Genomic DNA, 56541 nt, shown 5'->3' on the forward strand with positions numbered 1-56541 from the left:
CCTGGTCGCCGAGGCCGATGCCGCGCTGGGCCGCAGTGATGCGGCGATCGGCATCGCCCTGCCCGGCGTGCGCGACCGCCGCAGCGGCCGCCAGCTCAGCGCGAACGTGCCGGCGTTGACCGGCCACAGCGTGGCGGCCGACCTGCAGGCGCGCCTGCAGCGGCCGCTGCATTTCGGTAACGACCTGCAGTGTTTTGCCCTGTCGGAAGCACACGGCGGTGCCGCTGACGGCTACCCCAGCATGTTCGGCGCCATCCTCGGCACAGGCGCGGGCGGTGGTTTCTGCCTGCACGGCCGCTTGCTGTCCGGTTTCAACGGGCTGGCCGGCGAATGGGGCCACTGGAGCGTGCCCGGTCATCTGCTGCAGCGCCACGGCCTGCCGCTGATCGACTGCGCCTGTGGCCTGCAGGGCTGCGTGGAGCGCTATGTGTCCGGCAGCGGCGTGGCGATGATCGAACGCCACCTCGGTGGCAGCGCCGCAGATGCCAGCGCGGTGATTGCATTGGCCGAAGCCGGCGACGCCCGCGCGCGCAAGGCGCTGGACATCCATCGCGACCTGCTCGGCCATAGTCTGGCGGCGCTGGTGCTGGCGCTGGACCCGCACGTGATCGTGCTCGGCGGCGGTCTTTCGCAGTACGCGCCGCTGTACCAGCAACTGCCCGACGCCATCGCCGCCCATCTGTTCAAGGGTGTGCAGGTGCCACCGATCGTGCCGCCACGCTTCGGCGATGCCGGTGGCGCACGTGGTGCTGCCCTGCTCGCCTGCCAACCCTCGTTTTCCTGATGTCCGGAGCCTGACCATGTCCCCGTTGCAGACCCTGCTTGCCTCCCACCGCGCCGGTGCCAACGTCGGCCTGTACAGCGTCTGCTGCAGCAACGAGCAGGTGCTGCGCGCGGCCATGCACGTGGCGCTGGCACACGGCACCGTGCTGCTGATCGAGGCCACCTCCAACCAGGTCGACCAGTTCGGCGGCTACACCGGCATGACCCCGCCGCAGTACCGCGATTACGTGGGCACGCTGGCCGATGAGGAAGGCTTCCCGCGCGAACGGCTGATCCTGGGCGGTGACCACCTCGGCCCGAATGCCTGGCAGAAGCGCCCGGCCGCCGAAGCGATGACCCACGCGCGCGTGCTGATCGAAGCCTACGTCGCCGCCGGCTTCCACAAGATCCACCTGGACTGCAGCATGTCCTGCGCCGATGACCCGGTGCCGCTGCCCGATGCCATCGTCGCCGCGCGTTCGGCCGAGCTGGCCGAGATCGCCGAGCGCACCGCCGCCGAGCACGGCCTGCCGCCGCCGGTCTACGTGATCGGTACCGAAGTGCCGATTCCCGGTGGCGAAGCCTCGCTGGCCGAAGGCCTGCAGGTAACCACGCCGGCCGCCGCCGCGCAGACCCTGGCCATCCACCAGCAGGCGTTCGACACGCCGCAGCTTCGCGACGCGTGGCAGCGCGTGATCGCGATGGTGGTGCAGCCGGGCGTGGACTTCGACCACAGCAGCGTGCACGAGTACGACGCGGCCGCCGCCAGCACGCTGGCTGATTTCCTGGAACAGCAACCGCGCATCGTGTTCGAAGCGCATTCCACTGACTACCAGCGCGAAAGCGGCCTGCATGCACTGGTGCGCGATCACTTCGCCATCCTGAAGGTCGGCCCGGCCGCCACCTTCGCCTATCGCGAGGCGCTGTTCGCGCTGGCCGCGATCGAGGCCGAGCTGCTGCCGGCCGCGCAGTGCTCGCGCCTGCCGCAGGTGCTGGACGAGGTGATGCTGGCGCAGCCGAAATACTGGCAGTCCTACTACCAGGGCGATGACGCCACGCTTCGCCTGCTGCGCAGTTACTCCTTCAGCGACCGCTGCCGCTACTACTGGGGCGAGCCGGCGCTGGTGCAGGCGGTGCAGACCCTGTTCGCCAACCTGGAACAGCACGCGCCGCCGCTGGTACTGCTCAGCCAGCACCTGCCGGAGCAGTACCGCGCCGTGCGCGAGGGCAGCCTGGCCAACACCCCCACCGCCCTGGTGCAGCACCGCATCGGCCTGTGCCTGGGCGAATACGCCCGCGCCTGCAGCGCCAACCAGGCCGGCCCCCGCACGCAGAATGCGGGCTCGGCTGCCGGCGTTCCTGCGAACGGCTAATCTCTACCTTTTCCCGCGAAACCGAGAATGGCCATGCGCAACACCCGCTCCCGCCGGCAACAGATCCTGCAGCTGCTGATCGAGCATGGCTCGGTGCAGGTGGCCGATCTGGTCGAGCGCTTCGGCGTGTCGGCGGTGACCATCCGTGCCGACCTGACCCACTTCGAGTCGCAGGGCCTGGCCAACCGTACCCATGGCGGCGCCACGCTCGTTCGTACGCCGCCGCAGGAACAGGACATCCACGAGAAAGACGCGCTGAACCTGCCGCTGAAGGAATCGATCGGTGCGCGCGCTGCGCGCCTGGTGCAGCCCGGCGACAACATCATCATCGACTCCGGCTCGACCACGATGACCCTGGCCCGCCACCTGCGCGCGCATCGCGACGTGACGGTGATGACCAACGGCCTGAATATCGCCTGGGAACTGGCCAATGCCGCAGGCATCACCGTACTGCTGACCGGTGGGCTGCTGCGCCAGCAGTCGCTGTCGCTGCAGGGCAGCCAGGCCGAGGCCAGCCTCAATTCGTACAGCTTCGACACCCTGTTCCTGGGTGTGGACGGCCTGGACCTGCAGTTCGGCCTGACCACCCACGACGAGGCCGAAGCCCGCCTCAACCACCGCATGGTCGAGCGTGCGCGCCGCATCGTGGTGCTGACCGACGCCTCCAAGTTCGGCCGCGTCAGCCTGCACCGCATCGCCCTGCTGGATCAGATCCACGCCATCATCACCGACGCCGGCATTGACGACGCAACCCGTGAGGGGCTGCAGCGGCTGGGCATCGAAGTGATCATCGCCGAGCCCGCCGCATGACCGACACCCGCACTCTGCATGGCCGCATCCTCACCCCGCTGGGTTGGCGGCGCGGCCACGTCCACTTCGATTCGCAGGTGCGCCAGCTGCAGGTGGATGACCACAGCGGTGCTGACGACCTGCAGCTGCCGGTGATCCTGCCCGGCTTCATCGACCTGCATGTGCATGGCGCGGCCGGCGTGGACCTGATGCAGGGCGGCGACGTGGCACGCACCATCGCCCGCACCCATCTGCGCTTCGGTACCACCACGCTGCTGGCGACCACCATGACCGCCGGGCTGGACGAGATCAAGCACGCGCTGCAGGGCGTGGCCGCCACCATGGCGGCACCCGATGCAGACGCCGCCAGCATCGTCGGTGTGCATCTGGAAGGACCGTTCATCAGCCCGCAGCGTCTGGGTGCGCAGCCCAACCGCACGATCGAGGCGACGCTGGCACTGGTGCAGCAGCTGCATGCGCTGGCTCCGATCCGGGTGATGACGCTGGCCCCGGAAATCGGTGAACACACCGCGCTGATTCCCGCGCTCTCGGCGATGGGCATCCGCGTGCAGCTAGGTCACAGCGCCGGTACCTACGAGGAAGGCGTGGCCGCGCTGCAGGCCGGTGCCTCCGGCTTCACCCACCTGTTCAACGGCATGACCGGCGTCGATCACTATCGCCCGGGCATTGCAGCGGCGGCGTTGGCACATGCGCAGTACGCCGAGATCATTCCCGACCTGCAGCACATCCACCCCGGCGTGATCCGCCTGGCCGCGCGCGCGATCCCGCGCCTGTACGCGGTGACCGACGCCACCGCCGCCACCGGCATGCCCGATGGCGAGTACGCGCTGGGCGAACAGCGCGTGCACAAGTGCGGCGGCTGCGTGCGCCTGGCGACCGGTTCGCTGGCAGGTAGTGCACTGACCATGGACCAGGCGCTGCGCAACCTGGTGCAAGTGGGCCTGGAGCTGGCCGATGCCTCGCAGCGTGTTTCCACCTTCCCGGCGGACTACCTGGGCCTGGACGATCGCGGCCGCATCGCGCCCGACGCCCGTGCCGACCTGGTGGTGCTGGACGCCGAACTGCGCCTGCAGCAGGTGGTGGTTGGTGGGCGCGTAGTTGATTTGAACGCCGCAAACGCCTGATATCTGCGTTTTTGTAGAGTCGAGCCATGCTCGACTCACCGCGCAACGCGCGGTGCAGGGAACCTCGATATCGGAACGAAGAGCAGTCGAGCATGGCTCGACTCTACAGAAAGCAATCTGCGACGAACCGTCGCCGGGCATAGCCCGGCGCTACCACAGGAACTGCCGATGACCGCAAGCACCGCTCCGCGCTGGCCCGTACGCTACCTGCTCTTCATCGGCGGCCTCGGTGGCCTGCTGTATGGCATCGACATCGGCATCATCGCCGGCGCCCTGCCCTATCTTGAAGCGACTGCCAGCCACGCGTGGCAACTCAGCAGCCAGCAGCTCGGTTTTGTTGTGGCTGCGGTGCTGCTGGGCAGTGTGTTGTCCTCGCTGTTCGCCGGCATGATTGCCGACCTGATCGGCCGCCGCGGTGCGATGCTGCTGGCCGGGCTGCTGTTCACCGCCTCAATCCCGATCATGGCACTGGCCTCGGGCTACACGCCCCTGCTGCTCGGCCGGCTGCTGCAGGGCATCAGTGGCGGCCTGATCGGCGTGGTGATTCCGCTGTACCTGGCCGAAGTGCTCAGCCCCGAGCGACGCGGGCGCGGCGCGGCCATGTTCCAGCTGCTGCTGACCGTTGGCCTGGTGCTGGCTGCCCTGATCGGCCTCTACCACGCGCACGCCGTGGATGCCGCCGCCGAAGCCGTGCGCTCACTGCCGGTCGCGCAGCAGGCGCAGGAGCTGTTTGCGGTGAAGGACCACGCCTGGCGCACCATCTTCTGGACCTGCCTGGCGCCGGGCCTGCTGTTCTGCGCCGGCATCTTCTGGTTGTCCGAATCGCCGCGCTGGCTGGTGCGTCGCGGCCGCATCGATGATGCGCGCCGCAGCCTGCAGCGCGTGCTGCCCGCTTCGGAGGTGGAGCCGACGCTTGCACAGATCCAGGCACCGGAATCGAGCAGCGGCAGCGGCAAGCGCGACCCGCTGCTCAGCCGCCGCTACGTGGTGCCGTTCCTGCTCGCCTGCGTAGTGCTGGCCTGCACCCAGGCCACCGGCATCAACTCGGTGCTGGCCTACGCGGTGAACATTCTCAACCAGGCGGGCCTGTCCGGCTCGGTGGCCAATGGTGCCGATGTGGCGATCAAGCTGCTCAATGCGGTGATGACCGTGGTCGCGCTGCTGCTGGTCGACCGCAAGGGCCGCAAGTTCCTGCTGATGCTCGGCAGTGGCGGCATCTGCGTGGCCCTGCTGGCCGCCGCCACCCTCTTCTTCCAGGCCGAACGCGGTCGCACCGACGTGCAGCCGCAGCTGCAGGCGGCGGTCAGCGGCGATGGCCTGCAGCTGGTACTGGACGATACGCAGTGGCAGCGCTTGGGCGCTGGCATCGACAGCGAAGGCCGGCCGATGCAGCTGACCGTCTCCTACGCCTACGGTGACTTCACCAACGTGCGCGCCCTGCGCAGCGACAACCTGACCGACCGCGAGCTGCGCATCGAGCGCGCCGGCACCGTGCAGCCCGACAGCGTGATCGGCGCGTTCTTCCGCAAACTGCACCTGAACCCGTTCGCCGATCCGGCCGCTGCAGCGCAGGCGCCGCTGCGCATCGAACAGGCCCGCATCGGCCCGGTACCGCCGCCGGCGCATGGCTGGGCGGTGGCCGCCTGCATCCTGGTGTTCGTCGCGTTCTTCGCGGTTGGCCCCGGCGTCTGTGTGTGGCTGGCACTGTCGGAGCTGATGCCGAACCGCATCCGCTCCAACGGCATGAGCATCGCGCTGCTGATCAACCAGTTCGTGTCGACCACCATTGCCGCGATTTTCCTGCCCACGGTCGGCCACTACGGCTATGCCAGCATGTTCGTGTTCTGGGCGGCGTGCACCTTCGTGTTCTTCCTGGTGGCCGCGTTCTGGCTGCCGGAAACCAAGGGCAAGTCGCTGGAAGAAATCGAAGCACGGTTCGCCCGGTAGCGGTCGACCTTGGTCGACCTCCGCGCGCAGCGCGGGTTCATGGTGCGCCCGTCATTCGCCGGTGATGTGCCTGGCCAGTTCCCGCGCTTCGGCAACGCTGGACAAGCCGCTCAGCATCATCGATTCGCCGAACGGCCCCTGCACCGTCGCCACCATCAGCACGCGGCCATCCACGCTGATCGCCGCACGCTGGCCCACCAGTGCCGCGGTGCCATCGTGGATGCGCTGATGCGCCTCCGGCCGATAGCGGATCTGCAGGCCCGGCTGCTTGCCTTCATCCAGCACATAGCGCACATCGGCAATATCCGCGCTGCCGGCAATCGGCGGCTCGCGCAGGGCGAGGGTCTCGCCCTGCCACTGCGCCGGCGTACCCTTGCCCGCCGCATCGACCGCACTCAGGCGCACGTCCACGCCGGGGCGTGGCGCATGATCCTTGCCTGCCAACGCACCGGGCGTAGCGCCCGGCATGCATCCGGTCAGGGTCAACGCCATGCCCAGCAACAGGGGAAGCGCAGCCTTCACTTCAGCTTCCGCAGCTTGAACGCCACCAGCACCTGCAACAGCCCGTACAGCAGGCTGCCGATGCCGATCCACAGCGTGGTCACCGCAACGCCCGCATACGGGTTGGCCGCGAACAGCACGCCCAGCACCACCGCCAGCACGCCACTGAGGATCAGCAGCCACTCGCCCTGGATCTGCTTGCGCACGCGGATCGCGAACACGATGCGATAGATGCCGGCCACCAGCAGCCACGCTGCCAGAAACAGCACCAGCACGCTGGCGGTGGCCAGCGGATTGATCACCGCCAGGATGCCGAAACCCAGCGAGGCGATGGCATACAGCGCCAGCCAGCCACGCGAGGCACCGCTGCCGCCGCTGACCAGTGCGAACAGGCTGATGACACCTTCAACGATGGCCATCACACCCAGCGTCCATGCCAATGCCATGGCTGCAGACAGCGGCCAGCCGATGGCGACGATGCCAAAGCCCAGCGCAACCAGCCCATACAGCAGGAGGATCCACCAGCTGCGCCCAACCGCCGACAACAAGGGAGACAAGGGGGAATTCATGGCCACTCCTTCGATCCGGAACCGGGCTCATCCTAGCCCCTGGTGATGAAGAGGGCGATCACGGCGCCCGCGCGCAGACCCATACCCGCACCTCGTCCGCTCCCACCCACCGCAGCGTCTCCGCAACCTCCATCACCGTGCTGCCGGTGGTCATCACATCGTCCACCACGGTCAGTCGCGGCGGCACCGGACCACGTACATCGAACGCATCGAACAGGTTTTCCCTGCGCTGTTCGGCCGTACGCTCGGACTGCGGCGCGGTATGCCGCCGCCGGTACAGCCCTTGCCAGACCGGCATCGGCAGCAACCGGCATAGCTCGCCCGCCTGGTTGTAGCCGCGCTGGCGCAACCGGCGATTGTGCAGCGGAACCGGCACCAGTGGCGGACACCACCAGGGCGGCGGCGCGCGCTGCATCAACTGCGCGAGCAGGCGACCGGCGGCGAGATCCTGATGGAACTTGTAGCGCACCAGCAGCTGGTCGACCGGTGGCAGGTACAGCAGGCTGGCATGGGTAGCGGCCTGCGGTGGCGCTTCCTCGCGGCAGCTGCCGCAGACGATCAGGGCGTTGTCGGGCAGCGGCAATGCACAGCGCAGGCAGGCGCGGCCGGCCCACGGCAGGTCGGCAAGGCAGGCGCGGCACAGGTCAAGATCATCGTGGCCCGGGTCGCCGCAGACCAGACACCGCAGTGGCAGGAGCACGCGAAGCAGCACTGCGGGCCAATCCGCCGGTAGAGGGAGGTAGGCAAGAGGCATACCCCAACCTGCCCGCGCAGCGATGCCGGAACCATCACCGGCAACCACACCGGACGGTCAGGAAAGCGGACGCAGTGCTGTCGGCCGTCTCATCGGGTCAGTCACGCAGCGATGCCCGCCAAGCCACCAGGGCGGCGGCGGCACGCTGGGTCCTGTACTCATCCGGATTGACGCCCATCTCATTGCGCGCCATGCCGGCAAGGGCCATACACAGTTCCTGTTCGCCTGCACCGCGCAGGAGCTGGGACTCGATGCGATCTGCATAGGCGGCGTACTCGCCACGGCAGTCCGGATTGGCCTGGATGCCTATTGGATCCCAAACATAGTGCAGGACTTCATCCACCGCTCGGCCCAGTGCACCGCGCCTGCGGTCTGCCGTCTGACCGACCTCCTTCCAGTGTGGCGTGTTGTGCAGTGCCTCGAACGGCATCGGCACCGGCGATAACAGGTAGGAGATACCGTCTTCGTCCTGCTTGACGTGCCAGACGCCAATTCCGACATCCGCCATGTGCTCCGACAGCGGGAAAACGAAGGCAGGCAGCCACAACAGCTCGATGCGGCCATCTCCCTGCCAGCCCAGTGCGGTGAACATCCCGGCTGCGGTCTCCCGGTAGGCCTGCGCGGCAGGCTCGCCGACCAGTTGCCCCGGATCCAGCATGAACACCCGGTTGTCGATGTACTCGACCACGCTGCCATGGAACTCGCGCAAGCGCTCGGGCGGGTAATCGATGACCTGTTCAGGGGCGATGGTGTAGCTCATTTCGTGAAATCCTTTCCGCTGGGAGGCGAGTGTGGCGCGACGGCGGGCATCATCAACAACTCCGCCAACCCGCGATAGATCGGCACGCGGCACACCAGCCCGGACACGCCACGAGCGATCAGCACCGTGGCCAGGATCGGCAGCAGCAGATCGCCGCTGTCGGTCAGCTCCAGCGAAATCACCGCCGAGGTCAGCGGTGCCTGGGTGACGCCGGTCAGATAGGCGCACATGCCTAACAGTACAAATGCACGCGGGTCCACGCCAGGCATCAACACCGCCAGGTTGTGGCCAAGGCCGGCACCGACCGCCAGCGCCGGCGAGAACAGGCCGCCGGGAATACCGGCCACGTACGATGCGAGATTGGCCAGCAGCTTCATCAAACCAAATTCATGGCCCACCATCGCCTGCCCCTGCACCAGGCTGCGCGCCTGTTCGTAGCCGGTGCCGAACGCACCTTCACCGAAGACCAGGGCCAGCAGTACCACCACCAGGCCGCAGCCTGCGGCCAACAGAACCGGATGTCGCTGCCGCAACTGGCCCAGCCAACGTGGGCGGCCCGCCGCACTCGCCAGCACCGCACGCGCGAACAAGCCTCCGAGCAGCCCGGCCACCACGCCACACAGCAGGATCGCCAGCCAGCCCTGGCCCAGCGGTAGCCGCGCGCTTACATGGCCGAAATAGGTGTAGTTGCCCAGCAGGCCCAGCGACACCACGCCGCCCACGATCACCGCGGTCAGCAAGGTGCCGGAGAAACGATGCTCGAAGCGGCCGCTGAGCTCTTCGATGGCGAAGACGATACCGGCCAACGGCGTGTTGAACGCCGCCGCGATGCCTGCCGCGCCACCGGCCAGCAGGAAGTGCGAGAGCTCGCGCGGGTCCTTGAAGCCGAACCAGCGGCCGAACAGGTACATCAGGCTGGCACCCACATGCACCGTCGGGCCCTCGCGCCCGACCGACGCGCCGCCAAGCAGCGACAACGAGGTCAGCAACAGCTTGCCGGCCGAGACCGCAGGCGAAAGATTGGTCCTGCGAAACAACTCATCCGGCTTGTCCAACGCGGCGATGACCTGCGGAATGCCGCTGCCCCGCGTGGGCTTCAGCACGCCCGCGGTCAACCAGGCCAACAGCGCGAAGATGCCGGGCGTAAGCAGCAGGGCCCACCACCGCGAGTGCGCGGTGATGCGCTGGAACAGATGGAAGGCCGCGTCGCTGGCCTTGGCGAACAGGATGGCCACCAGTGCCACGGCCACGGCGCCGCCCCAGAGCGCGGCACGGCGGCGCCAGGCCTCGCTGAGAACCAGCGCGGTGATGCGGCCGCGGAGGCGATGGAGATCAGTCATGGGGCAGAGTCTGCGCGCCAGCGCTTTGGTTGGGCAGCGGCCACTGTGGCCGAAGGCCTTGCAGGATGTGGTGAATACGCTCACGCGCCGGGAACCGCATGCTTTGGCAGCAATGGCATGCCGTCCCACATGCGTGAAGGCCGGCCGATTCCTGCCGGGTTCGTCCACCGCGCCTCGTGGAGGTAGCATTGCAGCCGCTGCCCTCTGGGGAGGGGTGCAGCTCCGCCGGCAACGAAAGGCCGCCACCGCTCGTCATCGCGGTAGCGCTTGCCAGCACCTGCGTGCCGACATCTGCGTGAATTGCTTCGTTCTCGACATCCTCAATGACAATGGAGTGTGAGATGAATGCCTACGACCCGCTGGATCACATCATCCATCTTCGTGATGGCACGCTGCAGGAATCAGACCTTCGCCGGATTGTCGGTCGCGCGCTGCAGGCTAGGTCACCTTCCGGAATCGTCATCCATGTACATGGCGGCCGCGTTTCGCAGAAGCGTGGACGGCGCATCGCAGAAACCCTGCATGACCCCTATGTGCGGGCACAGGCCTACCCCTTGTTCTTCGTCTGGGAAACGGGTGACATCGAAGCTCCGTTGAACAACCTGGGCGAGATCCTGGGTGCAGTACTCGCCAAACTGCTCTTCAGGAAAGTCCAGGACAAGATCCTTGAAAAGCTCGGCGGTGAACAGGCATTCACGCCCGGCATGAAGATCCTCAACGCCGCGCCACACGACGAGGAGAGCCTTTCGGCAGATCTCGCACAGGAGTTCGCTGAAGATCCCGAGGTGAACCAGGCCCTTGCCGAGGCCCGGGAGGATTACAGGGAGGCGACGCTGACGCCCGTAAACAAGATGCTGGCACATGAACCGCCAGCCGAACACGCGGCCATCGTCAACGAGCGCACGGCAATGGAACTGTTTGGCACTCCGTCACCCAACAAGGCCGTAGCATTGAACTGGATCGCGCTGGCCATCAAGGTGGCCAGACTGGTGATACGCGTTTGGCAACGCCAGCACAGTGGCCGGGGCCGGCCAGGTGCCGTCTCCGCCGTGATCGTGGAAGAAGTACTGCGAGAGTTCTATCTCGATGACGTGGGGCGCATCGGCTGGTGGAATCCCATGAAGAAGGATGCACAGGATTCATTCGACGGCCCGGCATCGGGTGGCGTCAGATTCCTGCGCGAGCTGCACAGGCAGTTGCAGTCCGAAGCCTCTGTTCCCCGCATCACGCTCGTCGGCCACAGCGCCGGCAGCATCTTCCTGTGCGAGCTGTTGGACCAGGCGGCGCAGATCCTTCCGGATCTGAAGTTCGACCTTATTCTCGAAGCGCCTGCGGTGACGTGTCGTCGGTTCGCGCGTGCCATCTCGAAGCACGAGGACCGAATCGGGAGGTTCCGGCAATTGGCGATGAAGGATGCCGACGAAGCCAACGAGCGCTCACTGTTCTTTCCCGGTTCGCTGCTCTACATCGTGTCCAACATCTTCGAAGATGCTGCCGATGAGCCTCTGCTCGGCATGGAGCGCTTCTTCACCCGGGAGAACGTCTATCGCAACTCTGCGGCGTGGGCAGACATCTCGGCCTGCCAGGCGTTCTTCGCCCGGAAGGGAAAAAGCGCGGTGAGCTGGTGGACCCTTGATGACCTCAATGCCGACCAGCGCGAAGGTTGGGGCCACGGCTACTTCGATGACGGTCCCTTCATCCTCGGCAAGGTGACCGCGTTGATCAGCGAAACACCGCACACGCCTTGATGCCGATCACTTTTCGCGCTCGACGACAGAAGCAACGCTCCGGGCGGGATCGCCCGGAGTGCAAACACTGTAAACCATGTGAACATGAATATTGTTGACAGCCTGCGCACGCCCACCCACACTGCCGCCCTCGCTCCACTCGTACCCAAGGTCCCGCCATGGCTGCCGCCATCCGCCACGACTGGCAACACGACGAACTGCAGGCGCTATTCGATCTGCCGTTCCCCGAGCTGCTGTTCCGCGCCGCAGCGGTCCATCGCGAGCACTTCGACCCGTCGCAGGTGCAGGTTTCCACGCTGCTGTCGGTGAAGACCGGCGGCTGCCCGGAAGACTGCGCGTACTGCCCGCAGGCGCAGCGCTACAGCACCGGGGTGAACGCGCAGAAGCTGATGGAGACCGACGCGGTGCTGGCCAAGGCACGCCAGGCCAAGGCCGCCGGTGCCTCGCGCTTCTGCATGGGTGCCGCGTGGCGATCGCCGAAGGACCGCGACATTCCGAAGGTGGCGGCGATGATCGCCGGGGTGAAGGCACTGGGCCTGGAGACCTGCGCCACGCTGGGCATGCTCAGCGGCGAGCAGGCGCGTGCGCTGAAGGATGCGGGCCTGGACTACTACAACCACAACCTCGACACCGCGCCGGACTACTACGATTCGATCATCCACACGCGCCAGTACCAGGACCGTCTGGATACGCTGGAGCACGTGCGCGATGCCGGCTTGAAGACCTGCTGCGGTGGCATCGTCGGCATGGGCGAGACGCGCGCGCAGCGCGTCGGCCTGCTGCTGGCGCTGGCCTCGCTGCCGGCACATCCCGATTCGGTGCCGATCAACAAGCTGGTACAGGTGGCGGGCACGCCCCTGCATGGCAGTGCCGAACTGGACCCGTTCGAGTTCGTGCGCATGATGGCGGTGGCACGCATCGCCATGCCGCGCTCGATGGTGCGGCTGTCGGCCGGGCGCGAGGCGATGAGCGACGAACTGCAGGCGCTGTGTTTCCTTGCCGGTGCCAATTCGATCTTCTACGGCGACAAGCTGCTGACCACCGGCAACCCGGAGAGCGAGCGCGACCTGGCGCTGTTCGCGCGGCTGGGACTGCAGCCGATGTCGGTGCAGGTGGATGCCGAGGGCCACGACCACGGCGGCACCGTGCACGCCGATATCAGTGCCGATACGCCCGGCTGTGGCTGCGCTCACGCGGCCTGAGACGGGCCGCAAGCAGGCGCCGCGGCAACGCGCTACCCTAGCCGCCCCGTCGACGCATTCAGCCACCATGGCCCGCCCCGACCTGACCGCCCGCCTCCACGCCCAGCGCGCCCTGCGCGATGCCCAAGGCCGTCGCCGCCCGCGACGCACGGTCAGCCGTCGTGATGGCGTGCGCCTGGAAGTGGACGGCCAGTGGCTGACCGGCTTCTGCAGCAATGATTACCTGGGCCTGGCCCAGCAGTTCAGCGTGGTCAATGCGCTGCAGGATGCTGCCGCGCGCGAAGGTGCTGGCGCTGGTGCCTCGCACCTGGTCTGCGGCCACCACGCCCTGCACGAGGCACTTGAACGCGAAGTGGCCGAGTGGCTGGGCTATCCGCGTGCGCTGCTGTTCGGCAGTGGCTTCGCAGCCAACCTGGCGGTGCAGCAGGCATTGCTGAGCGAAGAGAACGATGTCTGCGTGCAGGACAAGCTCAACCACGCCAGCCTGCTCGATGCGACGCGGTTGGCCGGTGCACGCCTGCGCCGCTATCCGCATCTGGATGCAGAAGGCGCGATGCGTCAGCTCAAGCACGCGCCCGATGGCGCGGCGATGCTGGCCACCGATGGTGTCTTCAGCATGGATGGCGACATCGCACCGCTGCGTGCATTGTCGCTTGTGGCACGCCTGCAGCAGGCGCTGTTCTACGTCGATGACGCGCACGGCGTGGGCGTGGTCGGTGATGGCCGTGGTGCCGTGGCCGCCGCCGGGCTGGGCGTGGACGACGTACCGCTGCAACTGGTCACGCTGGGCAAGGCACTGGGCGGTTCCGGTGCACTGGTACTGGGCCGTGACGACCTGATCGAGCATCTGGCCGAAACCGCGCGCCCGTACATCTACACCACCGCCGTGCCACCGGCGATGGCCGCTGCGGCGCTTGAAGCAGTGCGCCTGGCGCGCCGCGACCACTGGCGCCGCACCAAACTGACCGACCTGATCGCGCTGTTCCGCAGTGAAGCACGTCGCCACGGCCTGGACCTGATGGCTTCGGAAACGCCGATCCAGCCGCTGCTATGTGGTGATGATCATACCGCCGTGGCGATGTCCACGACGCTGGAACAGGCCGGCTGGCTGGTCGGCGCAATCCGCCCACCGACGGTGCCGGAAGGCAAGGCACGCTTGCGCGTCACCCTGTCCGCACTGCATACGCCGGAACAGGTGCGCGGCCTGGTGGAGGCCATCGCCAGCGCGCGCGATCGCGTGACCCTGGCCGTGCGTGAAGCCGCGCCACCGCCGCTGCCCGCTTATGCCTGAGTTCCGTGTAGTTCCCCATGCATATTGAAGTGACCGGCCGTGGGCCGGACCTGGTTCTGATCCACGGCTGGGCCCTGCAGGGCGGTGTGTTCGCACCACTGGTGCAGCGCCTGGCGGACCAGTTCACCCTGCACCTGGTAGACCTGCCCGGCCATGGCCACAGCCGCGAGGACACCACGCCGCTGCGCCTGCCGTTCGTGGTCAACGCGATTGCGGCGGCGACGCCACCGGCGGTGTGGTGCGGCTGGTCGCTGGGCGGCCTGTTCGCGCTGCATGCTGCCGCGACGCTGCCAAAGGTGCGCGGGCTGGCGATGATCGCGGCCACGCCGCGCTTCGTGCGTGGCGAAGACTGGCCGGACGCGGTGGAACCGGCCGTGTTCGAGCAGTTCGGGCGCGAGCTGGCCAGCGACTTCGGTGGCACCCTGGAGCGCTTCCTGGCGCTGGATGTGATGGGCTCGGCACACGCCCGCGAGGAGCTGCGCACGCTGCGCCAGCGCCTGGTCGAGCGCGGTGCGCCCACCGAACGCGCCCTGCTGGAAGGCCTGCGCCTGCTGGAAGGCACCGACCTGCGCGGCGCACTGCCGACACTGGGTAAACCCAGCCTGTGGATCGCCGGCCAACGCGACCGGCTGGTGTCTCCGGCGGCGATGCAGGCCGCCGCGGCACTGGCCCCGGGCGGGCAGGCGCTGACCATCGCCCACGGCGGCCATGCGCCCTTCCTCGGCCATGCCGACGAGGTCGCCGCCGCCCTGCAACACTTCGTTGCCGGCCTGTCACCGGCCGATGGCGGACAATGAGCGCCTTCCGAATTCCGCAGGATTGACGCATGGATCTGGGTATCAATGGCCGCTGGGCACTGGTCTGCGGCGCAAGCAAGGGGCTGGGCCTGGGCTGCGCGCGTGCGCTGGTGCGTGAAGGCGTCAACGTGGTGATCGTGGCCCGCGGTGAAGCCGCCCTGCAGGCCGCCGCTGAAGAGCTGCGCGCGCTGGCCGGTGCCGCCGAGGTGCGCGCGGTCGCCGCCGACGTCACCACCGAAGCCGGCCGTACCGCAGCACTGGCCGCGTGCCCGCAGGTGGACATCGTGGTCAACAACGCCGGTGGCCCGCCGCCCGGTGATTTCCGCACCTTCGAGCGCGACGACTGGATTGCCGCGCTGGACGCCAACATGCTGGCGCCGATCGCGCTGATCCGCGCCACCGTCGACGCGATGATCGAGCGCGGCTTCGGCCGTATCGTCAACATCACCTCGTCGGCGGTGAAAGCCCCGATCGATATCCTGGCGCTGTCCAACGGCGCGCGCAGTGGCCTGACCGGTTTCGTCGCCGGCCTGTCGCGCCGCACCGTGGCCCACAACGTCACCATCAACAACCTGCTGCCCGGCCAGTTCGACACCGACCGCCTGCGCGCCAACTTCGCCCACAGTGCGGGCAAGGACGGCGACGCCGGCGAAGTGGCCGAACGCCGCCGCCAGCAGATCCCCGCCGGCCGCTTCGGCACACCCGACGAATTCGGCGCCGCCTGCGCCTTCCTGTGCAGTGCACAGGCCGGTTACCTCACCGGGCAGAACCTGCTGATCGACGGCGGCGCCTACCCCGGTACGTTCTAAGAGACTTTCGCAATGCCGTCCCACTTCGATGCCCGCCACGTCCGCCGCGCGTTCGCCCGTGCCGCCAACAGCTACGACGCCGCCGCCGCCCTGCAGCGCGAAGTGCAGTCGCGGCTGATCGAATCGCTGGACTACCTGGAGGCACGCAAGCCCGAGGTGGTGCTGGACATTGGTGCCGGCACCGGCCATGCCAGCGCGTTGATGAAGAAGCGCTGGCCGAAGGCGCAGGTGATCGCGCTGGACGTGGCGCTGCCGATGCTGGACCAGGCCAAGCGCCAGGCCGGCTGGTGGAAGCCGTTCCAGCGCCTGTGCGGTGACGCCGCCGCGCTGCCGCTGGCCGACAACAGCGTGGACGTGATCTTCAGCAACCTGTGCCTGCAGTGGGTGGACGACCTGCCGGCGGTGTTTGCCGGGTTCCGCCGTGTGCTCAAGCCCGGTGGCCTGCTGCTGTGTTCCACCTTCGGCCCGGAAACGCTGGTGGAACTCAACGAGGCGTTCGCGGCCGCCGATGACCGCCCGCACGTGAGCCGCTTCGCGCAGATCGCCCAGTTCGGCGATGCGCTGATGATGGCCGGCTTCCGCGACCCGGTGCTGGACCGCGATCTGTTCACCCTGACCTATGATGACCTTCCGTCATTGATGCGCGAACTGCGCGCGATGGGCGCAACCAATGCACGGGTGGACCGACGCCACACGCTGACCGGGCGTGGCCGTTTCGCCGCTGCTGCAGCGGCGTATGAACCGATGCGTCGTGCCGACGGCAAGCTGCCGAGCAGCTGGGAAGTGATCTATGCCCACGCCTGGGCACCGGACCCGGGCGCACCGATCCGCGAAGGCGGGCATGACGTGGCCGCGGTGCCGGTGTCGGCAATTCCGATCCGGCGCAAGCAGACCTGATCATCCGGTAGTGCCGGCCGCTGGCGGGCAACTTCACGATTCCATGCTGGGCATCTGCCGGCCAGCGGCCGGCACTACCGCATGCCACGCCGTACGCGAATCGCTCTGGTAGGTGCCAACCTTGGTTGGCACACCCCATCAGATCGCGGTGCCGCCAGCAGTGTGCCGCCCAAGGTCGGCACCTACCAAAGGCGGGTATGGGCCGGCACGTGAACCGGGTAGCGCCGGGCCATGCCCGGCGAGCGCAGCGGCACCCTCAGGTATTGGCCGGCGAACTCAGCGGCGGGCGCACCAGGTCACGGTGGAAGAAATAGATTTCCTGCACCAGGAAGCGCCAGCTGGTGTGGAAGCTGCGGAAGCGCGTGCTGGGCGTGGACGAGGCCAGCGCATCGATGCCCAGCGCCTTGCTCAGGCGCAGCGCGCGCGCCATGTGCAGCGGATCGCTGACGATGATCACCCGGTGCAGGTCGCGCTGGTCCATCAGCCGCTTGGCTTCAACCAGGTTCTGCACGGTATTGCGCGAGGCGGTTTCGATCAGGATCGCATCGTCCGGCACGCCATGTTTCAGCGCATAACGCCGCGCCACCTGCGATTCGGAAAAACGCGCACCGGTGCCACCGTAGCCGCCGGTGAAGATCAGCAGCGGCGCGTACTGGGCCTCGTACAGGTCCAGCCCATGCCGGATACGCTCTTCGAACACCGGTGACGGTTTGGCGTCATAGGCGGCCGCACCCAGCACGATGATGGCGTCGGCCTTGGCGGCCTGGTCACGCTCGCCGACCCAGACGATCCAGGCAGTCACGCCCAGCAGCCAGATCACCAGCAGGACAAACAGCCGCCACAGCCAGCCCAGCAGGCCGGTGCGAGGCCGCTGCCGGTCGCGGCTCACGGCGCGCCCCAGCGCAGCGCTGGCAGGTCGACGTTGCCGCCGGACAGCACCAGGCCCACGCGCAGTCCGGCGAAACGTTGCGGCTGCGCCAGCACCGCAGCCAGCACGGTGGCCGAGGACGGCTCGACCACCTGCTTGAGCACCTCCCACAGCAGGCGCATCGCGGCCATCGTCGCCGCGTCATCGACCACGATCACCTCGGCACCGGCCGCGCGCAGCAACTCGAAATTGGGCGCGCCGATCAGGGTACGCAGGCCATCGCAGATCGTGTCCGGGGTGAACGCGTCCTGGCGCTCGCCAGCGGCCAGCGAGCGCGCGGTATCGTCGGCACCGGCCGGCTCGGCCAGCACCAGACGGGTCTGCGGGCTGGCGTGCTGCAGCGCCAGCGCAGTGCCGCTGGCGAGGCCGCCGCCGCCCACCGGCACCACCAGCACGTCGAACGGGCCGTCGCTGTGCAGCAGTTCCAGGGCGGCGGTGCCCTGCCCGGCCATCACCGCCGGATTCGTATAGGGATGCACCAGGGTCGCGCCGGTGTCGGCCTGCACCTTGGCGCAGGTGGCCTCACGGTCGGCAATGGTCGGCGGGCAGTGCCAGAGCGTGGCGCCATGGCGCGCAATATTGGCCAGCTTGGCCGCCACCGCACCTTCCGGCACCACCACGTGACAGGGAATGCCACGGGTGCGTGCGGCCAGCGCCAGGGCGGCGCCGTGATTGCCAGAGGAGTGGGTGACCACGCCGGCACTGGCGGAATCAGCCTCCAGCGACCACACCGCGTTGCAGGCACCGCGGAACTTGAACGCACCACCACGCTGCAGGTGCTCGGCCTTGAAGGCCAGCTGTGCCCCGGCCAGCGCATCGAGCGTGTGCGAGCGCAGCACCGGGGTCACGCTGGCATGCGGGGCGATCCTCGCGGCAGCAAGCAGGACGTCGTCGGCGCGGGGCAACAGTGAATCGCTCATGACGCAAGATTAACGTATGCCCCCGCGCTGGCGACCGGGACACAGGTCATGCCAGCATGCAGCCCTACGCCTCCATTCATCCTGGCCGGCGGAATTAAGGGCCGATTCAACGCTGGCGCCCGAAGCTGACTGCACACCCGTCCTCTGGGGGGACCCACCATGAAAATGCGCCTGATGCTTGCCGGTGGCCTGTTGCTGGCCCTGACCGGCTGCACCACCTACGACTATGTCGGCGGCGGCCGCAGCGGCAGCTACTACCACGGTGCGCCGTCGGTGGAATACCGCTACCCGGCCGGCTACCCCTACAACTACGGCCCCTACTACGGTGGCTATGGCGGCTACTACGGCGGCTACGGCAACCCGTATTACTCGCGCCCGATCTACCGCCCGCCGCACAACCACCGCCCGCCGCCGCGTCCGGGCAATGGCGGCGAGCACCGTCCGCCGCCGCCGTCGCGACCGTCGTACAACGGGGGTTCGCCGTGGCGGAACATGGACTCCATGCGCCGCCCGCCGCAATCGAACGCCCAGCCGTCGGCGCCCCCGCCGCAGACCCGTCCGACACCGGCACCGAGTGCGCCGAGGATGAACGGTTCCCCTTGGCGCAACATGGATCGTGCGACGCAGCGCACAGTTGAGCGCTGAACCGTCTTGCATTTCACACGGTCTAAGCCGCAATCTACGCGGACAGTGACGGCCCACGTCACAAAGTGACAAAAACGACACGGGCCGCCGCAAAAAGCTCTACGTCGATATCCGACAGGAACATCTGGATCCCCCCTGTTCCGGCCCTGTCGGATGTCGGCACCTCTGAAGACAGACGGCCCCGCAATGCGGGGCCGTTTGTTTTGTTGGGTCGCCAACCGCCGAGGGCCCCAGCGTCAGTAGCTCCACGCCATGCGTGGATGGCGCCTTCCCGACAGCCGCAAAAAAACAGGGCCGGACAGTCCCCCGACTGCCGGCCCTCTGCTCCCCCACCGTGCGCCTGTACCGGCCCCTGTTCCAATTCCGGTCACGGGCGCCTACGGCGCCAGCCACGGTGGGTGCTATTGGGTTATCTGCAAAAATCCTGCCAACTTTAGGGCTGATTTCGGCGCTGGCCGGCCGGCGGCGACGTCCCGGCCCCGAATGGCGCTAAAATCGCCACCCCGGCGCCACCTCCGGCCGCGCCCGCCCCCAGCTGAACAGCCCCCATGAATCCGTCCTTCCATCGTTACGACGTCATCGTCATCGGCGGTGGCCACGCTGGCACCGAAGCCGCGCTGGCCGCGGCCCGCACCGGCGTGCGCACCCTGCTGCTGACCCACAACATCGAAACGGTGGGTGCGATGAGCTGCAACCCGGCCATCGGCGGCATCGGCAAGGGCCACCTGGTCAAGGAGATCGACGCGCTGGGCGGTGCGATGGCGCATGCCGCCGACCGCGCCGGCATCCAGTGGCGCACGCTCAATGCCTCCAAGGGCCCGGCCGTGCGCGCCACCCGCTGCCAGGCCGACCGCAACCTGTACCGCATGGCGATCCGCGCCATCGTCGAAGGCCAGGCCAACCTGACCGTGTTCCAGGCCGCCGTGGACGACCTGGTCATCGAAGGCGACGCCGTGCGCGGGGTCATCACCCAGACCGGCCTGCGCTTCGATGCCGAGGCCGTGGTGCTGACCGCCGGCACCTTCCTGGCCGGCAAGATCCATGTCGGCCCGACCCAGTACGCCGCCGGCCGCATGGGCGACCCGCCGGCCACCACGCTGGCCGCGCGGCTGCGCGAGCGCCCGTTCCAGGTGGACCGCCTGAAGACCGGCACGCCGCCGCGCATCGATGGCCGCTCGCTGGACTACAGCGTGATGGACGAGCAGCCCGGCGATTCGCCGCGGCCGGTGATGTCCTTCCTCGGCTCGGTGGACGAGCATCCGCAGCAGGTCAGCTGCTGGATCACCCACACCACTGAACAGACCCATCAGATCATCCGCGACGCGCTGCACCGCTCGCCGCTGTACAGCGGCCAGATCGAAGGCATCGGCCCGCGCTACTGCCCGTCCATCGAGGACAAGGTGGTGCGCTTCGCCGATAAGGCCAGCCACCAGATTTTCGTCGAACCCGAAGGCCTGGGCATCGTCGAGATCTACCCCAACGGCATCTCCACCTCGCTGCCGTTCGACGTGCAGCTGGAGATGGTGCGCAGCATCCGTGGCTTCGAGAACGCACACATCACCCGCCCCGGCTACGCGATCGAGTACGACTTCTTCGACCCGCGCGGGCTGAAGGCCTCGCTGGAGACCAAGCTGGTCAACGGCCTGTTCTTCGCCGGCCAGATCAACGGCACCACCGGCTATGAAGAAGCCGCCGCGCAGGGCCTGCTGGCCGGCCTCAACGCCGCACGCCAGGTGCGCGGGCTGGACGGCTGGTGCCCGCGTCGCGACGAGGCCTACCTGGGCGTGCTGGTGGATGACCTGATCACCCACGGCACCAACGAGCCGTACCGCATGTTCACCAGCCGCGCCGAGTACCGCCTGCAGCTGCGCGAGGACAATGCCGACCAGCGCCTGACCCCGACCGGCCGCGAAATGGGCCTGGTGGATGATCGCCGCTGGAGCGCGTTCGAGACCAAGCAGGCCGCCGTCGCTGCCGAGCGCGCACGCCTGGGTGCGCTGTGGGCAACCCCGGCCAATGCACTGGGCCGCGAAGTGAACGAGACGCTGGGCGTGGCGGTCAGTCGCGAGAGCAACGTGCTGGACCTGATCAAGCGCCCCGAGCTGGATTACGCCAAGCTGATGCAGGTGCCCTCGCTGGGCCCGGCGGTGGCTGATGGTAAGGTTGCCGAGCAGGTGGAGATCGGCGTGAAGTACGCCGGCTACCTGGACCGCCAGCGCGAGGAGATCGAGCGCCAGCAGCGGCACGAAGCCACGCCGATCGCTGAAGCCTTCGATTACGCGACGGTGCGCGGGCTGTCGGCCGAAGCGCTGCAGAAGCTGGAGCGCGTACGCCCGCAGACCATCGGCCAGGCACAGCGCATTCCGGGCATGACCCCGGCAGCGATCTCGCTGCTGCTGGTGCACCTGGAGCGCGCACGCCGGGGACGCGTGGCGTAACACGAGCGCGATAGATGCCATCCACGCATGGCGTGGATCTACTGCAATGCTGCGCGCGATCCGCTGTTCCGCATACAGCATCGGCTACAGCTACGAACCGTAGCGGGTAGTGCCGGCCGCTGGCCGGCAACCGCAGAACTCCAGACATGACCTTGAGGTTGCCGGCCAGCGGCCGGCACTACCCTGCGGTGCGCGCGCGGCGTGCAGACCACGCAGGTATCATCGTCGTGAACGCCCTGATTTCCGGAGACTTCGATGAACCCGCTGCGCCCCTTCCGCGACAAGATGCCCGTCCTCGGCGAACGCGTGTACATCGATCCGGCCTGCACCATCATCGGCGACGTGGAGCTGGCCGATGACGTGTCGGTGTGGCCGGGCACGGTCATCCGCGGCGACGTCAACCATGTGCGTATCGGTGCACGCACCAACGTGCAGGACGGCACCATCATCCACGTCAGCCACCACAGCCCGTACAACAAGGCCGGCTACCCGACCCTGATCGGCGAAGGCGTGACCGTCGGCCACGGCTGCATCATCCATGCCTGCACGATCGGCGATTACAGCCTGATCGGCATGGGCGCCTGCATCCTCGATGGCGCCCGCGTGGAGCGCCATGGCTTCGTCGGCGCCGGTGCGGTGATCGGCCCCGGCAAGGTGGTGGGCGAAGGCGAGCTGTGGGTCGGCAACCCTGCACGACCGGCACGCACGCTCAGTGACAAGGAGATCGAGGCGCTGCATTACTCGGCCGACCACTACGTGCGGCTGAAGGACGAATACCGGGGCTGAGCCCCCGACGCTGCCATGCGGCTCTGCTAAAGTCTTGGCCCGACCAGGACCTGTCGAGCCCCCCATGCCTGTGGCTGCCCGCCGGAGAGGACTCCGGCGCCCACAACGAAGGCCATCGCGCTGATGGCCGCACCGATGCTCGATACCTACCGCGAGGTGGTGACGCCGGAGGGTGTGCCGCTGCAGTTGCCTGCCGCCGGCCCGGTACCGCGGGCGATGGCCTGGCTGGTCGATCTTGGCGTGCGCATCGCGGCACTGGTGCTGGTGTCCATTCCGCTGGCGCTGCTGGACAAGTTCGGCTCCGGCCTCTACCTGGTGCTGATGTTCCTGGTCTACTGGGCCTACCCGATCGTCTGCGAAGCGTTGTGGGGGCGCACGCTGGGCAAGCGTGCGCTGGGGCTGCGCGTGCTGTCCCGCGATGGCGCGCCGGTAGGCTGGATGGCGGCGATCACCCGCAACCTGCTGCGCACGGTGGACATGCTGCCGTTCGGCTATGCGCTGGGCCTGATCAGCAGCCTGTTCGATCCGCATGGCCGCCGCCTTGGCGACCTGGTGGCGGGCACCGTGGTGGTGCACGCACCCGCGCTGTACCTGCCACCGCCGCCGACCATCGACAGCGTGCTGGCCCCGCCGCAGCCGCTGCGACCAGAGGAACAGGCTGCGTTGATGGCCTTCGCCGAGCGCGCGCCACGGTTGTCGGCGGCGCGCCAGCAGGAGCTGGCCGGTATTGCCGAGCCACTGACCGGCACCCATGGCCAGGTCGGCGTGCTGCGCCTGTATGCGATGGCCAACTGGCTGCTGGGGCGGCGATGAAGCAGGAACAGTTCGTCGCCCGCTACCAGCAGGAATGGCAGGACCTGGAGCAGTGGCTGCTGCTGCGTGCTGGTGCCTCACGCCGCACGCGCCGCAAGGCCAGCGGCCTGGCACTGGACGACACCACCTTCCCGCAGCGCTACCGGCGGCTGTGCCAGCAACTGGCGCTGGCCCGCGAACGCGGCTACAGCCCGCAGCTGGTGCAGCGCCTGCAGCAGCTCATGCAGCAGGGCCACAGCGTGCTGTACCGCACGCCGCCGACGCGCTGGCGGGGTGCCCTGGAGTTCCTGGTGGCCGATTTCCCGCTGCTGGTGCGCAGCCAGGCGCGCAGCATGTGGGTGGCGCTGGCGATGTTCGCGCTGCCGGCGGTGGCCTGCTTCGTGCTGGTGCAGGTCTATCCGGACCTGATCCACATGCTGATGGACAACCGCCAGATCGCCGAGATGGAGCGCATGTACGATCCCGCCGCCGAGCGCCTGGGGCGTGACAGCGGCACCGACTGGATGATGTTCGGCCACTACATCATGAACAACATCAGCATCGCCCTGCGCACCTTCGCCAGCGGGCTGCTGGCTGGGCTGGGCACGCTGCTGGTGCTGTTGTTCAACGGCGTGATCATCGGTTCGGTGGCCGGTCACCTGCAGCACATCGGCCATGGCGACCCGTTCTGGCGCTTCGTGGTCGGCCACGGTGCCTTCGAGTTGACCGCGATCGTGATCGCCGGCGGTGCCGGTCTGCAGCTGGGCATGAAGCTGCTGGCACCGGGTCGGCGCAGCCGCCTGGATGCACTGGTCGAAGGCGGCCGCATCGGCGCACGGCTGTGCCTCGGCGTCGCCTTCATGCTGCTGGTGGCCGCCTTCATCGAAGCCTTCTGGTCCTCGCTTGCCGAAGTACCGGCGTGGGGCAAGTTCAGCGTGGCCGGTGTGTTGTGGGCCGGCGTGCTGCTGTGGCTGTGGCGCGGCGGACGTGGGGGCGGCCATGCGCATTGACCGCCTGGATGTGGCGCTGCGCGCCCGCAGTGGCTGGGAAGCGATGGAGCTGGGCACCGCCCTGTCCCGCCGTCACGCGCGTGCGCTGTGGGGCAGCTGGCTGCTGGCCAGTGCACCGCTGTTCGTGATCTTCAACGCGCTCGGCTGGTGGCTGGATGCCTTCGGCTGGGCCTGGCTGGCGATGTGGTGGTGCAAGCCGCTGTTCGAACGCGCGCCGCTGTACGTGCTGTCGCGCGGCATTTTCGGTGAGCCGGTCGGCACGCTGGCCGCCCTGCGCGCGCAGCGAAGCTGGGGCAACAGCGGCTTCTGGCGCTACCTGGGCTGGCGTCGCTTCAGCGTGCTGCGCAGCCTGTGCCTGCCGGTGAACCTGCTGGAAGGCAACACACCGGGCCAGCGCGGCCCACGCCGTCGTGCGGTGGCAGCCGGCGCGGTGGGCGCGGCACTGGTACTGACGGTGACCTGCCTGGCGTTCGAAGCCGTGTTGGTATCCGGCGCGATCGGTGCGGTGTTCATGTTCATGCCACTGGAGCTGATGTCCGAATCGTGGCGTGCGGCGTGGGACATGATTGGCAAGGACACGCCGGCATGGGCACGGCTGGGCTTCAACCTGGCGTGCTGGCTGGCCTCGGTGCTGATCGGCCCGTTCTTCGTCGGTGCGGGCTTTGGCCTGTACCTGAACCGTCGAACGCAGATGGAAGCCTGGGACGTCGAAATCGCCCTGCGCCGCCTGCGCGAGCGGCTGCTGCCGGCAGCATCGACGCTGGCGCTGCTGCTGTGGCTGGCACTGCCGCTGGTGTCCGCACCGGTGCATGCGCAGGACGCGCAGACGGTCGCGGAGCAGGCAGGCGATGCCGAAGAGGACGAAGACAGTGCGGAAGAACCGGCCACCGCGGCCAACGACCCCGCCAATACGCCGGCAATGATCTTCGGTACAGCGCCGGTGGACACCGCCGGTTTCCGTCAGGCAGTGAACCGCGCCTATGAAGACCCGCTGCAGCGCCCGACCCGCCAGGTCACCCGCTGGAAGCCGATCGAGCAGGCCGAGGAAAAAAAGAAGGAAGACAAGCAGCTGCAGCGTGACACCAACAGCAAAGGTGAACGCAAGGCGCGCAAGGACGGCATCGCCTGGCTGGCACGGCTGGCCGAATGGGGCCTGTGGGGCCTGCTCGGCATCCTGCTGCTGGTGCTGCTGCTGACCGCGCGGCTGTGGCTGCCGTGGCTGCGTGGCAGTGGCCGGCGCAAGGCCGACGCTGCACCGAAGGTGCTGGAGGAGCAGGTGGAGTTGCCGGTGGTGCTGCCGCCGGACGTGGCCACCCAGGCCGGCCTGCTCTGGGACCAGGGCCGGCCGCGGCAGGCGCTGGCCCTGCTGTACCGCGCCAGCGTGCGCACGGTGGGCGAGCGCAGCGGTATCGCGCTTCCACCCGGTGCCACCGAAGCGCAATGCCTGCGCGCATCGCGACGCATGCCCCAGGCCGGCGACCGTGACCTGTTCGCGCGCATCGTGCGCATGTGGCAGTACGCCGCCTACGGTGGCCGCCTGCCCAGCCGCGCCGATTTCGATGCGTTGGCCGATACCCTGCGCCAGCAGTACGGGTGGCAGGCATGAGTCCGCGCCTGTTCTGGTCGCTGCTGCTCGGTGCATTGGTGCTGTTCGGCGTACCGCTGACCATCCTCTACCTGCGCACGCACGAACGGGTGACCGAGACGATCCGGCTGCCGCCACAGGGCGAGGCCGCCTACAACCCGCTGTACGTGCTCGGCCAGGCCCTGCGCGCCGATGGCATCGACGTGCATTCGCGACCGCGGCTGGAGTTGCAGCAGATGACGCTGGGGCGCCACGACACGGTAGTGCTGCTGCAGGACAGCAGCGAACTGCCGCCGCCCGTCGCCAGCGCACTGCTGGACTGGGTCGACGGTGGTGGTCACCTGCTGGTACGTACGCCGCCGCCGGCCGAGGACGATGCCGGCAGCACACAGGGCCCCCTGCTGGACCGGCTGGGCGTAGACAGCCTGTTCCAGCGCAGCGACTGCCAGGCCTTCCATGTCGACGACGATCCGGGCCACGTCGAATTCTGTGGTGGCCGCCGCTTCACCCTGGGGTTTGCGGCCAGTGCGCAGGCCGAACGCCGCTGGGGCACTGATCGCGACCTGGTGTTCGCGCGCCTGCGCCACGGCCAGGGCAGAGTGAGCGTGCTGGCCGACATGGAGTTCATGCGCAGCGAAGTGGACTCACCGGCAGCGCGCCTGGCGTCGGCAGGTGGCGGGGCCAGCGACGGCCTGCACGACGCGTCGCATCGCGACCTGACCCGCTACCTGCTCGATCCGAACTATGGCAAGGGTGCGGTCTGGCTGGTCTATGCCAGCCGCCCGCCGTCGCTGTGGTCGCGCATGTTCTATCAGGGCTGGCCGTTGTGGGTGCCGTTGCTGCTGGCCCTGCTGGGCTGGCTGTGGGGCCGTTCACAGCGCTTCGGCAGCCTGCTGCCGTCGCCGGTGCTGGAACGTCGTTCACTGCTGGAGCACGTGCGTGCCAGTGGCGAACTGCTGCTGCGCTTCGGTCACGGCATACGCCTGTACGAGGCCGTGCTCGCCCTGTTCCTGCACCGCCTGCGCCTGCGCGCACCGATTGCCGCCGCATTGGATGGTGCGCCGCGCGATCAGGCCATCGCCGAGCTGCTGAAGTGGCCGCAGGGCCGCGTCGCCAGCGCGCTCACGCCCCCACCGCCGCACGATTCCTCCGCCCTGCGCGAGCGCATCCGCTTGCTGCTCCAGATGAGATCCCTGCTATGACTGAAGTCCCCGAGCTGCCGGCGGCTGCCAACGCCCGCCTGATCGAACGCGTCGATGCCATCCGCGATGCCGTCGGCCACGCCTTCATCGGCCAGGCCGATTTGCTGGACCAGATCCTGGTGGCGCTGCTTGCCGGTGGTCACGTGCTGATCGAGGGCGTGCCCGGGCTGGGCAAGACCCTGCTGGTGCGCGCACTGGCACAGGCCCTGGAGCTGGATTACGGGCGTGTACAGTTCACCCCCGACCTGATGCCCAGCGACGTCAGTGGCCACGCGGTGTACGACCCGAAGAGCGAGAGCTTCAAGATCCGTCGCGGCCCGGTGTTCACCAACCTGCTGCTGGCCGACGAGATCAACCGCGCACCGGCCAAGACCCAGTCGGCGCTGCTGGAAGTGATGCAGGAAGGCCAGGTGACCATCGAAGGCAAGGCCTTCACCCTGGCGCCGCCGTTCATGGCGCTGGCCACGCAGAACCCGCTGGAGCAGGAAGGCACCTACCCGCTGCCGGAAGCACAGCTGGACCGCTTCCTGTTGAAGGTGCTGATCGACTACCCGCAGCTGGAGGACGAGAAGCGCATGGTGACCGCGATCACCAGTGGTCGTGCCGCCAGCGATTTCGACCTGAGCCAGGTGCCACGCGTGCTCGGTGCCGGCGAACTGCTGGAGTTGCAGCGTGCCACCGCGGCGATCACCGTCGATGACGAAGTGATCGACTACGCGGTGCGGATTGTGGCGGCCACGAGGCAGTGGCCGGGTATCGCGGTCGGCGCTGGCCCGCGTGGCAGCATCGCGCTGGTACGTGCCTCGCGCGCGCAGGCGGTGTTGGCCGGCCGTGACTTCGTCACCCCCGACGACGTGCGCGACATCGCGCGCCCCGCGCTGCGCCATCGCATCGCGCTGGCACCGGAACTGCAGATCGAAGGCCAGGACGCCGACGACGTGCTGGGTGCACTGCTGGCCAAGGTGGAAGCACCGCGCCGATGAGGCCGGCCCCGCTGCTGCTGGCGCTGCTGCTGGCCTGGGCCGCCCTGGGTGGCCTGGTGCTGGGCGGCCTGCTGCCGCGCTGGAGCTGGGCGCTGGCGGCGGTGGCGATTGCCGTGCCAGCGTTGATGGATCTGTGGCGGCAGACGCGGCGTCCATCGCCGCAGATCCAGCGTGAGCTGCCCGAAGCGCTGGCACTGGGCGTGCGCCGCGAGGCCGCGCTGCGGCTGCAGGCGGACGCATCGATGACGGTGCAGGTGTTCGACCTGGTCCCCGGCGGCTGGCCGCTGGAATCACTGCCGCAGCGCGTGCGCCTGCAGGCGGGCAGTGCTTCCACCCTCCACTACCACCTGCAGCCGCTGCAGCGTGGGCATTTCCGCTTCGAAGGCGTGCATCTGCGCATGCGTTCACCGTGGTGGCTGTGGTGGCAGCAACGCACGCTGCCGCCCGCACTGGACGTGCGGGTCTATCCGAACTTCGTGCCGCTCACCCGCTTTGCCCTGTTCAGTGCCGACCAGGCCTCGCGGCTGGTCGGTGCACACGTGAAGCGCCGCCGCGGTGAAGGCACCGACTTCCACCAGATGCGCGAGTACCGCATCGGCGACAGCCTGCGCCAGCTCGACTGGAAGGCCACCGCGCGTGCGCGCAAGCTGATCTCGCGCGAATACCAGGACGAGAAGAACCAGCAGCTGCTGCTGATGCTCGACAGCGGTCGGCGCATGCTGGCCAGCGAAGGCGGGCTCTCGCACTTCGACCATGCCTTGAACGCCTCGCTGGTGGTGGCCTACCTGGCGTTGCGCCAGGGCGACGCCGCCGGCCTGTTCGCCACCGGTGGCGAGCGCCGTTGGGTGGCGCCGCAGCGCGGCATGGGCACCGTCGAGCACCTGCTGCGCGCCAGCTACGACCTGCAGCCGCGCGCGGTGGCCACCGACTATCTGGCGGCCGCCACCGAAGTATCACTGCGCCAGCGTCGGCGGGCGCTGGTGATGCTGGTCAGCAACGTGCGTGACGAGGATATCGAGGACCTGCTGGCAGCGGTGCGCCTGCTGCAGCGCCGCCACCTGGTGTGCGTGGCCAGCCTGCGCGAACGCGAACTGGACGCTGCGCTGGAGGGTGACGTGCAGACCCTGGAAGACGCCACCCAGGCCGGTGCCGCTGCGCTGTACCTGCAGCAGCGCGCGAAGGCGCATGAAGCGCTGCGCAGCGAGAAGGTGATGGTGCTGGACGTGACCGCCGATGCCCTGCCTGGTGCGCTGGTGGAACGCTATCTGGCGGTGAAGCGCGAAGGGCTGCTCTAATCGATGGCGCCGGGCCATGCCCGGCGGCTCTGTCGGGACCGCTGCGCTCGCCGGGCATGGCCCGGCGCTACCGGCACATTGCTCTGGTTCGCAGCCGCTCTGGTAGGTGCCAACCTTGGTTGGCACAAAACCCAACCGCCGACCAAGGTCGGCCACTACCAATTGCGGTTGCCGGCCAGCGGCCGGCACTACCCATGTCGCCCTGCCACCGGCGTCGGTCGCCCGCGCCGGCCCTGGGGACGCTACACCGTCATCAGACGTAGATCCGCGTCGGCGCCTCATCAACGATCGCGTGCGGCACGAAGCGCGCGCTGTCGCGGGTGATCGCGCTGTCGTCCTCGCGGATACCGATGCCGCAGGCGTGGTCGCCCACCACCCAGCTTCCGATCAGCGGATAGCCGCCCTCGAAGCGGGTAAGCGGGTGCGCACGCTGGATGATCGCCGGGCCGTCGTAGGGACCGTCGCTGCGCTGGGTGCTGCCATCGGCCAGGTGCATCTCGATGTTCGCGCCTTCGCGCGAGAACAGCGGCTTGCGCACCCAGCCCGAGGCCAGCGTGCTGCCGTCATCGAAATGCGCTTCCAGCAGGTTCGGATGGCCCACGTTGCGCTGCCACAGCAGCGGCAGGATGCCCTTGTTGCTCAGCACCGCCTTCCACGCCGGCTCCAGCAGCTGCACGCCCGAACCGGGCAGCGCGCGGCCGAACTCTTCCGCCATCAGGTCTTCCAGCGGGTACAGCTTGAACAGCGTGCCGATCACCGAATCGTCCAGCGCGGTGAAGCGGCCGTCCTCGGACAGGCCAATATCCTCGATGGCGATGGCCTGGCCATGCAGGCCGGCCTGCGACGCACAGTCGCGCAGGTAGTCGACGGTGCCGCGGTCTTCTTCCGAACTGCCCACGGCGCTGAAATACAGCGGTGGCGGCAACTGCGTGGCCAGTTCGCCGAAACGTTCGACCAGCGCTTCGTGGATCGCGTTGAACTGGTCGGCATGCTGCGGCAGGCGACCGGCGTTGCGCTGGTCTTCCAGCCACTGCCACTGGAAGAAGCTGGCCTCGAACAGCGAGGTCGGCGTGTCGTAGTTCAGTTCGTACAGCTTGGCCGGGCCGGTACCGTCGTAGGCCAGGTCCAGGCGACCGTACAGATGCGGCTGGCGCTGGCGCCAGCTGTTGGCGATCCAGTCGCGGTAATGCGACGGAATCGCCAGCTGGTCCATCAATCGTTCGCTGCCGATGACATCACCGACCAGGTCCAGCGCCATCTGGTGCAGCTCGGCGCTGGGGTCTTCGATGTCCTGTTCGATCTGGCGCAGGGTGAAGGCGTAGTACGCGCTTTCATCCCAATACGGCTGGCCGTCGATGGTGTGGAAGCGGAAACCCGCTTCATCCGCACGTGCCCGCCACTGGGCACGCTCGGCAATCCGGATGCGCTGCATGGGTCGATCAGCCGCCGTAGCTGCCGCTGGTGCTGCGGCGTGCGCTGGTGTTGCCGAAGCCACCACGGCTGGCGGTGACCGCACGGTTCGGCTCGCTGGTGACCGGGGCCAGGCCGGCCTTGCCCGCGCCGATGCCGCTGGCGGTGTTCAGGCCACCGGTACCGCCCGGTGCCGGACGCGCCCATCCAGCGCTCTTGTCCTGGTAGGCCGGCGCCGCCGCCGGCGCCTGCGGCGCGAGGCCGCCGCGGTTGCTCAGCATCTGCGACATGAAGAAGCCCATCATCATCGGGCCGATGAACGAGGTACCCGCCGAGGTGTGCTGCTGCACGCACTGTTCCGGCTTGTAGTCCTTCTCGCAGGCTTCCTTGCTGGCGTACTTCGGCGCCGCATCGGCGGCCTGCTTCTGCGCTTCGGCGAAGGCATTGCGGCACGACGAGGGATCGCCGGTGGCCTCGGTGCAGGCCTCCACCGAGGTGTACAGGCCTTCCTGCACCTTCACCTCCGGCTCCTTCTGGCAGGCGGTGAACAGCAGCGGCGCAGCGCTCATCAGCAGCAGCGCGGTGGTGCGGGAACGTTTCATGGCCTCATGCCCTGTCGACGGATCAATGCCCCAATGATGCCAAATCCGGACCAGCAACCGGAATCGGCAAAGTCCGAAAGATGAACGGACTTTCATTTTCGTCGGGCATTGGGGTCAGAGCCCATCGCGCCGCGATGGGATCCGACCCCGGGCGGCGCACCGCTCTGGCAGGTGCCAATCTTGGTTGGCACACACGGCACGGCGCCGACCAAGGTCGGCATCTACCGAAAACGGGTGGTTGCAGCAGCAACCGAAAAAATTGGCCATGATCGGGCGACCCCCACGTTGTACGGCCCGCCCGTTCCGCCAGCCATGCCTGAATACCGCTCCCGCACCTCCACCGCCGGCCGCAACATGGCCGGCGCCCGCGCCCTGTGGCGTGCCACCGGCATGAAGGACGGCGACTTCCACAAGCCGATCATCGCCATCGCCAACTCCTTCACCCAGTTCGTGCCCGGCCACGTGCACCTGAAGGACCTCGGCCAGCTGGTCGCGCGCGAGATCGAACAGGTCGGCGGCGTCGCCAAGGAATTCAACACCATCGCCGTGGACGACGGCATCGCGATGGGCCACGACGGCATGCTGTATTCGCTGCCCAGCCGCGAGATCATCGCCGATGCCGTGGAGTACATGGTCAACGCGCACTGCGCCGACGCGCTGGTGTGCATCAGCAACTGCGACAAGATCACCCCCGGCATGCTGATGGCCGCGCTGCGCCTCAACATCCCGGTGGTGTTCGTCTCCGGCGGGCCGATGGAAGCGGGCAAGACCAAGCTGTCCGAGCACAAGCTGGACCTGGTCGATGCGATGGTGGTGGCCGCCGATGACAGCGCCTCCGACGAGAAGGTCGCCGCGTTCGAGCGCAGCGCCTGCCCCACCTGCGGCTCCTGCTCGGGCATGTTCACCGCCAACTCGATGAACTGCCTGACCGAAGCGCTGGGCCTGTCGCTGCCGGGCAATGGCACCACGCTGGCCACCCATGCCGACCGCGAGGCGCTGTTCCGCCGCGCCGGCCGCCTGATCGTCGAACTCTGCCACCGCTGGTATGGCGGCGAAGACCCGAGCGCGCTGCCGCGCGGCATCGCCACCCAGGCCGCGTTCGCCAACGCGATGACCCTGGACATCGCCATGGGCGGTTCCACCAACACCATCCTGCATCTGCTGGCTGCCGCGCAGGAAGCGGAGGTCGACTTCGACCTGACCCACATCGACGCGCTGTCGCGGCGCGTACCGCAGCTGTGCAAGGTGGCGCCGAACACGCCGAAGTACCACATCGAGGACGTGCACCGCGCCGGCGGCGTGTTCGGCATCCTCGGTGAACTGGACCGCGCCGGCCTGCTCGAAACCACGGTGCCGACCGTGCACAGCGCCAGCCTGGCCGAAGCACTGGAACGCTGGGACGTGGTGCGCAGTGACAACGACACCCTGCATACCTTCTTCAAGGCTGGCCCGGCCGGCATCCCCACCCAGGAAGCCTTCAGCCAGGCCACGCGCTGGCCGACGCTGGATGTGGACCGCGCCGAGGGCTGCATCCGTTCGCTGCAGCACGCGTATTCGCTGGAAGGCGGGCTGGCCGTGCTGCGCGGCAACCTGGCCATCGATGGCTGCGTGGTGAAGACCGCCGGCGTGGACGAGTCGATCCATGTGTTCGAAGGCCCCGCGCGCGTCTACGAAAGCCAGGACGCCGCCGTCGCCGGCATCCTCGCTGACGAGGTGCAGCCGGGCGAGGTGGTGGTCATCCGCTACGAAGGCCCGAAGGGCGGCCCCGGCATGCAGGAGATGCTGTACCCGACCAGCTATCTGAAATCGAAGGGGCTGGGCAAGCAATGTGCGCTGCTCACCGATGGCCGCTTTTCCGGCGGAACCTCGGGCCTGTCGATCGGCCATGTCTCGCCGGAAGCCGCCAGTGGCGGTGTCATCGGCCTGGTGGAAAACGGCGACCGCATCCGCATCGACATCCCGGCGCGCCGCATCGATCTGCTGCTGGATGAGGCCACGCTGGCCCAGCGCCGCGCCGACGCCGATGCCCGCGGCTGGAAGCCGCGCGCACCGCGCCCGCGCAAGGTCACCAGCGCGCTGAAGGCTTACGCGCTGCTGGCCACCAGTGCCGACAAGGGCGCCGTACGCAACACCGCGCTGCTCGGCGATTGATCCCCGTGCGGTAGTGCCGGCCGCTGGCCGGCATCTGCACAATGCGTCTGCAAATCAATGAGGTTGCCGGCCAGCGGCCGGCGCTACCCCTCCTGATCCGTTATGGTGGTCCAGGAAGTCACCAACACGGAGGTTGAGATGATGTTGCTTTCCTTTGCGCTGGCCACTGCCATGGGCACGTCAGCCGAACCGCCCAAAGCCCCGGACTGCAGCTACGACCGTGCCGCGATGCTGGCGATGGAACCTGGCCGATTCGATCAGGACCTGGCAGGTGGCTGGCGCCCGCTGGCCGACCGTGGCTGTACCCGCGAAGCGGCCGACCTGCTGTCCGCCTACGGCGCTCTGCCCAAGGCAGAAGGCAACGTCATCATCACCTGGCACGAGGGCCAGCTGCGCGCGGAGCTGGGGCAGACCGCGCAGGCGATCACGCTGATGGAACGCAGCCACAAACCCGTGAACGCGGGCGACCCGGGTTACTGGAATGCCTACGTGGACGGCATGGTCGCGTTCCTGCGCCAGGACCGCAGCGCCCTGGAGAAGGCTCGTGCGAGGCTGGTCGCGATACCGACGCCCACCGCGATGGCGGAGAACATCAAGGACGGTCGCTACCAGTTCACCACCGAAGGCGGGCAGCAGGTGCAGATGCCGTGGCCGCCCAACCTGGATGTGCTTGATGGGCTACTGCGCTGCTTCGGCAAACCCTACATGGAGGCCTATGGGCCAGGCTGCCGGACGCCTGAAACAGGCACCCGGTAACCACCAAGCGCCGCTGTCCGATCGTCAGCCCGTGCGGTAGTGCCGGCCCCTGGCCGGCATCTGTACAGTGCTCGCAAAAATGGGGACGGAGGGAATTAAGTCGTTTTTGCCATAAACGACTTAATTCCCTCCGTCCCCTTTTTGCTACCGGTCAGCCGATCACGCGCTTGAACGGTGGCAGCGCGTCGATGATGCGCTTGCCGTAGCGGCGGGTCAGCAGTCGCGAATCAAGAATGACCACGCGGCCGGTGTCGGTGGAGGTGCGGATCAGGCGGCCGGCGAACTGGGTCAGCGTGCGCAGCGCGTGCGGAATGGCGATCAGGTTGAAGGCATTGAGGCCACGCCCCTCGAACCACTCACTGAGCGTGGCGGTCTGCGGATCGGTCGGCACCGCGAACGGCACCTGGGTGATCACCACCGTGGTGCAGGCCTCACCGGGCAGGTCGAGGCCTTCGCCGAACGAATTCAGCCCGAACAGCACCGAGCCTTCGCCTGCCGCCACGCGCCGCAGATGCTCGTCGATCAGCCGGGTCTTGGACATCTCGCCCTGCACCAGCACCTGCTTTCGGCGCGCGGCCGACATCAGCCCGGCTACCTTCTCCATCTTCCAGCGCGAGGTGAACAGCACCATCGAGCCCTTGGCCCAGTCCAGTTCGGTGTCCAGGTAGCGCGCCACTTCGCGCGGGTGCCCTTCGCGGTCGTCCGGGGTGACCGGGAACTTCGGCACGATCAGCTCGGCCTGGTTGGGCAGGTCGAACGGCGACGATAGCGAGACCATCTCGGCCTCTTCCGGAATGCCGTTGTCGATCGCCAGCGACTGGAAGTCGCCACCGCCGGTCAGCGTCGCCGAGGTCATCACCACCGAGTCCACTTCATCCCACAGCAGCTTGCGCAGCACGTGCGCGGCCGACACCGGCGAGCCATGCAGCACCAGGTCGCCGTCGCGGGTGGCGGTGACCCAGCGCGCCATCGGCGGCGCGCCGTCCTTGTCCTCGCGGCGCCAGGCCTGCCACAGGTTGTACTGCTGCTCGATCATTTCCAGCGCCATGCCCAGGTTGCGCTGCAGGCGCTCGCGCGCGGCATCGTCCGGCTTGCCCTTGGCCACCTGCGCGGTGGCGGCATGCGCCCAGTTGTAGAGGCTGCGGGTGTCGTCGGCCAGCGCTTCGATCGGCTCGCGCCAGGCCTCGGGCAGACGACCATTGGCGGCGCGCCACATCGGTTCCTCGTCGGCCGGTGCCGGCATCCACACCCGCTCGACGTGGTCGCGGAACGCGCGCAGCTGCTTGGCCACGTTGCTGGCCACCTCGATCGCCTCGTTCGGCAACAGGTTGCCCAACCGATCCTTGTCGACCGCGCGGTAGGCGCCGGCGATCAGGATCTGCAGGCGGCCGGTGCGCTTGGCCATCTCGTCCAGCGCCAGGCTGGCCGCGCCCTGGTCGATCGCCACGTTGCCGATGTGATGGCCTTCGTCCAACACCAGCAGCATGTCCGACGGCGGGGCGATCAACGGCTGGCCGTTGTCGCTGTCACCGATCGACAGCGCCGACAGCAGCAGCGCGTGGTTGGTGACCACGATCTGTGCGTCGCGCACCGTATTGCGCGAACGCAGCACCGCGCACTGCGCCGAATAGGCACAGCGGCGCCCGGCACAGCCCGAAGCCGGCGTGGTGATGCGGCTGCGCAGGCCGGGGCTGATGGTCTCCGGCGCGTTGTCGATGTCGCCATCCCAGCTGCCGCCGGTGAAGGCATCGGTCAGGCGCTTGGCGATGTCCATCTCGATCGGCGCCAGCGGCCGGTCGAACAGCGGCGCGTCATCCTCGAACATGCCGCCCTGCGAGCCCTCGCCCTGCGCCTCGGCGGCGTTGCGCGTGCACAGGTAGCGGGTACGGCCCTTGGCCAGCGCCACGGTCGCTTCCAGGCCGGTGGCCTTGAGGAAATTCGGGATATCGCGCTCGACCAGCTGCGACTGCAGCGCCACGGTGCCGGTGCTGATCACCAGCTTCTTCTTGCTGGCCAGCGCGATCGGCACGCCTGCGGTGAGGTAGCCCAGGCTCTTGCCGACGCCGGTGGGCGCTTCGACCACGCCGACGCCACCGCTTTTCGACAGCGCACGCGACACCACGCCGATCATCTGGCTCTGCGAGCGACGGGTGGAGAAGCCGGGGGTATTGGCCTGCAGCGTCGTGTACGCCTTGCGGATCGCGTCCTTCAAGGTGTCATCGAGCGTGCGCGGAGCGGCGACGGTTTCGGTCACGCCGGGAAGTACCGTGGCTGGATCAGGCCGGTCATTGTCGCATGGCCGGCCGCGTTCACCGTCGCTGGCACCCTGAACGGGCCAGCGACGACGCCAGGCGGCGGTCACGGTCCGATGGGCGGACCGCCCAAGGGCCAGATACGCCGGGCATGGCCCGGCGCTACCGGTCAGGATGCCGGGATCGTGCGGGTACGCAGCAGGCGCACCAGCGCCCACACCAGCAGCACCACGCCGATGGCCTCGACCATCGCCAGCGCGAAGTGCAGCACGCCAAGGATGGCACTCATGCCCGAGATGGCGTCGAAGTTGCCGCTGTTGATCAACCACATCGGCAGGATGCCGGCGGCCATGCCGCCGAGGCTGGACAGCAGCAACAGCACCAGGCCGACCAGGGCGCCGGTGCGGGTGGCATCGCGCGGTGCGCCGACCACCCAGACCAGGCCCACGCACAGTGCGATCAGCACCGGCAGGCGCACGCCCACGATGCTCAGCACCGTCACCATCAGGGTCGTGTTGTCCATCGATCAGTCCTCGCCGGCCAGCACGGCCGAGCCCTGCCGCAGCGTCTGGTAGACCTCGTCGGTCTGCGGACGCACACCGTGCCACTGCAGGAAGCTCTCGGCGGCCTGCTCGACCAGCATGCCCAGGCCATCCACGGTATTGCGGCAGTTCGCTGCGCGCGCCCAGGCCAGGAAGGCGATGGCGGCCTCGCCGTAGTTCAGGTCGACGGCGGTGGTCATCGAGTTGACCAGCGACAGCGGCAGCTTGAACTCGACGTCACGGTCGCGGCCGGCCGAGGTGGCATTGACGATCAGCTCGAAGTCGCCCAGCTCGCGCAGGTCTTCCCAGTAGCGGCTGATCGCGCGGCCCGGCTCGCCCATGGCGTCGATCAGTTCATCGGCACGTTCCGGCGTGCGGTTGACCACCACCAGTTCGGTGATTCCAGCATCGAGGAAGGCCGGGGCGACGCTGCGCGCGGAGCCACCGGCACCGATCAGCAGCATGCGGCGGCCGCGCAGGTCCAGGCCGTGGCGGTCGGTCAGGTCGCGCACCAGGCCGATGCCGTCGGTGGTGTCACCGTGCCAGCGGTCGCCCTTGCGCAGCAGCGTGTTGACCGAACCGGCGCGGCGCGCACGTGCAGTCAGCGTGGTGCACACCGAGAACGCGGCTTCCTTGTGCGGCGAGGTGACGTTGGCGCCGACGCCGCCCTCTGAGGCGAACGCCTCCAGGCCGGCCAGGAACGCATCCGGGGCCAGGTCGATCGCGCGGTAATCCACCGCGATGCCTTCCTGGCGACCGAACGTCGCGTGGATCTGCGGCGACTTCGAGTGGGCAACGGGGTGTCCGAAGACGGCGTAACGGTCGGTCATGGAATCCTCAAGCTGGCTAGACTGATGCTCTTTCGTGCACGGACCCGGATGATGCGCATCACCCCGCCCCTGCTGGTGCTTGCCGCCAGTCTACTCTCTGCCCCCGTGGCGATGGCGTTGAACGAGTACGGCATCGAAGGCATGGGCGTGGTCTCGACCCGTGCCGACGAGGGCCGCGCCACGATCAGCGCCGATGGCCAGCGCATCGTTTTCGCCCGCCGTGGCGAGGCCGGTTGGGGCCTGTGGGAGGCGCGCGTGGTGGACGGCCGCTGGCAGCAGGCGCAGGCCTTGCCGGTAGGCGTGGCCGGTGAAGCCCATGATCCCTACTTCAGCCGCGACGGCCGCTGGCTGCTGTTCGCGGCCGGCCGCGAGGGCAAGCTGGCGCTGTATCGGGCCGCTCTCGCCACCGATGGCCAACTGGGTACCGCGCAGCTGCTGGCGGGCGACGCGGGCCGCCGGGAAGAGCGCGGGCCGGCCCTGAGCGCGGATGGCAGGCAGCTGTTGTTTGCCCGCCAGCAGGGCCGTGGTGCCGGCTGGGACCTGTTCGTGGCGACGCTGGATGCGCAGGGACTGCGTGGCCCGGCCAGCGCACTGAGCGCGTTGAACAGTGCCGACGACGAGACCGACGGCGACTGGCTGGGGCATGACGGCGCCGTGGTGTTCAGCCGCGGCAACGGCACGACCACGCAGGTGTGGAGCAGCGGCTGTGCGTGGACCGGTGCGGCGCTGCAGCCATTGGGGCTGTCGTTCAACCAGGCCAGCGGCTGGACCGGCGCGCCGGTGATCGACAACGCCAAGCCGGGCGAGATGATGGTCGCCAGCAGTGCGGCGAAGGCACCGCGTGCCGGTGGCGTGGATGTGTACCGGTTGGCGGTGCCGAAGGTGGTGGCGGTTGCGGGGTGCGTGCCGGGCGCACGGTGACGGCAAACGCCAACCAAGGTTGGCGGCTACCAGGGCGATGGAGGCGCCAGGTGCGTGCGGTAGATCCACGCCGTGCGTGGATGGCCGTTTGGTAGATGCCAACCTTGGTTGGCATGCGGGAAAGTGCCAACCAAGGTTGGCACCCACCCGTCAGCGCGACAACACCTTGGCGCGCTGCTGCTCGTACTCGATCTCGCTCAGCTGGCCATTGTCCTTGCGCTGGTTCAGCGCGGCCAGTTCGGCCTGCACGCTGTCCGGCAGGGCCTGCTCACGGGCCACGTGGCGCGCGGCGGAGAGCTGCTCCGGCGGGCGCTTGCCGGCCCGCCAGGCGGCGATGAAGACACCGACGATGATGGCGCCGAACACCAGCGTACCGGTGCCCCAGATCAGCCATTGCATCCACCCCAGTTCGGGTCCCATCGCGCAGTCCTCCGTCTATCGTGGCGCTATTGTCAGCGCTCGCGCAGCCATCGCGCCACCTGCGGCGCGAAATAGGTCAGCACGCCATCGGCACCGGCCCTCTTGAAGCCCAGCAGCGACTCCAGCACGCAGGCGCGCTCGTCCAGCCAGCCGTTGGCGAAGGCGGCCTTCATCATCGCGTACTCGCCACTCACCTGGTAGGCGAAGGTTGGCACGCCGAATTTCTCCTTCACCCGGCGCACCAGGTCCAGGTACGGCATGCCCGGCTTGACCATCACCATGTCGGCGCCCTCTTCCAGGTCCAGCGCGATCTCGCGCAGGGCCTCGTCGCCGTTGGCAGGGTCCATCTGGTAGGTCTTCTTGTCGGCCTTGCCGAGGCTGGCGGCGCTGCCCACCGCATCACGGAACGGACCGTAGAACGCCGAGGCGTACTTGGCCGAGTAGGCCATGATGCGCACGTTGATGTGGTTGTCGGCATCCAGCGCACGACGGATCGCGCCGATGCGGCCGTCCATCATGTCCGACGGCGAGACGATGTCCACACCGGCCTCGGCGTGCGATACCGACTGCTTGACCAGCGCCTCGACGGTGATGTCGTTCAGCACATAGCCCTTGTCGTCGATGATGCCGTCCTGGCCGTGGGTGGTGTACGGGTCCAGCGCCACGTCGGTCATCACCCCCAGTTCCGGGAAGCGCGACTTCAGCGCGCGGATCGCACGCTGCGCCAGGCCGTCCTCGGCCCACGCCGCCGATGCATCCAGCGACTTCAGCGACGGGTCGATCACCGGGAACAGGTCGATCACCGGAATGCCCAGCTCCAGCGCCTCTTCGGCCACCTTCAGCAGTTCTTCGATCGACAGCCGCTCCACGCCCGGCATCGACGGCACCGCGGTGCGGCCAGCCAGTTCGTGCACGAACACCGGGTAGATCAGGTCGTCGGTGGTCAGCGTGTTCTCGCGCATCAGGCGGCGCGAGAACTCGTCATGGCGCATGCGGCGCGGGCGGTAAAGCGGGTGGGACATGGCAGGCTCCGAGGAGTGGCTATTGCAACAGGTAGCCCTGCGGCAGCAGGGGTTCGGGCAATGGGCGTTCGCCGAGCGCGTCGAGCTGGTCGATCTCGATCGTGCGCACCAGCGCGTCCAGCGGCAGGTCATTCGGCTCCAGGCCGAACGGGTCTTCCATTTCTTCGCCCAGCTGGTCCAGGCCGAAGAAGGCATAGGCCAGCACCGCCGACAGCACCGGCGTGCCCCAGCCCAGCGAACTGGCCAGGCCGAACGGCAGCAGCACGCAGAACATCCACGCGCAGCGGTGCAGCAGCAGGGTGTAGGCGAACGGCAGCGGTGTGGTGAGAATGCGCTCGCAGCCGGCCTGGATCGACGACATCGCGTGCAGGCGTTCTTCCAGCTGGGTGTAGAGGATCGGGTCGAGGTCACCGGCACGCAGGGCCTGCGCCAGTTCCGCAGCGATCATCGAGAGCAGCGCGTCGGGCACGTTCTCGCGCTGCCCGAGTTGTTCGCGCTGGCGCTTGTCCAGCCACGGCAGGGCCATCAGCGCCACGATGCGCCCGCGCAGGCGACCGGCCAGTGCATGGGCGAAGGCGGTGGTGAGGTAGGCGATGCGGCGGCGGCGGCCGGTGTCATCGGCCAGCAGCAGGTTCACCTGGCGGGCCAGCGAGCGCGATTCGTAGACCAGCTGGCCCCACAGCTTGCGGCCTTCCCACCAGCGCTCGTAGCAGGCGCTGTTGCGGAAGCTGAGGAAGATCGACAGGACCAGGCCGAGCAGGGTGAACGGCGTGACGGAAACGCGTTCGATGCCGGTGGGCGGCGCCAGTTCCACCACCGCAGCCACGGCAATGGACAGGATCAGGATGGCCAGCACCTTGGGCGCGATCGCTTTGACGATCGAACCGCGCAGGATGTAAAGCAGTTGCCAGCCGTGGGGACGGGGTCGGATGATCATGGGGCAGCCGCGCCGGGCGCGGATTCACAGGCACGCGGGGGGCTCGCGCAGCCATTCATTGTACGCCCCTGCCCGGCCATGGGCCGTGCGCCTGCGACGCCCTGTCGCACCCGGGTGCGGGCTCAGATCACGCCGCCACCCAGGCCGAGGCGGAGGATGCCCACCACCACCACGATGCCGTTCAGCACCAGCCCGGCCCAGGCCCGGCCACGCTTGCTCGGGTGGGTGAACAGGATGCCGAGCGCGGCGATGACCGCGCCCACCGCAGCGAACGGGATCAGGAACCAGTTGCCCCAGCCCAGCAGTGGAATCAGCGCCAGGATCATCCACAACAGCGCCAGTACGCCCCACAACAGACTGATCACACCCATGCCGCTCTCCCGCAGTTGGTTCCTGCCCCAACCATAGACGTTCCCGCTGCCGCCGCCTACTGCCATTGGCGGGGCTGTCACCCCCGCCGTGCTAGCGTGCTGCCGTGCGTGCCCTGGCCCGGGTGTTGGCGCCGATTCAGAGTGGCCCGCCGATGATCGCAACCAGTCCTACAGGGGTCGTGCCATGAACATCCGTTGGGCCGCGTTGGCGGCCATCCTGCTGGTCGCCGCTGGCTGTGCCAGTACCTCCAAGGTGATGCTGGGCCGCGCCCGCGCACCGATCGATCCGGCGCTGGTGCAGATCTATTCGACGCCACCGGCCGGTTCCCAGGAAATCGCCCAGCTGGAATCGGCGTCCGCCGTCGGCTTCGGCACCCAGGGCCAGACCGATGCCGCCGTGGCACGCCTGAAGCGTGAGGCCGCCGCGCTCGGCGCCAATGGCGTGGTGTTGATGGGCGTGGGCAGCAGTGGCTCGCCGGTGGGCATGTCGGTCGGCGCCGGCACGTTCGGTTCGCACGTCGGTGGCGGCGTCGGCATCGGTATTCCGACCACGCAGAAGCGCGCCGCCGGCGTCGCGATCTGGGTGCCGAATCCGGCACCGCCCGCGCGGTTGCCGACACAGGTGATCACACCGCAGCCGCAGCGGTGACCCGAGAGGGTCACCGCCGGTAGTGCCGGCCGCTGGCCGGCAACCTCAGAAATCCTCTTCGCCCAAGGGAAATGCCGGCCAGCGGCCGGCACTCCCCCTGCAACAACCGACGTATCGCTCTGGTAGGTGCCAACCTTGGTTGGCACGAAACCCACAGCGCCGACCAAGGTCGGCATCTACCAACGGCGCTTGCCGGCCAGCGGCCGGCACTACCCCTGCAACAACCGACGCATCGCTCTGGTAGGTGCCAACCTCGGTTGGCACGAAACCCGCGGCGCCGGCCAAGGTCGGCATCTACCAACGGCAATTGCCGGCCAGCGGCCGGCACTACCCCTGCAACAACCGACGTATCGCTCTGGTAGGTGCCAACCTTGGTTGGCACGAAACCCACAGCGCCGACCAAGGTCGGCATCTACCAACGGCGCTTGCCGGCCAGCGGCCGGCACTACCCCTGCAACAACCGACGCATCGCTCTGGTAGGTGCCAACCTTGGTTGGCACAAACCCACAGCGCCGACCAAGGTCGGCATCTACCAACGGCAATTGCCGGCCAGCGGCCGGCACTACCCCTGCAATAACCGACGCATCGTTCTGGTAGGTGCAAACCTTGGTTGGCACGAACCCACAGCGCCGGCCAAGGTCGGCATCTACCAACGGCAATTGCCGGCCAGCGGCCGGCACTACCCCTGCAACAACCGACGTATCGCTCTGGTAGGTGCCAACCTTGGTTGGCACGAAACCCACAGCGCCGACCAAGGTCGGCATCTACCAACGGCGATTGCCGGCCAGCGGCCGGCACTACCCCTGCAACAACCGACGCATCGCTCTGGTAGGTGCCAACCTTGGTTGGCACGAAACCCACAGCGCCGACCAAGGTCGGCATCTACCAACACCGGTTGCCGGCCAGCGGCCGGCGCTACCCCTGCAACAACCGACGTATCGCTCTGGTAGGTGCCAACCTTGGTTGGCACGAAACCCACAGCGCCGACCAAGGTCGGCATCTACCAACGGCGATTGCCGGCCAGCGGCCGGCACTACCCCTGCAACAACCGACGCATCGCTCTGGTAGGTGCCAACCTTGGTTGGCACGAAACCCGCGGCGCCGGCCAGTGGCCGGCACTACCGGTGATGCTCAGCGCTTGTACTTCGGCACGAACACCTTGTTCACCGCATCGGCCAGCTGGTCCGGCGGCAGCAGGCCCTGGTCGAGCAGGAAGTTGTTGAACGCCAGGCGGTCGAACTTCGCGCCCAGTGCCAGCTCGGTCTGCATGCGCAGTTCCAGGATGCGGGTGTAGCCGTAGAAATAGCTGCCGGCCTGGCCCGGCATGCGCACCATGTAGCGATCCAGTTCCTGGGTGGCCATCGCCTTGGACAGGCCGACCTGCTCGATCAGCACGCGCTCGCCGTTGGCGCGGTCGGTCAGGCCGAGGTTGAGCATCGGGTCCAGCATCGCGCGCGCAGCCCGCAGCAGGCGGAACTGCAGGGCGATCATCTGCCCGTCCAGCGGCTCGTACGGCACCATCTCGGCTTCGGCATACAGCGCCCAGCCTTCCACGTTCACCGAATTGAACGCGAACATCGTGCGTGCCAGCGAGACGCCGCGCTCGACCATGGCGGTGAACTGCAGCTCGTGGCCGGGGCGGCCTTCATGCGCGCTCAGCGTCCACGCCGCCGCGCCGAAGTTGAAGTCGTCGTACTGCGCACCCGGACCGGCGGCCGGATTGCCCAGCGGCAGCACGAAGGTGCCCTGCTGCCCGGTGTTGTTGACCAGCGGCGCCGGCAGGAAGTGCGGCGCCGGGCTGGCGGCGCTCTCGGCGGCCGAACCCAGTCGCATCTGCATGGCACGCTTGGGCACGTCGACGATGGCGTGCTCGCGGATCAGCGGATCGATCGCGTCGATCACCTTGCGGTAGTGGCCTTCCAGATGATCGTCGGCGATCTTGTCAGCCTTCAGCGCGCGGATCACCGCCACCGGGTCGCTCGGGTCGGCCACCTTCAGGCCCTTGTCCTTCGCCACCAGCGGCGCCAGCTGCTGCATCGCCGATCGGGTTTCCATGAACTCCAGCTGCGCGCGCTGCATCAACAGCTTCGGGTCGATGTCGATGCCGACCTGCTTGAGCTGGTAGGCGTACAGCGGCGCCGGCAGGCGTGCGTCGGCACGTGCCTTCGGCAGCACGGTCGTGCGCGTCCAGGCGGCGTAGTCCTTCATCTGCCCGGCCAGCGCCTTCATTGCTTCATCGGCACCGGCGATCTGGTACTTCTTCAGCAGCGACTCGATACCGGTGATGTAGGTCTCGACGTTGTCCAGCGACTGCTGCACTTCGATCTTCGTCGGCTGCAGCAGGCTGCTGTCCTTCAAGCGCTCTTCATAGCGCTGGCGCGCCAGCGTGGTGAAGGCGGTGCCGCCCGGCTGCAGGCCGGCGTAGGCCTTGAGGCGGTCGAGCGCCTTGGCCCGGCGCTCGGCCGGCACCTGGTCGGACAGCAGCAGGTTGAGGCCGCTGAACACCGTCTGCGGCGCATCGCTCCACGGCAACAGGTACTTCTCGTTGAGCTCGCTGCCTTCGATGTTCTGGCTGGCGGCGTGGATCATGATCTCCAGGTCCTGGCGGACATTGGGATCCTGCTCGGTGGCCAGCTTCGCCTTCAGTTCGTCGCGGGCCTTGGCCATCGCGGCGCGGTAGCGCTTGCCGTTGTCCGGGCCGAGGTCGGCCACCTTGTCGTCGTAGCCGGGAACGCCGAAGAAGCCGGTTTCCTCCGGCTGGAACGGACCCTGTGCATCAAGCAGGATCTGCGCCAGTGCATTGCTGCGGGCCACCCAGGCCGGGCTGGCAGGAGTGGCGGCCTTGGCGGCGGGTGCAGCCAGCGCCGGCGGTGCGGACAGCAACGGGGCGGCAGTCAGGGCCAGGGCAACAGCGAGCGCAATCGGCTTCATGGGACACTCCAGCAAAGGGTTGCCCGCAACTTACGCGCTCACGGCGATGGCGACAATCGGCTGGAGGTCACGGCGCGGCTGATGGGTAGAGTCGACTGTCAGTCGACTATCGCGCGCAGCGCGGGGTTTTTCAGGCGTCTTGTGGAGAGCAGTCGACTAACAGTCGACTCTACATGGCCGCCCTTACCCGGCCGCGCGACCTGCGGTCACAGCGCGGCGGTCAGCGGGCATTCGCCACGCTCACGGCAGGCCTGCAGCTCGCACTCCCCCGCAGCCTCGTCGTCATCCAGTGCAGTCAGGTCGAAGGTCTGCTTGTCTTCGGCCAGTACATACATCACCGGGTAATCCCAGACTTCATCGCGACGGCTGCCCTGCACGAACAGCCGGCCGTGCGCATGCGGTCCTTCCAGCGCAACGGTCAGGCCGACGTCGCGCTGGCCGTTCATCGCGGTCTGCATGCTGCCCAGCGGCATCGATTCGATATGCAGCGGCTCGCCAAAGGCTTCCACCAGTTCAATACTGCAGCCCGCGCGTCGCAGCGCCTCGCGCATCGGCGGGCTCTCGCGTGCCGCCTCGCTCCAGCGCAGCACGCTCCAGGTCACCACACCCCCTGCACCACCCAGCACCAGCACCACCGTCAACGGCATCGCCCAGCGCCAATGACGGCACCACCAACCGGTGGAGGCCTGTCCAGGGGTGGGAATCGGTGGTGGCAGGGTCATGGCGGGCTCCTTCCCGGCTGTGGATCAGGGTTTCAGGCAGCGTCCCAGGAAGGCTTCGGCCACGCGGTAGCGATGCAGGGCATCGGCGCCGGACAGGCCATGCTTGGCACCCGGGTAGGTCATCAGCTCGAACGGCTGTGCACGCTTCTGCAACGCGCTCATCAGGCTGGTGGAATTGGTGAACAAGACGTTGTCGTCGGCCATGCCGTGGATCAGCAGCAGCGGCGAGCGCAGGCCGTCGATATGGGTCAGCACGCGCGCTTCGCGGTAACCCGCTTCGTTGCGCGCCGGCAGATCCATGTAGCGTTCGGTGTAGTGGCTGTCGTACAGGCCCCAATCGGTCACCGGCGCACCGGCCACGCCACAGGCGTACTGGTTCGAGGCCTTGGCCAGCAGCATCAGGGTCATGTAGCCACCGTTGGACCAGCCCTGCACGCCGATGCGCGCCGGGTCCACCCACGGTTGCTGCTTCAGCCAGGTCACGCCGCGCAGCTGGTCGGTCACTTCCACCGTGCCCTGCTTGCCGTACAACGCGCCACCGAAGTCACGGCCACGTCGCGGGGTGCCGCGGTTGTCCAGCGAGAACACCACGTAGCCCTGCTGGGCCAGGTACTGGTTGAACAGGTGGTCGCCACGGCCGGGCCAGCTGTCGGTGACGGTCTGGCTGGCCGGGCCACCGTAGACGTACACCGCCACCGGGTAACGCTTGGACGGATCGAAGCCGGCCGGCTTGATCAGGCTGTAGTTGAGCGGGGTCTTGCCGTCGGCAGCCATCAACGTGCCGAACTCCACCGGGCGCTGCGCATCGCGGTAGCGCGCATAGGGGTGCTTGGGATCGGCCAGGTCGTTCTCGAGCAGGGTGGCGATCTTCTCGCCATTGGCGCGGAACAGTTCGATCTGCGGCGGCGTGGTGCTGTTGGACCAGCTGTCGACATAGACGCTGGCGTTGCGGGCGAAGCTGGCACTGTGCATGCCCGGCGCCTTCGACAGGCGCTGCGGCTCACCGCCCTGCAGCGATACCGCGTAGATCTGGCTTTCGCGCGAGGTCTCGATGCCGGCGCGGAAGTAGGCCTTGCCGGCCTTTTCATCGACCGCCAGCAGCTCGTCCACCGGCCAGTTGCCATGGGTCAACGCGGTGGCCTTGCCCTTGCTGTCGATGCGGTACAGATGCTGGAAACCGGTGCGCTCGGAGGACCACAGCACGCTGCCGTCATCGAGGAAACGCAGGCTGTTGTGCAACGGCACCCAGGTCGGGCTGGTCTCGTGGGCGAGCACGCGCTGGCGATTGGAATCGAGCGCCACTTCCACCAGGTCCAGCTGCTTCTGGTCGCGCGACTGGCGCTGGAAGCTCAGGTGCTGCGCATCGCGCCAATCGACACGAGCCAGATAGATGTCCTGTTCCTTGCCGAGGTCGACCCAGCGCGGCTGCGCATCGGCGGCCGGTGCGATCACGCCCAGCTGCACGCGCACGTTGGCGTCGCCCGCGGCCGGGTAACGCTGCTCGATCACGTCGGTGCGGTCGGCGTAGACCTCGTAGCGCTTCTGCACCGGCACCGGTGCTTCATCGATGCGCGCGAAGGCGATGGCCGAATCATCCGGCGCCCACCAGTAGCCGGTGTGGCGGTCCATTTCCTCGTCGGCGACGAACTCGGCCACGCCGTTGCCGATGGTGGTGCTGCCGTCGCGGGTGAGCTGCAGCTGCTTGCCGCTGGCCAGGTCGATCACCCACAGGTTGCGGCCGCGGATGAAGCTGACGAAACCGCCCTTGGGCGACAGCTTGGCGTCGGTGGCGAATCCTTCACCGTGGGTCAGCTGGCGCACTGCGGCCTGGCCCTGCTGCTTGAGGTCGTACAGGTACAGCTCGCCGCCCAACGGGAACAGCAGGCGCTGCGCGTCCGGCGACCACTGGTAATCGACGATGCCGGTCATCGCGGCGATGCGCTGGCGCTCGCGGCGGGCCTTTTCCTCATCGCTGAGGGTCTCGGTGCCGGGCAGCACCACCTTCGAATCCACCAGCAGGCGGGTCTGGCCGCTGCCGATGTCATAGGTCCACAGGTCCAGCTGGTTGCGGTCGCTGTCCTTGCCGCGCAGGAAGCTGACCTGCGAACCATCGGGGGCGACCTTCGGCTTCATCAGGGTCGGGCCGGAAAGCGGCAGCGGGCCGGTGATGGCTTCCAGGGTCAGCTTTTCAGCGTGGGCGGCGGTACTGGTGGCGAGCATGAGGGCGAGCGAAGCGAACAGGTGGCGCATGGAGGATCCCGGCAAACGGCAGGTCCGCCACCGCGATGGACGCGGGGCGGTCAGCCTCCATCCTAACCAAGCCGGTGCGGGAAGGCAGCATGACCTTCTGCCCATGAGGCGTGCCGACCAACGGTCGGCACCCACCGTTCCGGGTCAACGCTGGCCGAACAGGTGCTTGCGCTCTTCGTCGCTGAGCGGCTTGCCGGCGTTGGGGTTCACCTGCTGGCGCAGGGCATAGGCGCGCTGGGTGGCCGGGCGTGCAGCAATCGCTTCGTGCCAGCGCTTGAGGTTCGGGAACGCGGCGAAATCCACCGGCAGCTTGTCGTAGGCGCCGATCCACGGGTAGCTGGCCATGTCGGCGATGGTGTACGCGTCCCCGGCCAGGAAGGCGTGCTGGGCCAGGCGCTTGTCCATCACCCCGTGCAGGCGGCGCACTTCGTTGTCATAGCGCTCGATCGCATACGGGATCTTCTCCGGCGCATACACATTGAAGTGGCCCATCTGGCCGCTCATCGGACCCAGGCCAGCCATCTGCCAGAACAGCCACTCCAGGGTGGTCACGCGGCCGCGCGGGTCGCTGGGCAGGAACTGGCCGGTCTTCTCGGCCAGATACAGCAGGATCGCGCCGGACTCGAACACGCTCTGCGGGGCGCCGCCATCGGCCGGGGCGTGGTCGACAATCGCAGGCATCTTGTTGTTCGGCGAGATCGCAAGGAATTCCGGCTTGAACTGGTCGCCCGAGCCGATGTTGACCGGATGGATGCGGTACTCCAGGCCGGCTTCTTCCAGCAGCAGGGTCACTTTGTGGCCGTTCGGGGTGGGCCAGTAATACAGGTCGATCATGGCGGCGGCTCGGGGTGCGGAAAGGAACCTGAAGTCTAGTGCGAGAGTTGGGTTGGCACCGTCACGACGGGCCGGTAACCTCGCCTCTCCCCCGCAACGCAGCATCCTCCGCATGAGTGCAAACCGCCCGCCGCTCTCCCCGCTGTCCACGCTGATCTTCGCCTCGCGCTGGCTGCAGCTGCCGCTGTACCTGGGCCTGATCGTGGCGCAGTGCGTCTATGTGTTCCTGTTCGGCAAGGAACTGTGGCACCTGATCTCGCATTCGGCCTCGATGGGCGAACAGCAGATCATGCTGATCGTGCTGGGCCTGATCGACGTGGTGATGATCTCCAACCTGCTGGTGATGGTGATCGTCGGTGGCTACGAGACCTTCGTCTCGCGCCTGCGCCTGGAAGGCCATCCGGACCAGCCGGAATGGCTGAGCCACGTCAATGCCAGCGTGCTGAAAGTGAAGCTGGCAATGGCGATTATCGGCATCTCCTCGATCCACCTGCTGAAGACCTTCATCGCCAGTGGCGCGCTGGGTGGCATCCCACTGTGCACGCCGGAGCAGATGAGCGTGGCCGCCGCCAACATCGGTGTCGCCCGCTGCTCGATGCTGACCCAGGAAGGCGTGCTGTGGCAGACCATCATCCACTGCGTGTTCATCCTGTCGGCGATCGGTATTGCCTGGACCGACAAGCTGATGTCCAACAGCCACAGCAAGTCGCACGACCACTGATGCGGCAACCGGCAGCGATCCTTCGCCGCTGCCCCATCCCGGCCCCTGCCCCTTGTACGCGGCGGTGGCCGGGATGCTAGATTGCACCCTCGCCGTTGCCGGCGGTGGCGTCGGGAAACGTCATCGTTCCGCGCCCGGACCACAGGTCCCGGCCATGCGTATCAATGATTTACGTCACGTCGTCTTCTAGAGGGGAGCAGGATGTCGCACGTCTCAACGATCACCGCCGCGCGCCGGTGGCTGCCGGTTGCTTTGGCACTGGCGCTGGCCGCCTGCTCGGGAAAGGAAGAATCTGCAGCACCGGCCCCGGCCGCCGCACCCGCCGCTGCTGCACCGGCCGCACCGGTGGTCGCCGCCAAGGTGCAGTCCATGGGCACCGAACAGCTGCGTGAATCGGCCAGCCAGGCATTGCGCGAGAACCGCATGTACGCGCCGGCCGGCGACAACGCCATCGAGTACTACCTCGCCCTGCGCGACAAGACACCGGACGACGCGTCGGTGAAGAGCGCGCTGACCGACCTGCTGCCCTACACCCTGATCGCCGCCGAGCAGCACCTGGGCCGCGAGGACTACACCGAGGCGCAGCGCCTGGTGGCACTGATCGAGAAGGTGGACGCCTCCGCTCCCGCCCTGCCGCGCCTGAAGGAAGGCCTGGCCAAGGGCGTGGAAAATGCGGCCAAGCGCAGCGAGACCGAAGCCGAGAAGGCCAAGAAGGACGCCGAAGACCGGACCAAGCAGCAGGCCGAACAGCAGCGCCTGACCGAGCAGCGCGCCAAGGAAGCCGATGCGGCCAAGCAGATTGCCGCGCAGCAGGATGCCGCACGCCGCGACAACGAGCGCCAGGAGGCCGAGCGCCAGGCCGCGGCCCGTCGCGATGCCGAACAGAAACAGCAGCAGGCCGCCGCCCAACAGGCCAGCGCCGCACGCCAGGCAGCCGCCGCGGCAGCTCCCACCCTCCGCCCGGTCAGCACGCCGGCGCCGCGCTATCCGGCCGAGGCACTGCGTTCGGGAACGTCGGGCGAAGTGCTGGTGGAGATCACCGTCGGTACCGACGGCTCAGTGGTCAGCGCCCGCGTGCTGCGCGCGACGTCGGGACGGACCTTCGACCGCGAAGCCCTGAACGCGGTCAAGCGCTGGCGCTTCGAGCCGGTCAACGCGCCGGTCACCACCCGCCGCACCCTGGTGTTCGCACCGGGCGGCTGACCGCAAAAAAGGGGACGGAGGGGATTAAGTCGTTTCTGCCACCTCCATGACGCCAAGGCCCGGTCCGTCCGGGCCTTGTCCGTTTCAGGCAGCGCCATCAATCAGGCGCTGCAGCGCCGGATCGCGCGCAGCCAGCACCTGGAACAGGCCCAGCGCGTGCAGGCCCGGCAGCAACGCACGCAGGTCAGATTCGGCTGTGGCGCGGGTGGCATCATCGCTGGCGGGATCCTGCCAGTCGCGGACGCTGGCCAGGAAAGCACCCACGCTGCCCTTGCGCACGGTGAGGCCATTTACCTGCACCTCGTTCTGATGGTCCGGAAGAATGTCCTGTGGCTGCATGGGGAAGCGCTCCGTTGAAGTGGGCTCCAGTGTCGGAGCCCGGACGCGACGTTTCTGCCGTATAACTGCCAATTGATATGGCAGATCAGACAACCACCGCATTGATTGACCCGGCGCTGGCCAATGCCGCCGACGGGCCTGCATTGCTGGGGGCGCAGCTGCGCCTGCCGGGTCCGCGCCGCACGGCACGCCACCAGCACGCCCGCGGGCAGCTGCTGGGTGCACATCAGGGCCTGCTGCGGATCGAGGTCGGCGACCTGCACTGGCTGCTGCCGGCGGGTCATGTCGCCTGGATACCACCTTCGCTGCCCCACGCACTGGCCAGTACCAGTGCGTTCGACGGCTGGAGCCTGTACTTCAGCGCGCAGGCCTGCACCGACCTGCCTGCAGCCCCTCGCATCTTCCAGCCGGGGCCGCTGCTGCAGGCCGCGGTGATTCGGGCGCTGCAGTGGCCGCATGTTCCACTGGATGCCACACAGGCACGACTGGCCGGTGTGATCGCCGATGAGATTGCCGCCAGCAAGCCTCTGCCGCTTGCCCTGCCACAACCGCGTGACCGGCGACTGCAGAAACTTGCCGCCGCACTGGCGCGCGCACCGCACGACAACCGCAGCATCGAGGACTGGGCCGCCAGCAGCGGTCTGTCCAGCCGCAGCCTCGCCCGCCATTGGCTGGCCGAGACCGGCCTGTCGCCAAGCCAGTGGCGGCAACGCCTGCGGGTGCTGCTGGCACTGCCACGCCTGCTGTCCGGCGAGCCGGTGATCAGCGTCGCGCTGTCGATGGGCTACGACACACCCAGTGCCTTCATCGCCGTGTTCAAGCGCGAGATGGGGGTGACGCCTGCGCGGTATGGAAAAGGGGACGGAGGGGATTAAGTCGCTTCTGCCCTCCCCCACATCAACTCGCGGCATCGCCTGATGCCCTTCGCGGTCACGGAGGCGGCAGGCTGATGATTCCTTGAACCCCCTGAACTGCCATGCCTCGACAAGCACGCCTGATGTTGGCCGAACAGCCGTATCACGTAACCCAGCGCGGTGTGAACAAGGGGGCGATCTTCGTTGGCGATATCGACCGCCAGCTGTTTCTGCACCTTTTGCACAGCGCCTTCCTGAAGCATCAGGTCGCGCTGCATGCCTATGTATTGATGGGCAATCACGTCCATCTATTGGCCACACCCTCCACTCAGGCCGGCTTGGCCAACGCGATGCGGATGCAGGGCAACAACTATGTCCAGGCGTTCAATCAGCGGCATGAGCGCAGCGGACCACTCTGGCAGGGCCGCTTCCATTCTTCGATGGTGGACAGCGACGCCTATCTGCTCAGCGTTTATCGCTACATCGAACTCAATCCGGTTCGTGCAGGCAGGACAGGCGCCCCGGAAGATCACCCATGGTCGAGCGTGCATGGAAACCTGCAGCGCCGCGATGATCCGATGCTGACAGAACACCCCGCCTTTCAGGCACTGGCCTCGACCAAGCGACAGCGGACGACGCTCTATGCGCAGTTCCTGCGGGACGTGAACGCGTCCGCCGACCTGCCGGCAATACGCGCGCACAGTGCCGGGCAGCATCCGTTGGGAAATGCAGCTTACCTGCGGATGGTGGAACAGACACTGGGCCGCCCCGTGGTGCTGCGCAAGCGGGGGCGCCCTCAGAAAAAGGGGGCGGAGGGTTAAAAACGACTTAATCCCCTCCGTCCCCTTTTTGCAGTCAGCCCGAGATCGCCAGACGCTCGTTGTGGTAACGGCGCACGGCGGCGAACCATAGCACTGCGGCCAGGCCAAGGCTGGCGCCGAGATAGATCGCCCACACCGCAGGCGTGATCGTCTCGTGGCGGATCACCTTCAGCAGCATCTGGTTCTGCGACAGGAACGGCACCGCGTACTGCCACAGCTCGCTCTTCAGCGGGTACGCCACCAGTGCGTAGCCAGGCATCATCGGCAGCAGCATCAGCCAGGTCATGTGGCTCTGCGCTTCCTTCATGCTCTTGGCCGCGGCCGACAGGAAGGTCAGCAGCGAGGTGCCGATCATCAGCATCGGCAGCATCACCAGCAGCATCTGCAGCATCGAACCGACGTTCATGTTGAACTGGCGGCCGATGTTGCCGGGCGCGATCTGTGCGCTCACCTTGAACGCCACCAGGGTCAGCAGCAGCGATACGAACCCGACCACGCAGGCAGCAGCGATCTTGCCGCTGACGATCGCGCTGCGCGAGCCGGGCGTGGCCAGCAGCGGTTCCAGTGACTGCCGCTCGCGCTCGCCGGCGGTGGCATCCATCACCAGATAGGCGCCGCCGATGAACGAGGTCAGCGTGAGCAGCACCGGCAGCAGCATCGACAGGATCATGCCGCGCTTGGCCTCGGCACTGGCCAGGTCCTGGCGCGCCACATCCAGCGGCCGCGCCACCTGTGCGTCGATGCCGCGCGCCATCAATCGCAGTGCCCCCACCTGGCCGTTGTAGGTGGCCAGTGCCGCCTCCAGACGTGCGCTGGGCACTTCGGCGGCACGACGGGTACTGTCCTTGATCACCTCCACCAGCGCCGGCTTGCCATCGGCCCAGTCCTTGCCGAAGTCATCGCTGATGCGCAGCGCCACGTCGATCTCCTGGCTGCGGATGGCCTCGGCCAGGTCCTTCGGTGCAGGTGCGGTGTTCAGCCCCTGCGCGGCGAGGAAACGCACCAGGTTGGGGGCGTTCTCCGCACCGATGGTCGGAATCTGCAGCGGCTGCTCGATCTGGGTGCGTACCCGGCTCTCGGCCAGCTTGCCCATGCCCAGCAGCAGCACCGGGTACAGCAGCGGCCCGAACAGCAGGGTCAGCAGCAGCGTGCGGCGATCACGGGAAAGGTCGCGCAGTTCCTTGCGCATCACCGTCATCAGGGTCGACATCATGCTCATGCGTGCAGGCCCTCTTCGCTGCCGATCAGTTTCACGAACGCGTCTTCCAGGTTGGATTCGCCGGCTTGCGCACGCAGTTCATCGGCGCTGCCGGCAGCCATCACCGTGCCCTTGGCGATGATCACGATGTGATCGCACAGCGCGGCCACCTCCTGCATGATGTGGCTGGACAGGATCACGCAGCGGCCCTCTTCGCGCAGGCCCAGCAGGAAGCGGCGCAGTGCGCGCGTGGTCATCACGTCCAGGCCGTTGGTCGGCTCATCCAGAATGACGTTGCGCGGGTCGTGCACCAGCGCGCGGGCGATCGCGGTCTTGGTGCGCTGGCCCTGCGAGAAGCCATCGGTCTGGCGGTCGAGGATGTCACCCATGTCCAGGGCATGCGACAGCACTTCGATGCGTTCGCGGATGCGCTCGGCCGACAGGCCATGCAGCTCGCCGAAGTAGGCGATGTTCTCGCGCGCGGTCAGGCGCTTGTAGACGCCACGCGCATCGGGCAGCACGCCAAGGTGGCGGCGTACTTCCACCGGATTGCGTGCGGCATCGACACCATCGACGCTGATGCTGCCCTGGTCCGGGGTCATCAGCGTGTACAGCATGCGCATGGTGGTGGTCTTGCCGGCACCATTGGGGCCCAGCAGGCCGGTGATGCGGCCGTCCTCGGCGCGGAAGCCGACATTGGAGACCGCCTGGATGCGGCCGGTGCGGGTGTCGAAAGCCTTGTGCAGGTTGTCGGCGACGATCATGGTTCCCATCCGTTGAACGAGGTGAACGCCGGCACGTAGCTCAGCGTGTCCAGGCAGCCGGCATCCAGCGCCTTGGCATCGGTCTTGTCGATGAACTGGCCGAGCAGGCGCGGCATGCAGCCGGCACTCAGCGTGCCGTGGCCCTGGCCGCGGGCGACCAGCGCGCGGCCATTCGGCAGGCCCTTGAGGACCTGTTCGGCATAGCGTGGTGGCGTCACCGGGTCGAGTTCACCGGACAGCAGCAGCGCCGGTACGTCGCTGCGCAGCGGCACGGCATTGGCCGCTGGCGCCGGCTGGTGCGGCCATACCGGGCAGGCCGCGAAGAAGGCACTGGCCACGTCGTTGCCGAACAGTCGCTCCGGGTCCTCGGCCGGCGCCTTGTAACGCGGCGCATCCTCGCTGCAGATCACCGACCACTGCATGCCTCGGTTGATCTGGAAATCCATGCTGCGGTTCGCACCGCGTGCCAGCGACGCCAGCGGTGCATAGCGGCCATGCGCGGCTTCATCGAGCACCAGCGGCAGCAGCGAGGAATACTGCGGCACATAGGAGAAGGCGAACGCCAGGCCGATCACGCTGTCCGGACTCAGCACATCCTGCCGGGTCTGGTTGGTGCCGGGGTCGCGATACTCCACCGAGACCGGCGCACGGCGCAGGGTCTCGACCACGCTGCGCAGCTGCGCGCGGGTGTCGGTCGGGAAGCGTTTGCTGCAGGCGGCATCCTTGCGGCACTGCGCCGACTGCAGGGCGATCGCATCCTCGAACGTCGTGGCGAAGTCGCCGCCCACCACCAGTTCATTGGGCACTACGCCATCGATGACGATGCTGCGGGTGTGCTGCGGATAGGCACCGGCATAGCGCTGGGCCACGCGGGTACCGTAGGAGCCGCCGACCAGGTTGATCCGGTCCACGCCCAAGGCCTGGCGTACCGCATCCAGGTCGGCGATGGCTTCGGTGGTGGTGTAGAAGCGGGCATCGGCACGCCCCTGCAGCGAGGCCGCGCAGCGCTGCGCGTAGTCGCGCAGCGACGCCTCGGTGGGAGCGGCGTCCTCCTCCATGGCCAGTTCCTTGCCATCCGCGCCAAGGCAGCTGAGCGGGCTGGAGCCGCCGGTGCCGCGCTGGTCGATCAGGAACACATCACGCTGCTTGCGCACCTGGCGCAGCGCGGTATCGACGATGACCGCCACTTCGCTGGCCGCCTGGCCGGGGCCACCGGCCAGGAAGAACACCGGGTCGGGCTGGCTGGAGCCGCTGCTGCCCGATTCCAGCCAGGCAATGCGCAGGCCGATACGTCGGCCATCGGGCTGGGCCCGGTCCTCCGGCACCTGCAGGGTGGCGCACTGCGCTTCCACGTTGGCGCTGGCGCCTTCGGTGGACAACGTGCAGGGCTGGAAGTCGATCGTGCCGAAATGGCGGCTGGGTGCATCGCTGGCGCCTTCGGCGCCGGGTGATGGTGACTGGCTGCAACCGGCAAGTATCAGGCTGGCCAACGCTGCGGCCAACGCGAGGTGGTGTCTGTGCATCGTGCTCGTTTCCCCTGGAGGACGTTCCTGGCAACCACGACGGGCTGCCGCGGAAGATGTGACTCAACTTACACGGGCACGGCGTCGTCGGCGATGGGCAGACGCGAAATCTCCGCCGGCGTGGCGCAGACCAGGCGATCGCGGCCCGCGGCCTTGGCCCGGTACAACGCGGCATCAGCCGCTGCCAGCAACGTCGACAGGTCACCCTGGCCCTCGTCCATGGCCAGGCCGATGCTGGCGGTGACGCTCA

The 56541-nt window shown here is 67.9% G+C and carries 53 protein-coding genes (2 of these 53 only partly in view); 28 read left to right on the top strand and 25 right to left on the bottom strand.

What is annotated here, in order from left to right; all coding sequences use genetic code 11:
* The 5 genes from ACZK2R_RS22385 to ACZK2R_RS22405 form a co-directional block, all read left to right on the top strand.
* Positions 1-784, top strand: partial view of an ROK family protein gene (locus tag ACZK2R_RS22385; protein ID WP_065723643.1) — the 3' portion only. 155 nt of this gene lie to the left of the window's left edge; only the last 784 of its 939 coding nucleotides appear in the window; its start codon lies off the left edge, out of view; the stop codon is at positions 782-784.
* A gap of 16 nt (positions 785-800) precedes the next feature.
* Positions 801-2135, top strand: coding sequence for a D-tagatose-bisphosphate aldolase, class II, non-catalytic subunit (locus tag ACZK2R_RS22390; RefSeq protein WP_180837674.1), 1335 nt, complete (start codon positions 801-803; stop codon positions 2133-2135).
* Between the two features lie 33 nt (positions 2136-2168).
* Positions 2169-2945, top strand: a complete 777-nt coding sequence (locus tag ACZK2R_RS22395) for a DeoR family transcriptional regulator (protein ID WP_012512390.1) — start codon at positions 2169-2171, stop codon at positions 2943-2945.
* Positions 2942-4069 (top strand): N-acetylglucosamine-6-phosphate deacetylase, encoded by a 1128-nt coding sequence (gene nagA / locus ACZK2R_RS22400; RefSeq protein WP_180837673.1) that lies wholly within the window; start codon positions 2942-2944, stop codon positions 4067-4069. Before ACZK2R_RS22395 ends, nagA begins: the two co-directional genes overlap by 4 nt.
* A gap of 168 nt (positions 4070-4237) precedes the next feature.
* Positions 4238-6016: an MFS transporter gene (locus tag ACZK2R_RS22405; protein WP_180837672.1), complete on the top strand. Its 1779-nt coding sequence runs from the start codon at positions 4238-4240 to the stop codon at positions 6014-6016.
* A 51-nt stretch (positions 6017-6067) separates the two neighbouring features.
* Here ACZK2R_RS22405 and ACZK2R_RS22410 read toward each other — a convergent pair whose 3' ends face one another.
* The 5 genes from ACZK2R_RS22410 to ACZK2R_RS22430 all read right to left on the bottom strand — a co-directional run bounded on the left by ACZK2R_RS22410 (position 6068) and on the right by ACZK2R_RS22430 (position 9940).
* Positions 6068-6484, bottom strand: coding sequence for a SecDF P1 head subdomain-containing protein (locus ACZK2R_RS22410; RefSeq protein WP_219630880.1), 417 nt, complete (start codon positions 6482-6484; stop codon positions 6068-6070).
* Between the two features lie 50 nt (positions 6485-6534).
* Positions 6535-7086 carry an HdeD family acid-resistance protein gene (locus ACZK2R_RS22415; RefSeq protein ID WP_049461697.1) on the bottom strand — a complete coding sequence of 184 codons (552 nt, stop codon included), beginning with the start codon at positions 7084-7086 and terminating at the stop codon, positions 6535-6537.
* 58 nt (positions 7087-7144) lie between these two features.
* On the bottom strand, positions 7145-7840 hold the full coding sequence (locus ACZK2R_RS22420; protein WP_125895467.1) for a ComF family protein: 696 nt from the start codon (positions 7838-7840) through the stop codon (positions 7145-7147).
* A 97-nt stretch (positions 7841-7937) separates the two neighbouring features.
* Complete coding sequence (locus tag ACZK2R_RS22425) at positions 7938-8600, bottom strand: hypothetical protein (protein ID WP_125895468.1); 663 nt, start codon at positions 8598-8600, stop codon at positions 7938-7940.
* A complete protein-coding gene (locus ACZK2R_RS22430; RefSeq protein WP_125895469.1) occupies positions 8597-9940 on the bottom strand; it encodes a chloride channel protein in 1344 nt (447 codons plus the stop codon). Before ACZK2R_RS22430 ends, ACZK2R_RS22425 begins: the two co-directional genes overlap by 4 nt.
* Positions 9941-10281: 341 nt before the next feature.
* Between ACZK2R_RS22430 and ACZK2R_RS22435 the strand changes: the two genes are divergently transcribed.
* The 6 genes from ACZK2R_RS22435 to bioC all read left to right on the top strand — a co-directional run bounded on the left by ACZK2R_RS22435 (position 10282) and on the right by bioC (position 16684).
* Positions 10282-11688 (top strand): hypothetical protein, encoded by a 1407-nt coding sequence (locus ACZK2R_RS22435; protein WP_125895470.1) that lies wholly within the window; start codon positions 10282-10284, stop codon positions 11686-11688.
* 158 nt (positions 11689-11846) lie between these two features.
* Entirely contained in the window at positions 11847-12890 is a 1044-nt protein-coding gene (gene bioB / locus ACZK2R_RS22440) for a biotin synthase BioB (RefSeq protein ID WP_125895471.1), read from the top strand.
* Between the two features lie 67 nt (positions 12891-12957).
* Positions 12958-14181 carry an 8-amino-7-oxononanoate synthase gene (bioF, locus tag ACZK2R_RS22445; RefSeq protein WP_180837671.1) on the top strand — a complete coding sequence of 408 codons (1224 nt, stop codon included), beginning with the start codon at positions 12958-12960 and terminating at the stop codon, positions 14179-14181.
* Positions 14182-14198: 17 nt separating this feature from the next.
* Positions 14199-14978 (top strand): pimeloyl-ACP methyl ester esterase BioH, encoded by a 780-nt coding sequence (gene bioH / locus ACZK2R_RS22450; RefSeq protein ID WP_180837670.1) that lies wholly within the window; start codon positions 14199-14201, stop codon positions 14976-14978.
* 29 nt (positions 14979-15007) lie between these two features.
* The gene (locus ACZK2R_RS22455; protein ID WP_180837669.1) at positions 15008-15787 is read left to right on the top strand and encodes an SDR family oxidoreductase; all 780 of its coding nucleotides are present in this window, start codon (positions 15008-15010) and stop codon (positions 15785-15787) included.
* 12 nt (positions 15788-15799) lie between these two features.
* Positions 15800-16684 (top strand): malonyl-ACP O-methyltransferase BioC, encoded by an 885-nt coding sequence (bioC, locus tag ACZK2R_RS22460; protein ID WP_153854759.1) that lies wholly within the window; start codon positions 15800-15802, stop codon positions 16682-16684.
* A gap of 256 nt (positions 16685-16940) precedes the next feature.
* Here bioC and ACZK2R_RS22465 read toward each other — a convergent pair whose 3' ends face one another.
* Entirely contained in the window at positions 16941-17585 is a 645-nt protein-coding gene (locus ACZK2R_RS22465) for a YdcF family protein (RefSeq protein WP_032127185.1), read from the bottom strand.
* Positions 17570-18532 (bottom strand): pyridoxal-phosphate dependent enzyme, encoded by a 963-nt coding sequence (locus ACZK2R_RS22470; RefSeq protein WP_049400864.1) that lies wholly within the window; start codon positions 18530-18532, stop codon positions 17570-17572. Before ACZK2R_RS22470 ends, ACZK2R_RS22465 begins: the two co-directional genes overlap by 16 nt.
* A gap of 159 nt (positions 18533-18691) precedes the next feature.
* Between ACZK2R_RS22470 and ACZK2R_RS22475 the strand changes: the two genes are divergently transcribed.
* From ACZK2R_RS22475 to ACZK2R_RS22515, 9 genes are all read left to right on the top strand, one after another.
* Complete coding sequence (locus ACZK2R_RS22475; protein ID WP_180837668.1) at positions 18692-19177, top strand: hypothetical protein; 486 nt, start codon at positions 18692-18694, stop codon at positions 19175-19177.
* Between the two features lie 548 nt (positions 19178-19725).
* Complete coding sequence (gene mnmG, locus ACZK2R_RS22480; RefSeq protein WP_180837667.1) at positions 19726-21615, top strand: tRNA uridine-5-carboxymethylaminomethyl(34) synthesis enzyme MnmG; 1890 nt, start codon at positions 19726-19728, stop codon at positions 21613-21615.
* Positions 21616-21870: 255 nt separating this feature from the next.
* Positions 21871-22401 carry a gamma carbonic anhydrase family protein gene (locus ACZK2R_RS22485; protein ID WP_032129113.1) on the top strand — a complete coding sequence of 177 codons (531 nt, stop codon included), beginning with the start codon at positions 21871-21873 and terminating at the stop codon, positions 22399-22401.
* Positions 22402-22524: 123 nt separating this feature from the next.
* Positions 22525-23214 carry an RDD family protein gene (locus tag ACZK2R_RS22490; RefSeq protein WP_049400866.1) on the top strand — a complete coding sequence of 230 codons (690 nt, stop codon included), beginning with the start codon at positions 22525-22527 and terminating at the stop codon, positions 23212-23214.
* Positions 23211-24203, top strand: coding sequence for a stage II sporulation protein M (locus ACZK2R_RS22495; RefSeq protein WP_032129115.1), 993 nt, complete (start codon positions 23211-23213; stop codon positions 24201-24203). The genes ACZK2R_RS22490 and ACZK2R_RS22495 overlap by 4 nt, the downstream gene beginning before the upstream one ends.
* Complete coding sequence (locus ACZK2R_RS22500; RefSeq protein ID WP_180838708.1) at positions 24193-25809, top strand: DUF4129 domain-containing protein; 1617 nt, start codon at positions 24193-24195, stop codon at positions 25807-25809. The genes ACZK2R_RS22495 and ACZK2R_RS22500 overlap by 11 nt, the downstream gene beginning before the upstream one ends.
* A complete protein-coding gene (locus ACZK2R_RS22505) occupies positions 25806-26990 on the top strand; it encodes a DUF4350 domain-containing protein (protein ID WP_049461684.1) in 1185 nt (394 codons plus the stop codon). The genes ACZK2R_RS22500 and ACZK2R_RS22505 overlap by 4 nt, the downstream gene beginning before the upstream one ends.
* A complete protein-coding gene (locus tag ACZK2R_RS22510; RefSeq protein ID WP_180838707.1) occupies positions 26987-27973 on the top strand; it encodes an AAA family ATPase in 987 nt (328 codons plus the stop codon). Before ACZK2R_RS22505 ends, ACZK2R_RS22510 begins: the two co-directional genes overlap by 4 nt.
* A complete protein-coding gene (locus tag ACZK2R_RS22515) occupies positions 27970-29268 on the top strand; it encodes a DUF58 domain-containing protein (RefSeq protein WP_125895414.1) in 1299 nt (432 codons plus the stop codon). The genes ACZK2R_RS22510 and ACZK2R_RS22515 overlap by 4 nt, the downstream gene beginning before the upstream one ends.
* 253 nt (positions 29269-29521) lie before the next feature.
* Here ACZK2R_RS22515 and ACZK2R_RS22520 read toward each other — a convergent pair whose 3' ends face one another.
* Together ACZK2R_RS22520 and ACZK2R_RS22525 are read right to left on the bottom strand one after the other, a co-directional pair.
* Positions 29522-30700 carry a glutathionylspermidine synthase family protein gene (locus ACZK2R_RS22520; RefSeq protein ID WP_125895413.1) on the bottom strand — a complete coding sequence of 393 codons (1179 nt, stop codon included), beginning with the start codon at positions 30698-30700 and terminating at the stop codon, positions 29522-29524.
* A gap of 7 nt (positions 30701-30707) precedes the next feature.
* A complete protein-coding gene (locus ACZK2R_RS22525) occupies positions 30708-31280 on the bottom strand; it encodes a DUF1190 domain-containing protein (protein WP_125895412.1) in 573 nt (190 codons plus the stop codon).
* Between the two features lie 312 nt (positions 31281-31592).
* On the opposite strand from ACZK2R_RS22525, the gene ilvD reads away from it, so the two are divergent.
* Together ilvD and ACZK2R_RS22535 are read left to right on the top strand one after the other, a co-directional pair.
* Positions 31593-33431: a dihydroxy-acid dehydratase gene (gene ilvD, locus ACZK2R_RS22530; RefSeq protein WP_049424111.1), complete on the top strand. Its 1839-nt coding sequence runs from the start codon at positions 31593-31595 to the stop codon at positions 33429-33431.
* 138 nt (positions 33432-33569) lie between these two features.
* Positions 33570-34187, top strand: coding sequence for a hypothetical protein (locus ACZK2R_RS22535; RefSeq protein ID WP_125895411.1), 618 nt, complete (start codon positions 33570-33572; stop codon positions 34185-34187).
* Positions 34188-34338: 151 nt separating this feature from the next.
* Here ACZK2R_RS22535 and dinG read toward each other — a convergent pair whose 3' ends face one another.
* The 3 genes from dinG to aroE form a co-directional block, all read right to left on the bottom strand.
* A complete protein-coding gene (dinG, locus tag ACZK2R_RS22540; protein WP_071228543.1) occupies positions 34339-36441 on the bottom strand; it encodes an ATP-dependent DNA helicase DinG in 2103 nt (700 codons plus the stop codon).
* 167 nt (positions 36442-36608) lie between these two features.
* Positions 36609-36962, bottom strand: coding sequence for a hypothetical protein (locus ACZK2R_RS22545; RefSeq protein ID WP_006400655.1), 354 nt, complete (start codon positions 36960-36962; stop codon positions 36609-36611).
* 3 nt (positions 36963-36965) lie between these two features.
* On the bottom strand, positions 36966-37811 hold the full coding sequence (gene aroE, locus ACZK2R_RS22550) for a shikimate dehydrogenase (protein ID WP_180838706.1): 846 nt from the start codon (positions 37809-37811) through the stop codon (positions 36966-36968).
* A gap of 48 nt (positions 37812-37859) precedes the next feature.
* Between aroE and ACZK2R_RS22555 the strand changes: the two genes are divergently transcribed.
* Positions 37860-38732 (top strand): TolB family protein, encoded by an 873-nt coding sequence (locus tag ACZK2R_RS22555; protein ID WP_180838705.1) that lies wholly within the window; start codon positions 37860-37862, stop codon positions 38730-38732.
* 150 nt (positions 38733-38882) lie between these two features.
* On the opposite strand, the gene ACZK2R_RS22560 is transcribed toward ACZK2R_RS22555, so the two are convergent.
* The 4 genes from ACZK2R_RS22560 to ACZK2R_RS22575 form a co-directional block, all read right to left on the bottom strand.
* A complete protein-coding gene (locus ACZK2R_RS22560; protein WP_180838704.1) occupies positions 38883-39152 on the bottom strand; it encodes an SHOCT domain-containing protein in 270 nt (89 codons plus the stop codon).
* Between the two features lie 32 nt (positions 39153-39184).
* Positions 39185-40174, bottom strand: coding sequence for a porphobilinogen synthase (gene hemB / locus ACZK2R_RS22565; RefSeq protein WP_032129123.1), 990 nt, complete (start codon positions 40172-40174; stop codon positions 39185-39187).
* Between the two features lie 19 nt (positions 40175-40193).
* A complete protein-coding gene (locus ACZK2R_RS22570) occupies positions 40194-41111 on the bottom strand; it encodes a bestrophin family protein (protein ID WP_010482217.1) in 918 nt (305 codons plus the stop codon).
* Between the two features lie 122 nt (positions 41112-41233).
* Entirely contained in the window at positions 41234-41482 is a 249-nt protein-coding gene (locus tag ACZK2R_RS22575) for a hypothetical protein (RefSeq protein WP_006475755.1), read from the bottom strand.
* 184 nt (positions 41483-41666) lie between these two features.
* Here ACZK2R_RS22575 and ACZK2R_RS22580 point away from each other — a divergent pair, with 184 nt between their 5' ends.
* Positions 41667-42131, top strand: coding sequence for a hypothetical protein (locus ACZK2R_RS22580; RefSeq protein WP_014038879.1), 465 nt, complete (start codon positions 41667-41669; stop codon positions 42129-42131).
* A 1131-nt stretch (positions 42132-43262) separates the two neighbouring features.
* Here the strand turns inward: ACZK2R_RS22580 and ACZK2R_RS22585 are convergent.
* From ACZK2R_RS22585 to ACZK2R_RS22600, 4 genes are all read right to left on the bottom strand, one after another.
* Positions 43263-45062, bottom strand: a complete 1800-nt coding sequence (locus tag ACZK2R_RS22585) for a DUF885 domain-containing protein (RefSeq protein WP_180838682.1) — start codon at positions 45060-45062, stop codon at positions 43263-43265.
* A 206-nt stretch (positions 45063-45268) separates the two neighbouring features.
* Positions 45269-45784, bottom strand: a complete 516-nt coding sequence (locus ACZK2R_RS22590; protein ID WP_180838683.1) for a cytochrome c oxidase assembly factor Coa1 family protein — start codon at positions 45782-45784, stop codon at positions 45269-45271.
* A 24-nt stretch (positions 45785-45808) separates the two neighbouring features.
* Complete coding sequence (locus ACZK2R_RS22595; protein WP_180838684.1) at positions 45809-48034, bottom strand: S9 family peptidase; 2226 nt, start codon at positions 48032-48034, stop codon at positions 45809-45811.
* 144 nt (positions 48035-48178) lie between these two features.
* Positions 48179-48868 carry a glutathione binding-like protein gene (locus tag ACZK2R_RS22600; RefSeq protein WP_032129128.1) on the bottom strand — a complete coding sequence of 230 codons (690 nt, stop codon included), beginning with the start codon at positions 48866-48868 and terminating at the stop codon, positions 48179-48181.
* A gap of 112 nt (positions 48869-48980) precedes the next feature.
* On the opposite strand from ACZK2R_RS22600, the gene ACZK2R_RS22605 reads away from it, so the two are divergent.
* Both ACZK2R_RS22605 and ACZK2R_RS22610 read left to right on the top strand, forming a co-directional pair.
* Entirely contained in the window at positions 48981-49589 is a 609-nt protein-coding gene (locus tag ACZK2R_RS22605) for a TIGR00645 family protein (protein WP_180838685.1), read from the top strand.
* Positions 49590-49790: 201 nt separating this feature from the next.
* The gene (locus ACZK2R_RS22610) at positions 49791-50792 is read left to right on the top strand and encodes an energy transducer TonB (protein ID WP_125895406.1); all 1002 of its coding nucleotides are present in this window, start codon (positions 49791-49793) and stop codon (positions 50790-50792) included.
* An 84-nt stretch (positions 50793-50876) separates the two neighbouring features.
* On the opposite strand, the gene ACZK2R_RS22615 is transcribed toward ACZK2R_RS22610, so the two are convergent.
* Positions 50877-51131, bottom strand: coding sequence for a hypothetical protein (locus ACZK2R_RS22615; RefSeq protein WP_125895405.1), 255 nt, complete (start codon positions 51129-51131; stop codon positions 50877-50879).
* A 77-nt stretch (positions 51132-51208) separates the two neighbouring features.
* Between ACZK2R_RS22615 and ACZK2R_RS22620 the strand changes: the two genes are divergently transcribed.
* A complete protein-coding gene (locus ACZK2R_RS22620; protein WP_071228552.1) occupies positions 51209-52006 on the top strand; it encodes an AraC family transcriptional regulator in 798 nt (265 codons plus the stop codon).
* A gap of 101 nt (positions 52007-52107) precedes the next feature.
* Positions 52108-52806 carry a transposase gene (locus ACZK2R_RS22625; protein ID WP_180838686.1) on the top strand — a complete coding sequence of 233 codons (699 nt, stop codon included), beginning with the start codon at positions 52108-52110 and terminating at the stop codon, positions 52804-52806.
* A gap of 34 nt (positions 52807-52840) precedes the next feature.
* Here the strand turns inward: ACZK2R_RS22625 and ACZK2R_RS22630 are convergent, their stop codons facing one another.
* The 4 genes from ACZK2R_RS22630 to ACZK2R_RS22645 all read right to left on the bottom strand — a co-directional run.
* Positions 52841-54025, bottom strand: coding sequence for an ABC transporter permease (locus ACZK2R_RS22630; protein WP_125895402.1), 1185 nt, complete (start codon positions 54023-54025; stop codon positions 52841-52843).
* Positions 54022-54768 (bottom strand): ABC transporter ATP-binding protein, encoded by a 747-nt coding sequence (locus ACZK2R_RS22635; protein ID WP_012512433.1) that lies wholly within the window; start codon positions 54766-54768, stop codon positions 54022-54024. Before ACZK2R_RS22635 ends, ACZK2R_RS22630 begins: the two co-directional genes overlap by 4 nt.
* Positions 54765-56291: an alpha/beta hydrolase gene (locus ACZK2R_RS22640; RefSeq protein ID WP_180838687.1), complete on the bottom strand. Its 1527-nt coding sequence runs from the start codon at positions 56289-56291 to the stop codon at positions 54765-54767. The genes ACZK2R_RS22635 and ACZK2R_RS22640 overlap by 4 nt, the downstream gene beginning before the upstream one ends.
* A 68-nt stretch (positions 56292-56359) precedes the next feature.
* A protein-coding gene (locus ACZK2R_RS22645; protein WP_180838688.1) for a GGDEF domain-containing protein crosses the window boundary here: on the bottom strand, positions 56360-56541 show its 3' end. 1021 nt of this gene lie beyond the right edge of the window; only the last 182 of its 1203 coding nucleotides appear in the window; the start codon falls outside the window, past its right edge — the gene reads right to left on this strand; the stop codon is at positions 56360-56362.

Source organism: Stenotrophomonas sp. 96582_Sma (genome assembly GCF_056480905.1).

Bases quoted from the DNA above. Each gene is read 5' to 3' on its own strand.
- ACZK2R_RS22390 (WP_180837674.1), top strand. From the start codon at position 801: ATGTCCCCGTTGCAGACCCTGCTTGCCTCCCACCGCGCCGGTGCCAAC.
- ACZK2R_RS22395 (WP_012512390.1), top strand. From the start codon at position 2,169: ATGCGCAACACCCGCTCCCGCCGGCAACAGATCCTGCAGCTGCTGATC.
- nagA (WP_180837673.1), top strand. From the start codon at position 2,942: ATGACCGACACCCGCACTCTGCATGGCCGCATCCTCACCCCGCTGGGT.
- ACZK2R_RS22405 (WP_180837672.1), top strand. From the start codon at position 4,238: ATGACCGCAAGCACCGCTCCGCGCTGGCCCGTACGCTACCTGCTCTTC.
- ACZK2R_RS22410 (WP_219630880.1), bottom strand. From the start codon at position 6,484: ATGCCGGGCGCTACGCCCGGTGCGTTGGCAGGCAAGGATCATGCGCCA.
- ACZK2R_RS22415 (WP_049461697.1), bottom strand. From the start codon at position 7,086: ATGAATTCCCCCTTGTCTCCCTTGTTGTCGGCGGTTGGGCGCAGCTGG.
- ACZK2R_RS22420 (WP_125895467.1), bottom strand. From the start codon at position 7,840: ATGCCTCTTGCCTACCTCCCTCTACCGGCGGATTGGCCCGCAGTGCTG.
- ACZK2R_RS22425 (WP_125895468.1), bottom strand. From the start codon at position 8,600: ATGAGCTACACCATCGCCCCTGAACAGGTCATCGATTACCCGCCCGAG.
- ACZK2R_RS22430 (WP_125895469.1), bottom strand. From the start codon at position 9,940: ATGACTGATCTCCATCGCCTCCGCGGCCGCATCACCGCGCTGGTTCTC.
- ACZK2R_RS22435 (WP_125895470.1), top strand. From the start codon at position 10,282: ATGAATGCCTACGACCCGCTGGATCACATCATCCATCTTCGTGATGGC.
- bioB (WP_125895471.1), top strand. From the start codon at position 11,847: ATGGCTGCCGCCATCCGCCACGACTGGCAACACGACGAACTGCAGGCG.
- bioF (WP_180837671.1), top strand. From the start codon at position 12,958: ATGGCCCGCCCCGACCTGACCGCCCGCCTCCACGCCCAGCGCGCCCTG.
- bioH (WP_180837670.1), top strand. From the start codon at position 14,199: ATGCATATTGAAGTGACCGGCCGTGGGCCGGACCTGGTTCTGATCCAC.
- ACZK2R_RS22455 (WP_180837669.1), top strand. From the start codon at position 15,008: ATGGATCTGGGTATCAATGGCCGCTGGGCACTGGTCTGCGGCGCAAGC.
- bioC (WP_153854759.1), top strand. From the start codon at position 15,800: ATGCCGTCCCACTTCGATGCCCGCCACGTCCGCCGCGCGTTCGCCCGT.
- ACZK2R_RS22470 (WP_049400864.1), bottom strand. From the start codon at position 18,532: ATGAGCGATTCACTGTTGCCCCGCGCCGACGACGTCCTGCTTGCTGCC.
- ACZK2R_RS22475 (WP_180837668.1), top strand. From the start codon at position 18,692: ATGAAAATGCGCCTGATGCTTGCCGGTGGCCTGTTGCTGGCCCTGACC.
- mnmG (WP_180837667.1), top strand. From the start codon at position 19,726: ATGAATCCGTCCTTCCATCGTTACGACGTCATCGTCATCGGCGGTGGC.
- ACZK2R_RS22485 (WP_032129113.1), top strand. From the start codon at position 21,871: ATGAACCCGCTGCGCCCCTTCCGCGACAAGATGCCCGTCCTCGGCGAA.
- ACZK2R_RS22490 (WP_049400866.1), top strand. From the start codon at position 22,525: ATGGCCGCACCGATGCTCGATACCTACCGCGAGGTGGTGACGCCGGAG.
- ACZK2R_RS22495 (WP_032129115.1), top strand. From the start codon at position 23,211: ATGAAGCAGGAACAGTTCGTCGCCCGCTACCAGCAGGAATGGCAGGAC.
- ACZK2R_RS22500 (WP_180838708.1), top strand. From the start codon at position 24,193: ATGCGCATTGACCGCCTGGATGTGGCGCTGCGCGCCCGCAGTGGCTGG.
- ACZK2R_RS22505 (WP_049461684.1), top strand. From the start codon at position 25,806: ATGAGTCCGCGCCTGTTCTGGTCGCTGCTGCTCGGTGCATTGGTGCTG.
- ACZK2R_RS22510 (WP_180838707.1), top strand. From the start codon at position 26,987: ATGACTGAAGTCCCCGAGCTGCCGGCGGCTGCCAACGCCCGCCTGATC.
- ACZK2R_RS22515 (WP_125895414.1), top strand. From the start codon at position 27,970: ATGAGGCCGGCCCCGCTGCTGCTGGCGCTGCTGCTGGCCTGGGCCGCC.
- ACZK2R_RS22520 (WP_125895413.1), bottom strand. From the start codon at position 30,700: ATGCAGCGCATCCGGATTGCCGAGCGTGCCCAGTGGCGGGCACGTGCG.
- ACZK2R_RS22525 (WP_125895412.1), bottom strand. From the start codon at position 31,280: ATGAAACGTTCCCGCACCACCGCGCTGCTGCTGATGAGCGCTGCGCCG.
- ilvD (WP_049424111.1), top strand. From the start codon at position 31,593: ATGCCTGAATACCGCTCCCGCACCTCCACCGCCGGCCGCAACATGGCC.
- ACZK2R_RS22535 (WP_125895411.1), top strand. From the start codon at position 33,570: ATGATGTTGCTTTCCTTTGCGCTGGCCACTGCCATGGGCACGTCAGCC.
- ACZK2R_RS22545 (WP_006400655.1), bottom strand. From the start codon at position 36,962: ATGGACAACACGACCCTGATGGTGACGGTGCTGAGCATCGTGGGCGTG.
- aroE (WP_180838706.1), bottom strand. From the start codon at position 37,811: ATGACCGACCGTTACGCCGTCTTCGGACACCCCGTTGCCCACTCGAAG.
- ACZK2R_RS22555 (WP_180838705.1), top strand. From the start codon at position 37,860: ATGATGCGCATCACCCCGCCCCTGCTGGTGCTTGCCGCCAGTCTACTC.
- ACZK2R_RS22560 (WP_180838704.1), bottom strand. From the start codon at position 39,152: ATGGGACCCGAACTGGGGTGGATGCAATGGCTGATCTGGGGCACCGGT.
- hemB (WP_032129123.1), bottom strand. From the start codon at position 40,174: ATGTCCCACCCGCTTTACCGCCCGCGCCGCATGCGCCATGACGAGTTC.
- ACZK2R_RS22570 (WP_010482217.1), bottom strand. From the start codon at position 41,111: ATGATCATCCGACCCCGTCCCCACGGCTGGCAACTGCTTTACATCCTG.
- ACZK2R_RS22575 (WP_006475755.1), bottom strand. From the start codon at position 41,482: ATGGGTGTGATCAGTCTGTTGTGGGGCGTACTGGCGCTGTTGTGGATG.
- ACZK2R_RS22580 (WP_014038879.1), top strand. From the start codon at position 41,667: ATGAACATCCGTTGGGCCGCGTTGGCGGCCATCCTGCTGGTCGCCGCT.
- ACZK2R_RS22585 (WP_180838682.1), bottom strand. From the start codon at position 45,062: ATGAAGCCGATTGCGCTCGCTGTTGCCCTGGCCCTGACTGCCGCCCCG.
- ACZK2R_RS22590 (WP_180838683.1), bottom strand. From the start codon at position 45,784: ATGACCCTGCCACCACCGATTCCCACCCCTGGACAGGCCTCCACCGGT.
- ACZK2R_RS22595 (WP_180838684.1), bottom strand. From the start codon at position 48,034: ATGCGCCACCTGTTCGCTTCGCTCGCCCTCATGCTCGCCACCAGTACC.
- ACZK2R_RS22600 (WP_032129128.1), bottom strand. From the start codon at position 48,868: ATGATCGACCTGTATTACTGGCCCACCCCGAACGGCCACAAAGTGACC.
- ACZK2R_RS22605 (WP_180838685.1), top strand. From the start codon at position 48,981: ATGAGTGCAAACCGCCCGCCGCTCTCCCCGCTGTCCACGCTGATCTTC.
- ACZK2R_RS22610 (WP_125895406.1), top strand. From the start codon at position 49,791: ATGTCGCACGTCTCAACGATCACCGCCGCGCGCCGGTGGCTGCCGGTT.
- ACZK2R_RS22615 (WP_125895405.1), bottom strand. From the start codon at position 51,131: ATGCAGCCACAGGACATTCTTCCGGACCATCAGAACGAGGTGCAGGTA.
- ACZK2R_RS22620 (WP_071228552.1), top strand. From the start codon at position 51,209: ATGGCAGATCAGACAACCACCGCATTGATTGACCCGGCGCTGGCCAAT.
- ACZK2R_RS22625 (WP_180838686.1), top strand. From the start codon at position 52,108: ATGCCTCGACAAGCACGCCTGATGTTGGCCGAACAGCCGTATCACGTA.
- ACZK2R_RS22630 (WP_125895402.1), bottom strand. From the start codon at position 54,025: ATGAGCATGATGTCGACCCTGATGACGGTGATGCGCAAGGAACTGCGC.
- ACZK2R_RS22635 (WP_012512433.1), bottom strand. From the start codon at position 54,768: ATGATCGTCGCCGACAACCTGCACAAGGCTTTCGACACCCGCACCGGC.
- ACZK2R_RS22640 (WP_180838687.1), bottom strand. From the start codon at position 56,291: ATGCACAGACACCACCTCGCGTTGGCCGCAGCGTTGGCCAGCCTGATA.